This is a genomic window from Amycolatopsis sp. FBCC-B4732 (assembly GCF_023008405.1).
GTDB lineage: Bacteria > Actinomycetota > Actinomycetes > Mycobacteriales > Pseudonocardiaceae > Amycolatopsis > Amycolatopsis pretoriensis_A.
On the sequence record NZ_CP095376.1, the window covers coordinates 3,486,466 to 3,543,681 of the forward strand.

The window sequence follows — 57,216 nt, forward strand, 5'->3', positions numbered from 1 at the left end:
TCCGCGCGTCCGCCGGTACCCCGGCCCGGGCGAGCAGGCCGAGCAGCGACTGGTCGCCGGCGTAAGTCGGCTCGCCGACGCGGCCGGTGTCCCACAGCGCGCCGGTCCAGTACCGCACCGAATCCGCGCCGGCCAGCAGGAAGCCCAGCGCCGTCGCGGCCAGGAAGGTCACGCCGGCGGTGATCGCCGCCCGGGTGTCGCGGCGGAGCAGCAGGTACAGCAGGAACACCGCCGGCGTCAGCTTGATCGCGGCGGCGAGGCCGATCAGCAGGCCCCGCGGCCATTTCGGCGCGGCCACGAGGACGTCGAGGGCGACGAGCGCGAGCAGCAGCAGGTCGATCTGGCCCGCGTACAGCGTCCGCAGCACCGGCTCGAGCGCCTCGGCGCCCAGCAGGACCGCGGCCACCCGCCACCGGTCGCACCGCTTCCCGAGCGCGCGCAGCACCGCCCGCAGCACCAGCGCCAGCACCCCGAGCGTCAGCAGCGTGAGGGCGAGGCAGGCCGCCCAGTACGGCAGGACCGCCAGCGGCGCGAGCAGGATCGCGGCGAACGGCGGGTAGGTGAAGAGCAGGGACTGGCCGTCGCCGGTGGGCGGCAGCGTGCCGTACAGGTCGTGGCCGTGCAGCAGCGCCGCCGAGCCGAGCCGGTAGACGTCCAGGTCGACGCGGTAGGCCGGGAACCGCCACCGGCCGTCGTTGTAGGACACCAGCAGTGCCGCCAGGACCAGGACCTGCGCGCCCGCCAGTAGGTGTTTCCCCCGCATCCCCAGCATTCTGTCGGGTCACCGCGCGGGCGCCATCCGGGTATCCCCCGGACCGGACCCGGGGAAAACCGGTTGCCCGCCGTGCCACCCTGGGCGGATGGGGACCCCGGAAGGCTTCGCGCACCGCGCCGACGAGCACGGCGTCGTGACGATCACGCACCACGGCCGTCCCGCGGGCACCCTCCGCGGCGCCGCGGCGACCCGGTTCCTGGCCGCGATCGCGCGCGGCGACGACCCGCAGCTGCTGATGGCCCGCGTGACCGGCAACTACAAGCACGGCAACGAACGGCGCGCCCGCGAGCACCCGCGCAACCGCGGCCGGTGACTTTCTCGCCCGTTCGGGTCAAGCGGCAGGACTGGATGGGTTAGCATCTGCCCCCGTGCCGAGTTCGCCAAAAATTCACGCCAATCCCAACGTCGGCTTCGCGTGGCTGAGGATGATCGGCGCGATCACCGTCATCGTCGACCACAGCATGCCGCTGCTGCACCCGCAGCGGCTGACGATCTTCCCCGCGTCGTGGCACATGTCGCCGGGGTACATCGCGCTGATGGGGTTCTTCGCGATGAGCGGCTACCAGATCCAGGACAGCTGGACGCGCGACCCGTCGTGGTGGCGCTTCTCGGCGCGGCGGCTGCTGCGGATCATGCCGCCGCTGGTCGTGGTGCTGCTGGTGACGGTGTTCGTGATCGGCCCGCTGGTGACGACGTGGCCCGCGCACGACTACTGGACGCACATCCAGACGTGGCGCTACCTGGTCGGCACGACGGTGCTGTTCTACATGCAGCACGACCTGCCCGGCGTGTTCGCGGGCAACCCGTACCCGTTCTCGGTCAACGGCGCGATCTGGACGCTGCCGATGGAACTGCTCGGCTACGCGCTCGTCCTCGTCGTCGGCGTGGCCGTGCTGATCGGCCTGCCGCGGCTGGTCCTGTTCCTCGTCCTCGGCGGCATGGTCTACACGGACACGGTGCTGCACGCGACGTTCGAGCAGCACGGCCTCGGCGGCTCGCTCCTGGTCGTCCCGATCGGCTCGACGGTGTCGTTCCTGGTCCCGTTCGTGATCGGGATGGTGCTGCACGCCTACCGCGACCGGATCCCGCTCAAACCGTGGGTGGCGCTGGTGCTGTTCGGCGCGTACCTGGCGCTGAGCCAGACCCCGGCGAGCCGCTACCTGCTGGCAGTGAGCGCGGCGTACGGGGCGATCACCCTGGCAATGCACTGGCCGCGGCGGCTGGAGGCGGCCGGGCCGTGGGTCTACGGCAGTTACGGCACGTACATCTGGGGCTTCCCGATCCAGCAGCTGTTCATCCTCGCGGGCGTGCGGCAGGTGTGGCTGCTGATCCTGCTGGCGGTGCCGTCGGCTTACCTGGTGGGGCAGCTGTCGTGGAACTACGTGGAGAAGCCTACGCAGAAGCTGCGCCGGCATTTGAAGACGCCGGCCCCGGTGCGGCGTCCGGTGGCGGCGCCCCCGCAGATCCCCGCCACGGCGGCCGCGCCGCTGCGGAGGTCTTGAGTTTCTTCGGCGAGCCGGGTGTGGTGCGCCGCGAATGACCCATTGGGGACGTCGGAGGTCGCTTGAGTCATTCGCGACGTCCCGCCGGCCCGACCGCCCGACCCTGCGGAGACCTTGAGCCCTCCGGCGGCATCGGGTTCCCCGCCCGGCCCGGCCAGCGATCCCGCGGAGATCGCCGCTCCCCCACCAGCCTCGAGTGCGCCACCCGGCCCCGCAGAGACATTGAGCTCCCCGGCGGTGCCGAATGCGGCGCGTCCCGAATGCCCCATTGGGGACGCCAGAGGCCGCCAATGAGTCATTCGCGACCTCGCCCCGCCCGCCGGAGATCTTGAGTTCCGCGCTCGGCCTTCGGCATGCTGGCGACGTGACCTACGACGTGCAGAGCATCCGCAAGCACTTCCCCGCGCTCGCCGACGGCGCCGCCGCCCACTTCGACGGGCCCGGCGGTTCGCAAGTCCCCGATGTCGTCGGGGAGGCGGTCGCCCGCACGTTGTGCGCCGCGATCGCCAACCGCGGGGTCGTCACCGCCGCCGAGCGACGGGCCGGTGCGGTCGTCACCGAGGCTCGGCAGGCCGCCGCCGATCTGCTTGCCGCCGAGCCGGGCGGGGTCGTCTTCGGGCGCAGCATGACCCAGCTGACCTACGACTTCTCCCGCGCGCTGGCCAAGGACTGGGGCGACGGCGACGAAATCGTCGTCACCCGTCTCGACCACGACGCCAACATCCGGCCGTGGGTCCAGGCCGCGGCGGCCGCCGGTGCGACCGTCCGGTGGGCGGACTTCGACGCCGCCACCGGCGAACTCGCCACCGGGGCGATCACCGCTCTCCTTTCGGAGCGCACCAGGCTGGTCGCGGTCACGGCGGCGTCGAACCTGCTCGGCACGCGGCCGGACGTCCCCGCGATCGCCGCGGCGGTGCACGACGCCGGCGCGCTGCTGTACGTCGACGGCGTCCACCTGACCCCGCACGCGGCCGTCGACGTCACGGCGCTCGGCGCGGACTTCTACGCGTGCTCGCCGTACAAGTTCCTCGGCCCGCACCTCGGACTGGTCGCGGCGGCGCCGTCGCTGCTCGAGACCCTGCACCCGGACAAGCTGCTGCCCTCGACCGACGCCGTCCCGGAGCGCTTCGAGCTGGGGACGCTGCCCTACGAACTCCTCGCGGGCACCACGGCGGCCATCGACTTCCTCGCCGGGCTCGTGCCCGGAACGGGCGACCGCCGGTCGCGGCTGCTCGCGTCGCTGGAAGCCTTGGAGGAGCACGAAAACGCGCTGCTCGCCCGGCTCGACGAGGGCCTGGCCGCGATCCCCGGCGTGACCCGGTACGGGGCACCCGGACGCCACCGCACCCCGACGACCCTGTTCTCGGTCGACGGGGTGCGGTCGCAGGCGGTGTACGAGCACCTCGGCTCGCAGGGGGTCAACGCCCCGGCCAGCAGCTTCTACGCGATCGAGTGCTCGCGGCACCTCGGGCTGGGTGACACCGGCGCCGTCCGGGCCGGGATCGCGCCCTACACCACGGAGGGCGACGTCGACCGGCTGCTCGCCGGGCTGGCGTCGCTCCCCCGCTGACTCGCGGGCTTACCTGGGGTCCTGGTCCAGCTGGGTGGCCTTCACCGCGTTGCCGACCTGGGTGCAGTCGTCCGTCGTGATGCCGGCGGTGCCCGCCTTCGCGAGCGCCTCGCACGAGGAGTTCAGCGCCTCGCCGACGTCCTTGAAGGTCGCGCTCTGGGTGAGCGTGTTCTCGACGCCCCACCAGACCTGGACGGCCTTGTCGAGGCCGAGGCCGCGAACGGTCTGCCCGTTGAACGTGTCGCCGTCGGTGATCAGGTAGTCGGCCTTGTTCACGACGCCGTCGTTGATGTGCTCGTCCGGGTTGTTCGTGTCCCAGCCCGGGCCGTTGACCATGTCCGGCTGCGGGGACAGCGACGAGCGCGGGTCCTTCATGTTCCGGATCGCGCCGAGCGACGAGCCCGCGCCGAGCAGCCAGCGGTTGCCGCCGGTGTCGTTGGGGTCGTTCGACGTGATGCCGATGAACTTGCCGAAGACGTCCGACAGTCCCTCGTTGATCGAGTCGGCCTGGCCGCCGCTGAGCCCGGACGTGTGCTGCGTGACGCCGTGGGTGAGCTCGTGGCCGGTGATGTCGTCGGTGGTGACGCCCTCGCCGAAGGCCATCTGCTCGCCGTCCCAGAAGGCGTTGGCGAACGGGCATTCGCCGTCGACGCAGATCCGGACGGTGCCGCGCAGCGCCTGGCCGGTGCCGTCGGAGTAGTCCGCGCCGATCAGCTTCGTGAGGTCGACGTTGACGTACTTCTGGTAGAAGTCCGACGCCTGCCCGAAGAAGGTGTAGACGCTGTTGACGTCCGCGACGCCCGACTCGGCGCCGCCTTCCTTGCGGGTGACGTCGAAGGCGGTGCCGCAGCGGACCGAGTCGCTGCTGCCGCTGACCACCTTGTGGTTCGCGTCGCAGACGTCGCGGTTGGCCTCGCGGACCTCCGACCACGACGTGACGACGTCCCGCGTGCCGGCCTTGACGACCTCGGTCCACTTGTCGTCGAGCTTCTTGCCGTGCACGGTGACCTGGTAGGTCGGCACCGCGACGCCGTCGCCCTTCGCGCCGCCGAGGGTGGCGTCGTACCAGTACGCGCGGGGCGCGTCGGCCTTCAGCGTGTTCGCGGCCAGCCCGGTGCGCTTGGCGACGTCCGCGATGGCGGCGTCGGTGGCCCCCGCGGCGCTCGCCGGGAAGGACCCGGTGGTCTTCTTCGTGGTGCGGCCGTGCGTGGCGAGCACCGAGCCCGCCTTGTCGCGGACCTGGATCAGCTGGCCGCCGAACACCGGCACCCCGCCGATCTCCTGCTGGGACCGCAGCACGCTGCCGAACGGCATCGCGAGGGGGTTCAGCGCGTGCATCGACGGCTGGGCGATGGTCGCGTAGGCGGGCGAACCCGTCGTGAGCAGCGACACCGCGACGACGGTCGCGCTCACCGCCGCCGTCCCTGCGATGACCCGTTTGCGTGACACCCGGTACACCTCCGTGGAAGCTTGATCACCTGACGTGAAGTCCGAGCAGGTTCACATGCCCCGAAGGGGTCGCACACCGGTCGAAAGTAGGTAACTGACCAAGTCCAGCCGAGTTTCCGGTGGTTAATCACCGACAATTCGGACGATCAGGAAGCAGCGGCGTCAGGGCCTGGCCGGTGGTGACGCGGGCGGGGCCACCACCCGCAGCTGCAGCATCGCCGCGAACCGGGCCTCCGGGTCCGTCATGTCGAACCCGCCCACTTCCGCCAGCCGCCGCAGGCGGTACCGGAACGTGTTGGGGTGCACGTGGACCGCGGCCGACGCGGCGATCACGTCGCCGAACGCGTCGAGCCAGGCCCGCAGCGTCTCGACCAGGTGCGCGTGGTGCTGCTCGTCGTACTCGATCAGCCGCGCGACCGGCCCGGTCGGGCGGTCGCCGCGGACGGCGACCAGGTCCTGCAGCTCCAGCAGCAACGCCTCGACGTGGACGTCGGCCAGCAACGCCACCCGGCGGCCCGCGCGGCTGCCCGACCGCAGCACCCGCAGCGCGCGGTCCGCGCTCGCACGGGCTTCCGGGAGTTCGGCCGCACTGCGCGCCACCGGACCGATGCCGACCACCGCCCGGACGCGTTCGCCCACCCGGTCCAGGAAGTCCTTCGCGATCCGGAGGGCGCGCCGCTCGCCGTCGGCGTCGCGGGTCACCGGGACCAGGCCGTACGCGGTGTCGCCGACCAGGGCCGCCGCGCAGCGCGGGTGCACCGCGCTCAGGTGCATCGCCAGGCCGTCGGCCAGCCGCTGCCGCTCGGTCGCGATTTCGGCGTCCTCGGCGCCGTTCTCCGACACCGCCAGCGCCAGCACGACGACCGGCTGGTCGGCCAGCCCCAGCCGGCTCAGCGCCTCGCGCGCGGCGGCCCCGCCCTCCAGTGCCGTGCTGAGCAGGTCCGCGCGCAGCCGCCGTTCGACGTCGGCGCCCGCCCGCACGCGCAGCAAGTGCAGCGCCACCAGGCGGGCCGCGTCGCAGAGGGCCTGGGTGCGGTCGGGCGTCAGCGGTTCGCGCACGGCGGCCCAGATCGAGCCGAGGATCTCGTCACCCGCCCGCACCGCGACCGCCACCCGCGGGATCATGAAGCCGTCGGGGCTTTCCGCCGGCCGGTCGACGAACACCGGCTGGTCGCTGCGGTAGAGCTCGCGGAACACCCCGCGGTCGGCCAGCATCCGCGAGAACCGCTCCGGCACCTGCCGCCCCAGGATGGTCTCGACCCGCGACGGGTCGGCTTCGTCCTGGTGACCGGAGAACGCGAGCACGCGCGAGCGGCGGTCCTCGATCGTCACCGGCGCGTCGATGAGCGCCCCGATCGCGTTGGCCACCGCGAAGAGGTCACCCGACGGCAGCCCGGCCAGCGTCTCCGGTTCGGCGTCGCCGACGTCGCCCTCGGCCAGCAGCGACCGCAGCATCGCGGCGAGCTGGGCCCAGGACGCACCGCGCGCCAGGCCCAGCAGGGCGACGCCGGTCTCCTCGACGGCGGCGGTGATCGCCGCGGTGACCGTGACCGGGGCGCGCAGCACGAGCCCGGCCGCGTCGTGGCGCGCCAGCGAGCGCAGCTGCCGCACGACTTCGCCGGGCTCGGCCAGCCCGACCCCGAGCACCAGGGCGTGCTGCGGCAGCGCGGGTTCGTCGAGCGGGTCGTGGATGGCGACGCCGCCGATGCCGCCCGGGCGGTCGGGGTCGCCGAGGACCAGGTCCAGGAGGGTGCCGCCCAGGTCGTCGAGGACGCGGCCGAGGCTGGCGTGCGGGCGCAGGTTCACCGAAACGAGCACCTCCCGAAGCTAGGCGGGACGGCGCCAGCCTAGTTCGTCGGAGGGCACGAAATCAGCACCCGTTTTCGTCGGCTGGCACTACCTCGCGGTTTCGCGGCGCCGCGAGGAGTTGCCGGCCGCCGCCGCGGCGTAGAGCCACGCGAACGCGGCACACATCCCGGCGAAGATCAGCCCGACCGCGACGTAGGCGACCGTCCACAGCACGAGCGGGGTGTCGGTCTTGCGTTCCCGCTGCAGGAACGAGATCTCCGAGACGAAGTCGCGCTTGCCGGACCCGGCCGTGATGGCCTGCGCGTTCGCCGCCGGGTCGGCGGGCGCGTAGATCGGCGCGAGCGCCATCAGCCGGTCGGCGACGTGCAGCCGGATCCCCGCCTTCCACTGCCCGAACACCGGCAGCGGCTCGGCCGTGCGGTAGACGCCGGGGGCGAGCTTCTCCAGCGGCGCGGAGTAGAAGTCCCCGCCCTGCCAGGCGAACCCGGTGAGCCAGACGGCGTCGTCGGCGAGGTCGGGCCGGCTGATCGTCACGGTGGCGTCCACCCAGCGGGGCGTCCCGCCGCCGTGCGGGTTGGAGATCTCCTGGCCCGCCGCGGCTTCGGTCAGCCGGACGTCGGCGGCGAGCCCGGGCGGCGGGGCGAGCGGTGCCGCGACCGCCGCCATCAGCGCGACGACGCCGAGGGCGCCCACCAGCCCGGCGGCGTGCCGGGCCCCGAACCCCCGCCGGAGGCGGGAACCCGCGGCGACGTCCTCGATCCGCTGGTACTGCCACGCGCCGATCAGCGCGCCGCCGATGCTCGCGGCCGCACCGAAGGCGAGGAAGAGGCCGAGGTCCGCGGCGGGCCACGGGTCCGGCATCAGCCACTGCGAGAACGCCCACTCGCCGAGCAGGCCGAGGGTGCCGCTCGCCAGCCCGGCCACGACCGGGAACAGCGGCCCGCGCACGAGCAGCGCGACGACCTCGATCACGACGGCTTCGGCGGCGTACGGCAGCAGCGAAGCGACGTGCAGGTCGGCGACCAGCGGGATGATCGAGAACACGGCGCGGGAGACCAGCAGTACGGCGACCACGATGAGCGCGCCGCCCGGTCCCCACGAGAGGCGGCCGCAGACGAGCGTCCAGCTGCCGATCAGCCCGACCAGCACCACCTGCGCGAGCATCGGGAACTGCGGCACGCCGAGGTCGAACTCCATCAGGAACGCCGACGCGCCCATCATCCAGGCGCCGGCCAGCACCGGCCCGAGCAGCCGGACGAGCGGGCCGGTGGCGCCGGCCTGGCGGGCTTCGGCCAGCAGCAGCTGCAGGCCGATCACCACGCCGACGCCGCCGCCGATCATCAGCACGTGGGTGGGTCCCCACTCGGTGACGTCCTGGCCGAAGAGCCGGTGCCAGACGTCGTCGAGCGGGAAGCCGGCGATGCCGACCAGCCCGGTCAGCATCATCTGGACGCTGCCCATCGGCACCCGCCAGTGCGGGCCGAGCTTGAAGGTGCGCCGGGGCAGCTTTCCCTTGGCCAGCGCGGCGCTGAGCACACCGCTGGCGAAGATGCCCATCAGCCCGAAGTAGATCGGGTAGTGCGACGGGTTGGCGAGCGGGCCTTCGTCGCGGCCGAGCTCCATGTGGATCGGGACGTCCCAGTAGACGCCGATCAGCGCGGACATCCCGGAGAGGAAGGCGACGAACATCGGGAGCGCGGCCCAGCGCGGGAGGCCGGACAGCTCGCCCGACCAGTCGGCGAGGCGGCCCACGAGCGTCCGTTTGCCGGCCCGCGTCCGCAGGACGAAGATCGCCAGCGGGATGAAGACCAGCAGGAACATCAGCAGCGCGACGACGATCTGGCCGAATTGCGCGCCCCCGGCCGGGGGGCTGTTCTCCTGCGCCAGCAGCATCGCGTGCGCCTTCCTGATTCCGTGAACTGAAGTAACTGTTACTGTTCGTCACACGATAAGCCGGGCGAACCGCACCGGCAAGCCCGGGGTGGCCGCAACCGGACATCCCGCACGAGGAGAAGGACAACGATGCGGCGGATCCTGGTGCCGGTGACAACACTCGCGCTGCTGGCCGGCTGCGGCACCCCCGCGCCCCCGGCCCCGGCGGGCGAGCAGGTCGCGCAGTTCACCGTGCGGGGCGGCAAGCGGGTCGCCGGGCCCGACCGCGTCGAGGTCGCCCCCGGCCGCGCCGTCCGGCTCGAAGTCACCTCCGACACCGCCGACGAGCTGCACGTCCACGGGTACGACAAGGAGGTCGAGCTGACCGCGGGGCAGCCCGGCTCGGTGTCGTTCACCGCCGACGTCCCCGGCCTGTTCGAGGTCGAGCTGCACCACAGCGGGGCGAAGCTGACCCAGCTGCGGGTCGGCGCGTGAGGATCGTCCTGACCCACGGGCTCGGCGGGCGCTCCGACCTGCCGGTCCCGCTCTGGCTCGCGCTGTACGCGGGCGCGGCGGCCGTGCTCGCGTCGTTCGTCGCACTGACCCTGTTGTGGAAGACGCCGCGACTGCGGGGTGCCGAAGCCGGCCGTCCGCTGCCGTTCGCGCGCTTCCTCGACTCCCGGGCGCTTTCGTTCGTCCTCAGAGGACTCGGGCTGGTGTTCCTCGCCGGGTTCCTCGCGATGGCGTGGTTCGGGCCGGGTACGTCGGCGGCCAACCCGGCCCCTGCGTGGTTCTACGTGTGGTTCTGGGTCGGGCTGGTGCCGCTGTCGCTGCTGTTCGGCCCGGTCTGGCGGCGGATGAACCCGGTGCGCACCTTGGCGTCGCTGTTCCCGGGCCGGCGTCCGCTGCCCGCCCGGCTCGCTTACTGGCCCGCCGTCGTGAGCCTGCTCGCGTTCCTCTGGCTGGAGCTGGCTTCCGGCCACTCGGACTCGCCTCGGCTGATCGCCGGGTTCGTCACCCTGTACGTCGTTATACACGTGACCTGCGGCGCGGTCTTCGGGCCGCGGTGGTTCGATCGCGGCGACGGGTTCGAGGTCTACGCGGTGCTGATCGCCGGGCTGTCCCCGGTCGGCCGCCGCGCCGACGGCCGCCTGGTCGTGCGCTCCCCGCTCGACGGGCTGCTTGCCCTCGGTGGCTCCCCGGGCCTGACGCCGCTGGTCCTGGTCGTCCTCGGCTCGACGGCGTTCGACGGCCTGACCCGGCTCCCGTTCTGGAGCGACCTGACCCCGTCGATCCCGCTCGCCACGGCCGGTTTGCTCGCGGCCATCGCCCTCACCGCGCTGGCGTACGCGGGCGGCATCCGGCTGACGCGGCCGTACCTGCGCAAGGGCACCGAGCCGTACGCGGGGTTCGCGCACACGCTGGTGCCGATCATGGTGGGCTACACGGTGGCCCACTACTTCTCGTTCGCCCTCTTCGAAGGCCAGCGCGGCTTCGACCCCGCGGTCGTCGACTACACGCTGGTGTCGACGGCGGTCATCGCCGTGGTCCAGGTGGGCGCGATCGTGCTGGGGCACGTGCTGGCGGTCGGCTCGGCGCACGACCGCGCGCTCGGCGTGCTGCGCGGCGGCTACCGGACGGTGGGCCAGTACCCGCTGCTGGCCCTGATGGTCGGCTACACCGCGGTCGGCATCTACCTGGTGTCGGGCGCATGACCACAGTGGACACCGCGGCGCGGGTGGTGATGATGCACCAGGGCGGCTGGGACGAGATCGCCCTGTTCACCGGCCCGGTCGCGATCATCGGCCTGCTGGTCTTCCTCGCCCGGCGGCAGGTACCCCCACCGGACGAGGACGACGACGAAGTCAGCTAGTCAGCTTGGCCGCCACGTTGTACGCCTCCACCAGCAGTTTCGCGTTCGGCACCCGGCGCCGCGGCTCGACGCGGATCGTGCGGGTCTCCCCCGGCAGCAGCCAGAAGTAGTTGTCGCCGTAGCGGGTCGGCAGGACGCGGTCGGTGCCGTTCTTCTCGCGCAGCGACAGCCGGATCATCGCCGCCACCGTGCGGCCGTCGTTGCGGACCGTCGCGGTGAACGCGTCGCCGTCCGGGCGCAGGGACGTCGTCAGGCGCGCGCCCGGAAGCTGGTTCAGCGCGCGCATCGCCGTGTCCGTCCGGTAGCGCCAGTACGTGTTCTCCGACAGCACCGCACCGTGGGCGTCGGTCAGGGTCAGCCGCAGCAGGTGCAGGTCGGGCTGCCCGTCGGCGAACGGGACCGTGAACGCCGCCGCGGCCGAAATCGGGGCCACGTCGAGCTTCTGCTGCTGCGCCGGGCCCAGCGCGACGCCGTCGAGGCCGTAGAGCCGCGCGGTGGCGGTCACCCCGCTCAGCGCGCCCGGCGTGTGGTTGACCACGCGGACCTGCCACGTCGTCAGGTCGGCCTGCACGTGGTGGTGCTCGCAGCCCTTGCGCGCGCCGTAGTAGCTGCCGTTGACGTCGAGGTCGTAGTCGTAGGTCTGCCAGACCGTGCTGTGCCACGCCGGGTGCGACATCCACAGCAGCACGCCGGTGGCGTCGTTCCAGAGTTTCGCGTTCCACGCCTCGAAGATCGCGCGCATGCTCTCGTAGTTGACGAACTGCGCCTTGCGGCAGAACTCCGCCAGGCTCGTCGACGGCGCCAACCGCGCGTCGATCGCCGCGAGGTAGCTCTGCGGGGACTGGTTGCCGCCGGTGGACCAGTCGTGCAGGAACCAGGGTGCGCCGATCGGCCAGCCCGGGTCGTCCTTCCCGACCAGGTTGCGCATGCTCTCGACGACCGACACCGTCGGCAGCCCGATCTCGCTCCAGAACCCGGCCTTGCCGCCGGTCGCCTCGCCGGTGAAGTACCGCTTCGGGTCCTGCCAGTAGTACGGGCCGTCGCCGGTGATCACGCCGCCCGCGGAGTTGCCCTGGTAGAGCAGGTCGGTGCTGGAGTGGACGATGTCGCGCAGGGCGTTGTCGATGACCGGCGGCGGGGTGCCTTCGTTGCAGCCGAACCAGACCGTCGCGCACGCGTGGTGGCGGTAGCGCAGCACGGTGTCCTTCGCCTGCGCCAGGAAGATGTCGTGGTTGGCCGGGTCGGTCGACCAGCCGTCCCAGAACTCGTTCCACAGCAGGATCCCGTACTTGTCGCAGGCGTCGAACAGCTCCTGCCGGTACGACGAGCCCACCCAGTTGCGGATCAGCGTGAAGTTCATGTCGCGGTGCATCGCGACGACCGCGTCGGTGCGCTCGGCGGGCATCCGGCGCAGCAGCTCGTCCCAGCCCCAGCTGCCGCCGCGGGCGAAGATCTTGACGCCGTTGACCAGGAACGTCAGCGGCTTCGGGCTGTTGTCGACCGAGGCCGCGTCGGTCCAGGTGCCGCCGTCCTGCGAGACCTGGATCTTGAAGGTCGCGGCGTACGCGGTTTCCCAGGTGAGCACGACCTTGTCGAACGCCGTCGCGGCGCCGAGGTCGACCTGCAGCCACTGGTTGTCGTCGTAGGCCGACGTCCAGCGGGTGTTCGGATCGCCGTCGAACGCGCGCTCGGGCGGGTTGCCGTCGGCCACCGACAGCGAGCTCGACGGCTTGCCCTGCGCGACGTCGGTGCCCGAGCTGTCGAGCACCGACATCGTCCAGAGCGAGAAGCCCCAGCTCGTCGCGCGCTTGACGCCCTGCATCCGGACGAACCGGGCGGTCTGCGGCGCGAGGTCGACGGTCTGCGTGGCGCGGCCGTCGGCGATGACGATCGGCAGGTCGTACTGGTAGCCGATCTCCCGCAGGCCGATCTTGACGGTCCGGCGGTCGCTGGTGGCGGCGCCGATCGCCGCGGTGAGCGTCAGGTCGTACAGGTTCGGGTCGCCGTACCCGTTGGGCCACCACAGCTTCGGGTTCTTCACCACCTGCTTCGGGAAGACGACGTCGGTGGTCTCCCCGGCCGGGACGGTGACCGTGCTCGACACGCTGACCGGGCCGAACGCGGCGCTGACCTTGACGCGCTGGGCGGTCGCGGCGGCGTTGCGGACCGGGACGGTGAGCGTCACCTCGGCGGTGCCGGCGTCGGGCACCTTCGTGTCGGCGCGGACGTCACCGAGCACTGCGGCGCCGGTCGAGCGCAGGCGGACGTGGTCCCAGATGCCCGAGGCGCGGTCGCGGACCGCGGGCATCCAGTCCCAGCCGGACACCGCGAGGTAGGTCGGCGAGTTGTCGAACATGGTGCCGCCGGCGTCGACCCAGGAGCTGCCGTCGGCGCCCTTGTCCCCCGGGCTGCCTGGGCGCGGCATCGGCGAGATCTTGACGGCGAGGGCCTGGTCGCCGGAGCGGCGCAGCGCCGCGGTGACGTCGAAGGCGCCCCGGCCGAACGGGTGGCTCTGCGTGCCGATTTCGGCACCGTTGAGCCAGATCCGCGCTTCGTGGTTGACGCCGTCGAACTCGAGCCAGACGTGCCGGCCGGGCGAGGTGTCGAGGCCGCGCGGGATGCCGAACTGGCGGCGGTACCACCAGGCGTGCCGGGAAAGCGCTTCCGGGACGTGCAGGTTGTTCAGGCCGGACACCGGGTCGGGCAGCTGGCCCTGCTCGACGAGCGAGGCCAGCACGGTGCCGGGAACCGTGGCGGGCAGCCAGCCCCGGGTGTCCACGGTGGACGCGGAAAGCGCCTTGCCGTCGCCGGTCGGCGCCCAGTCGTCCATCGTGAGCACCCAGCCGGATTCGAGCGGCACGGTGCCGTCGGGCGCCACGGCGAGCGCGGGCGGGTCGGCGTGCGGGCGGAGCGGGAAGCTGGTCCAGCCGTGCACCGCCGGGCGGTTCTGCGGGCCGCTGCCGAAGACCTGGAAGCCGTTGAGGCCCAGCGGGTTCGTGGTCGAGCGGCGGCTCGCGGTGAAGCGGACCCAGCGCGCGGTGACCGACAGCGGGATCGTCACGACACCGCCGGTGCCGGCGTCGGTGTGGTGGACGGTGCGCCAGGCCCGGCCGTCACCCGAGACGTCGAGGTCGAAGGCGGTGGCGTAGCTCGACTGGACCTCGGCGCCGCTGGTGCGGCTGCGGGACGCGGCGGCGTCGAAGGCCGGGTCGCCGGGCTGCGCCTCGAAGGTGAGGACGACGGAGTCGATGCGGCAGGCGGCCTGCAGGTCGACGACGATCCACTGGCCGTCCCCTTGGGCGGCGCGCCAGCCGGAGCCGCGGACGCCGACCTGCGCGAGTCCGTCGACGGCGAACTCGGCCGGGGTGGCGGCGTAGGCGGTCGAGGAGACCTGGACGGGCCGGAAGAGCGCGAGGTCGGTCTTCGGCGCCACCGCGGCGGGCGCGGCCGAGGCGGCCCCGGGCAGCACGGCCGCGAGCCCGAACCCGGCGAGCAGCCCCGTCCCGGCCGCGAGAACGTGCCGCCGCGAGACAGCGGCGACTTCCGCGCGCTCGACATCCGGGGCGATGCCGTACTCCTCCGCCATTGCGAACTCCGTTTCCGGTGGGCTGACAACGTTGCCAGGAAGCTTCCGCTGAGCCCATCGGCAGGGTCAAGAAGACAAGGTGGACAAGAATTAGGAAAAATGACATCGATGTCGGCGAACCGGTCAGCATGCCCCGCTGAGCGGTGCTCGGTAGGGTTGCATCGAACCCGCACCGATCTTCCAGGAGGCGTCGTGGTCGAGGTCGAACGAACGCTCACGGTGCCCGTCCCGGTCGAGGCCGTCGCGGGTTACCTGCAGGACTTCGCGCACACGGAGGAGTGGGACCCGGGCACGAAGTCGTGCACCCGAACCGACGCGGGCCCCATCGAGGTCGGCGCGCGGTGGCACAACGTGTCGGAGTTCCGCGGCCGCGAGACGGAGCTGGACTACCGGCTGACGCGCCGCGAGCCCGGCCGGGTGACGTTCGTGGGCTCGAACAAGACGGCGACGTCGACGGACGACTTCACGCTGACGGCGGACGGCGGTGGGACGAAGGTGCGCTACCAGGCGAAGATCGAGTTCCACGGGCTGGCGAAGCTGGCGGGGCCGCTGTTGAAGCGGGAGTTCGAGCGGCTGGGTGACGAGGTGGTGCCGGAGCTGACGCGGGCGCTCGGGAAGCTGGCCTGACGCCTGTGGGGGTGGCGAGGAATCGGCCTGGACCGGACGGCGCCGCCCGGACCGGCTCGACGACCTTGCGGCGGCGGTCGCGCGGCGACGACTCGCCCCGGCTGAGCCGGCCGCGATTTCGTCGGGGATCCGAACCGCGCTCACGGTGGCACCCACCGAGCCCGATCTGATCGGCCGGCTCCCGGCCCCCGCTCGAGAGACGAATTCCGCGGACCCGCTCCCGGCCGCCGGGCCGCGATCCCCTCAGCCCGCTCCCCGGCCCACCCGCGAGCGGATTCCGCCGACCGGCTCCCGGCGGCCGGGCCTCGATCCCATGGGCCGGCTTCCGGCCCCGCCTGCGAGGCGAATTCCGCTGACCCGCTCCCGCCAGCCGCGCCTCGATTCCATCGGGCCACCCGCACCCGCCGCCTCGGCGAACCACGCTTCCGGCACGTCGCCCACACCTGCCGACCGGCAAGCCCCGACCCCACCGGCCCACCTGCAACCCGCCACCTCGGCAAGCGGCGCTACCGGCAAGTCGCCCGCCTCTCCCGACCGGCAAGCCCCGACCCCATTGACCCACCTGCAACCCGCCACCCCGGCAAGCCACACTTCCGGCACGTCGCCCACACCTGCCGACCGGCAAGCCCCGACCCCACCGGCCCACCTGCAACCCGCCACCCCGGCAAGCCACACTTCCGGCACGTCGCCCACACCTGCCGACCGGCAAGCCCCGACCCCACCGGCCCACCTGCAACCCGCCACCCCGGCAAGCGGCGCTACCGGCAAGTCGCCCGCCTCTCCCGACCGGCAAGCCCCGACCCCATTGACCCACCTGCAACCCGCCACCCCGGCAAGCGGCGCTACCGGCAAGTCGCCCGCCTCTCCCGACCGGCAAGCCCCGACCCCATTGACCCACCTGCAACCCGCCACCTCAGCGAGCCACGCTTCCGGCAAGTCGCCCACATCTGCCGACCGGCAAGCCGCGACCCCACTGGCCAGCTGCAAGCCCGCCACCTCTGCGAGCCGCGATTCCACCGCCGGCCGACTGGCCAGGCGAGGTGCCGCGCCCGCCTACGGCAGAGCAGCGAGCCGACCGGGCTACACCTCGGCGTACTCCGCCGCCAGCTCCACCGCCGACTCGAGGTCGTTCACCCTCGGGTAGCCGCGGTCGCCCAAGTTGTCCCAGCCTGGGCCTGCCGTGCCGACCGGGCGGCCCAGCGCGCTCACCCGGGCCGCCAGGAGGTCGTCGGCCGTCGGTGGGCTCATCGACCACAGGACCACCAGCACCGGGTCCAGACGGGCCGCCAGGTCCGCCAGTGCCTCCGCCGGGACCAGCTGGCCCAGGTACGCCACCGGGATGCCCGCCTCCGCCAGTGTCGCCCGCAGTGCCTCCATCGGCAGGGAGTGCCGCTCGGCCGGACAGCACGCCAGCAGCACCGGCCGGCCCGGGACCGCCGCCGGGAAGCGGACGCTGAAGCGCTCGTACGCCAGGGAGATCTGCGTCGTCAACGCCCACTCCGAGCCGAAGCACACGTCGCCGCGCTGCCAGCGGTCTCCCAGTCCGCGCAGGACCGGGGCGAAGACGTCCGTCCAGGCCGCCGCCGGGCCGAGGCTGCCGAGGGTTTCGTCCAGGAGGCCGGCCATCGTCGCCGAGTGGAGTTCCTCCGCCGCGTCCGCGAGCTCGCGGGCCCGGTCGGCCGCCGGGATCTCGGGTGCGCCCGCTTCGCCGCCGAAGGCCGCGGCCGCCGCTTCGCGCACCGGCATTCCGCGCGCGACCAGGCGTTGCATTTGCTGGAGGCGGCGGACGTCGGCGTCGGAATAGCGGCGGTGGCGGCCGGCGCCGGCCGGGGGGCCGATCCCGTACCGCGCGCTCCAGCTCCGCAAAGTCACGGGCGACACGCCCAGCAGCTCGGCGACTTTGCCGGGTGCCCAGGCTCCTGCGTCGACGTTCTTGGCTTCCACCGCTTCCTTTCGCCTCACGGACGGCGAACCGCCGAAGCTTAGCGACGCCCGGCGCGCAGGGGGACGCGGCGGCGGGGCGAAGGCCTGCCGCGTCCCCCTGTCGGCGCCGCGGGGGCGCCGGTGATCCGGCCCGCGTCAGCCGGATCCGGCCGGCCGCGGGGCGTGGCATCCGACGCGACCGGCGAGGTGCCGGGGAAACGGTGGTGCTGCCCGATTACGGTATACCCGCGCGCAACGCTTGTGCATCGTTAACCCTCGAATGTCGTAGCGACTCGCCCCGGACGAGTGATCTCACGCCGACCGGGGTACCAATCGCCGCAAGGGGCGACTGGAGGGAACCGATGACCGAGCACCGCACCGCACCCGAGCTCTCCACCAGGACGGACGCCGGGATCGTCACGGTCCGCTGCACCGGCGAAGTCGACCTGGGCACGGCGTGCCGCCTCCGCGACCGGCTGCTGGCCCCGATCCGCGCGGGCGCCCGAGGGGTCGTCGCGGACCTCACCGAGACGACCTTCTGCGACTCGACGGTCTTCAGCGTCCTGGTCGAGGCCCAGCGCGACGCCGACGAGCGCAACGTCGCTTTCGCGATCGCCCCGGGCGACACGGCGGTCTTCCGCCCCCTGCACATCCTCGGCCTGGACCGGACGCTGCCGCTGCACCGGGGACGCGCGGCCGCCCGGGCGGCGGTGGCGGAGGCACCGGTCGTGAGCCGCCGGGTGTCCTGACTCGCGAGGCCGGTCGGCCGCCGAGGGAAGCCGCGGCGAAGGAGCCAGCAGGCTGCGCGGGATCGGCGGGCACCCGGGCGACTGGCGCATGGCCCGGCAGGGCGCGCGGGATCGGCGGGCCCTTGTGCGACGGGCGCCGTGGCTTGGCAGGCGGTGGCCGCACCGGCGGGCCCGCAGGCGGCTGGCGCATGGCAGGCAGGCGACTCAGGATCGGCGGGCGCCGTCTGGCGCGTGGCTTGGCAGGCGGTGGCCGCACCGGCGGGCCCACAGGCGGCTGGCGCATGGCAGGCAGGCCGCGCAGGATCGGCGGGCGCCGCCTGGCACGAGGCTTGGGAGGCTGGGCCGCACCGGCGGACCCCGGGCGGCGAGCGAAATTCCGGCGGCGTCGCCCCGCAGGCTGTGCAGCAGCGGCAGGCCCAGCGGCGGCGGGCGCGCCACTGGGCGACAGCGGCCCCCGGGCGGCGAGAACAACTCCGGCGTCGCCCGGCAAGCCCGTGCCGCGACAGCCAGCCCGCACCCGCGGACCCGACGACTGCGGGCGCAAGTCGCCCAGCAGGCCACGGCCCACGCGCACCGACCGTGGCGGGCCACCCGCACGAGTCACCGATCGCGACACTCCCCGATCGGGTGGATAGCCGGGCACCCGTCCTGACCTGCCGCTATCGTCCGGCACGGAAAGTCCACTGTGGACAGGGGGAGGTCCCGTGCGCGTGACCCATGCCGCCCTCGCGGCGCTGGCGGCCTGCGGGCTCGTGGTTGTTTCGATCCCGATCGGCCTGTCCGCGGCCGCCGATCCGCTGCCCGGCGGGCTCGGGCCGTGCGTGCCCGGGTCGTGTCCCGGGACTTTCCCGCCGGTCGGCAACGGGGCGTTCGCCGGGCGGGACAACGCCATCAACGTCTTCGCCGGCGGTGACATGCGCGTCACCGGGAGCGCCGCCGAGGCCGAAGGGCGGGTGGTCGTCGGCGGGGACTTCACGCTGCGGAAGACCTCCGGCTCGTCGATCTACAACGTCGGGGTCGCCGGGGTCGGCTCGCGCGTCCCGCCGCCGGACGGGGCCGACTTCCTGACCGTCGGCGGGGACCTCTCCGTGGCCGATGGGCAGCGGCTCGACGCCGTGGGTGACTCCGGTGGCGGGGTCGTCCGGCACGCCGGGGACGTCAGCGGCACCGTGATCGGGACCGTCGTGCACGACACCGCCGCGATGAAGCCCTACGCGGGGCTGCGCGCCGAACTCACCGCCGCCAGCGAGTGCTACGCCCGGGCCGCGGCCACCGGGACCGTCGTGAACCAGAACTACCAGACGCTCTTCACCGGCGACGGGAAGTCCGCGCTGCAGGTCTTCACCGTCACCCAGGACATCGCCGGCCCGGGCGGTGCCACCCAGGGCATCGCGTTCGAGGGCATCCCGGCCCGGGCCACGGTGCTGGTCAACCTCACCGGCTCGGCCCGGGTGATCAACACCTACAGCGGCGGCCTCGACGACAACGACCCGCTCAACCGCCTGCGCCCCCGCCTGCTGTGGAACTTCCCCGACGCCCACGTGGTCCGCCTCACCGGCAGCGGCATGTTCCAGGGCAGCGTGCTCGCGGGCCGCCCGGACGGCACCACGACGGTCACCCTCCCCGGCACCAACGGCCGCTTCTTCACGGCGGGCAACCTGGTCCACGGCTCCGGGGCCGGCCAAGGCAGCGGGCAGGAGTTCCACGCGTACCCGTTCACCGGCGACCTGCCCTCGTGCGCGAAGCCGCCCGAGCCGACCACCACGACCACGGTCACCACGACCTCGACGGCGCCCACGACCACGCCGACCAGCACCACCACACCCACCAGCACCAGCACGACGCCGACCACCGAGCCATCCACCACGGAGCCGTCGACCACACCCACGAGCACCACCGAGCCGTCGGCCACCACCCCGAACACGGCCACCAGCACCACGACCACCGAGCCCACCAGCACCACGACCCCATCGGGCACCACCACGGTCACCTCGACCACGGTCACCACCCCGACCGGCACCGCGACCAGCACGGAGACCTCCAGCACCACCCCGCCAGGCCCGAACCCGGCCCCGACCACCCCGGGCGGGCACGGACGGCTCCCGGCCACCGGCACCGACCTGGGTCCCGTCCTCGGTCTCGGGGCCCTGCTGCTCGCCGCCGGCATCGCGCTCGTCCTCCTCTCCTCCCGCCGCCGGACGCGCTGACGCTCCACAGTGGAGCGCGGCCACACTGCGGGCCGACACGAGCCGTGTCACGATCGGGTGACCTCCGGACGGGCCCGGCCCCCGGAGGGCATTCGATCGGGACGAGGCGGATCCCGCGCCGTCGGCGCGTCCGCGAGGTGGACAGGGTGCTGGCGGAGACTGACGCGGACAGAAGGACCGAAGAGCGGACGAGCACGCGCGGCCGGTGGCTGCCCGTCTACGGGGCGGTTCTGGGTGCCGTCGTCTTCCTCGTGGTGCGCGGGAGCCTCACCGACGACGCCTACATCACCCTCGCCTACGCCAAGAACCTCGCCGTCCACGGCGAGTGGGGCATCATCCCCGGCTCGCCCGCGAACTCCGCGACGTCGCCGCTGAACGTCCTGCTCCTCGGCGCGCTGACCCTCCTCACGCGGGTGGCCGGCGGGCCGCACCCGGTCGTCGCGCTCGGCGTGCTGACCATCGCCTGCGGCGCCGCGCTCGGGTGGGCGTGGCTGCGGCTCGGCCGGCGGCTGGCGCTGCCGCCCGCGGCCGGGGTGCTCGGGGTCGCGCTCGTGCTGCTGAACCCGTTCGTGCTGTCCGCCGTCGGGCTGGAAGTGCTGCTGATCCCGGCCGTGCTGCTGGTGCTCACGGTCCTCGCGCTCGAAGGCCGGCCGCTCTGGTTCGGCGTGGTGGCCGGCCTGGCCGTCCTCACCCGGATCGACCTCGGCGTGTTCGTGGTGGTCATCGCGCTCAGCGCGCCCGAGATCCGGCGGAAGCTGCTGCCCGCGGCCGGCGTCGCGGTGCTCACCTCGGCGCCGTGGTTCCTCGTCAGCTGGATCGCCTTCGGTTCGTTCGTGCCCGACACGCTCGCCATCAAGCAGACGCAGGCGGGGCTGTTCGCGCCGTGGAGCTACAGCACCGGCCCGGTGATGTACTACCTCGGCTGGCCGGTCACGGTGCTCGTGTCGTTCCTGCCCGCCCTGCTCGGCGTGGTCGCGCTCGCCGCGTGGGCGGCAGCGCGGTTCGCGGTCCGGTGGCCGCTCTTCCCCGCGCTCGGCCCGGTCGCGGCGCTGGCCGGCGGCGGGGTCCTCTACTACCTCGCCTACTCGTTCATCGGCGTCGGCCCGTTCCACTGGTACTACGTGGCGCCGGTGACCGCGGGGAGCGCTTTCGCGGTCGCCGCGTTCGGCACCTGGTACGCCCAGGCGCGCGAACGGCCGGAGCTGCGGACCGGGCCGCCGGTGCTCGCGCTCGGGCTCACCGGCGTGCTCGTGCTGAGCGGTGCCGCGGTCGACGGCGCCCAGGGCCTGCCGTGGCCGTCGCCGGTGGTGTTCGGGAACTGGGCCAGCGCCGACGACTACGCGCGCGTTGGCACCGAGCTCGGCGCGCGGCTCGACGGCGCCAGCGTGGCCAGCCCGGGTGAGATCGGCACCCTGGCCTACTTCTGCGAGTGCGCCATCCTCGACGAGTTCTCCGACCGCGGCGAGGCGGTGAAGCTGGTCGAGAAGCGGATCGCGACGGCGAACCCGCTGATGAGCCTGGCGCTGCGGGTGAACTACCACTGGCTGGACACCTCGGTGGCGCCGCGCAAACCGGACTTCCGGATGCAGTACGCGTCGGGCCCGGCGACCGGACCGGACGACTGGCAGGTCCGGTCCGCGGCGAAAGGTGTCGGCCACTTCGTCTTCACCCGGGAGCCGTGACCACGCCGCTCATCTGAGCAGTGACGGAAAACTCTGGTATTTCCCCTGGACGCCAGACTGCGCGAAACCCCCGTGAGGCCATAGGGTTTCGGCATGAAGGTCGGCCTGCTCACCCGGGAGTACCCGCCGGAGGTCTACGGCGGCGCCGGGGTCCACGTGGAGTTCCTAGCCCGGGAGTTGCGGCCGCTGGTCGAGCTCGACGTGCACTGCTGGGGCGCGGACCGCGCCGACGCCACCGGGCACACGGATCCCCACGGCTACCGCCAGCCCGCGTTCACGACCATGGACATCGCGGTGTCCATGGCGAACGCCCTCGAAGGCCACGACCTCGCGCACAGCCACACCTGGTACGCGAACCTGGCCGGGCACCTGGCGAAGCTGACCCACGGCATCCCGCACGTCGTCACCGCGCACTCGCTGGAGCCGCTGCGGCCGTGGAAGGCCGAGCAGCTCGGCGGCGGCTACCGCGTCTCGTCGTGGATCGAGCGCGAGGCCTACGAGGCCGCGGACGCGATCGTCGCGGTCAGCGGCGGCATGCGCCGGGACGTCCTCGCCGCCTACCCCGCGGTGCCGCCCGAGCGCGTGCACGTGATCCACAACGGCATCGACACAGCGCTCTACCGCCCCGACCCCGGCACCGACGCGCTCGCGAAGCACGGCATCGACCCGGACCGGCCGTACGTGCTGTTCGTCGGCCGGATCACCCGCCAGAAGGGCGTCCCGCACCTGGTCCGGGCCGCGGCGAAGCTCGACCCGGGCGTCCAGCTGGTGCTGTGCGCGGGCGGCGCGGACACCCCCGAGCTGGACGCGGAGTTCCGCGGGCTGGTCGCCGAGCTGGAGCGGACGCGCACCGGGGTCCGCTGGATCCCCGAGATGCTGCCGCGCCCCGAGGTCGTGCAGCTGCTCACCCACGCGACGGTGTTCGCCTGCCCGTCGGTCTACGAGCCGCTCGGGATCGTGAACCTCGAGGCGATGGCGTGCGGCACCCCGGTGGTGGCCAGCGACGTCGGCGGCATCCCGGAGGTCGTCGACGACGGCCGGACGGGGCTGCTCGTGCACTACGACGAGCGTGACCCGGAAGGGTTCGAGGCGGGCCTCGCGGCCGCCCTGAACGAGGTGGTGGGCGCCCCGGACCGGGCCGTCGCGATGGGTACGGCCGGCCGCGAGCGCGCGGTCGGCGAGTTCGGCTGGAGGGCGATCGCCGAGCGGACGGTCGCCCTCTACGAAGCGTGCGGGAGGTCGTCGTGAACACTGGAGCCGACGTGCTGGGCATCGTGCTCGCGGGCGGCGAGGGCAAACGGCTGATGCCGCTCACCGCCGACCGCGCCAAACCCGCCGTGCCCTTCGGGGGTGTGCACCGGCTGGTCGACTTCGTGCTGTCGAACCTGGTGCACGGCGGGTTCCGGCGGCTGTGCGTGCTGACGCAGTACAAGTCGCACTCGCTCGACCGGCACATCTCGACGACGTGGCGGCTCTCGGCGCTCACCGGCGAGTACGTGACGCCGGTGCCGGCGCAGCAGCGGCTGGGGCCGCGCTGGTACCAGGGCAGCGCCGACGCCATCCACCAGAGCCTCAACCTGGTCTACGACGAGGACCCCGAGTACATCGCGGTGTTCGGCGCGGACAACATCTACCGGATGGACCCCCGGCAGATGCTGGACGCCCACATCGCCTCCGGTGCCGGCGTGACGGTGGCCGGGATCCGCGTGCCGCGGTCGGAGGCGAGCTCGTTCGGCGTCATCCGGACCACCGACGGGCTGATGATCGACGCGTTCATGGAGAAGCCCGAAGACCCGCCGGGCCTGCCGGACTCCCCCGAGGAGTCGTACGTGTCGATGGGCAACTACATCTTCACGACCAAGGTGATGCTCGAAGCGCTGCACGCGGACGCCGACAACGCGGCCTCGCACCACGACATGGGCCGCGACATCATCCCGGCGCTGGTCAAGTCGGGTGAAGCGGCCGTGTACAACTTCAACGGCAACGTCGTGCCCGGCGAGACCGAGCGCGACCACGGCTACTGGCGCGACGTCGGGACGATCGACAGCTACTACGACGCGCACACCGACCTGATTTCGACGCACCCGATCTTCAACCTCTACAACCGGAAGTGGCCGATCCTCGCCCACCCCGGCCAGCGCGCGGCGGCGAAGTTCGTCGAAGGCGGCTCGGCGAACCAGTCGATCGTCAGCAACGGCTGCATCATCTCCGGGGCCCAGGTCGTGGACTCGGTGCTCTCTCCCGACGTGCTCGTCGAGCAGGGCGCGGTGGTGCAGGGTTCGGTGCTGCTCGACGGCGCCCGCGTCGGCCGCGGAGCGGTGGTGCGGCGGGCGATCCTGGACAAGAACGTCGTGGTGCCGCCGGGGGCGCACATCGGTGTCGACCTGGCCCGCGACCGCGGGCACTACCACGTCAGCGAAGGCGGGATCGTCGTGCTCGGCAAGGGGGAACGCGCGATCTGAGGAGCTCAGGAGCCGGCGGCGGCCGAAATCCGCTCGACCACCTGGCGGGGGTCGATCCCCCAGCGCTCGGCGAGCTCGGAGATGGTGGCGCCCGCGGCGTACTCGGCGGCGATCAAGCTGTTGACGACGCCTGCCACGGCTCACTCCTCGACGACCGGGTGCACGAGCACCCGAGATGCTACATGTTCACTGCGGACGTCGAACAAAGTGCCACACGTCCGGCGGGCCGGCGTCCGCTCACCGCCCGGCTTTGTCCGGTTCCTGCGCCGGATTACCCGTATTCGCCTTCGCGCGTGTGGCACTGAAGACCGCGTCGAAGATCGGTGTCGGTTCTCGTTCGTCGCGCTTCGGCCGTTCGTCGTTCGGCGCGCGCTTTTCCTCTCCCACGCGCCCAGTTTCTGCGACGGCGGCCGGTTTCGCTCGGGCAACACCGAAAATCGCCCGGCCGGGGGATCACCCGCGTGGCGCCGATTTCGCTTTTCCCGGCGGGGAAAAACCGATTTCCCGTCGCGCGATTTCCGGGTGCGCGGGGAATAACCGCGGGTCGGGCGGGATTGCACCGGACATGAAAGCAGTCGTCTACCACCGTCACGGCGGACCCGAGGTGCTGGCACTGACCGAGCGAGCCGCGGCGGACCCGGGTCCCGGTGAAGTCCGCGTCCGGATCGTGGTGTCCGCGGTCAACCCCACCGACTGGAAGGCCCGTGGCGGCGCCCGCGCCGACCCGGGTGCCGAGGTACCCGAGACAGTGCCCAACCAGGACGGCGCCGGCGTGGTCGACGCCGTCGGCCCGGACGTCACCGGCTTCGCGCCGGGCGACCGCGTGTGGGTGGTCATCGCCGGCGCGTACGGGCCCGGGTCGGGCACCGCGCAGGAGTACACGGTGCTGCCGGCGGCCAAACTGGTCCGGCTGCCCGACGGCGCGGGCTTCGACGAGGGTGCCGGGCTCGGCATCCCGGCGCTGACCGCGCACCGGGCGCTCACCGTCGCCGAAGACGGGCCGTCCCGGCTCGCCCCCGGCGCCCTCGCCGGCCGCACGGTGCTGGTCAGCGGCGGCGCGGGCGCGGTCGGCAACGCGGCGATCCAGCTCGGCCGCTGGGCCGGGGCGACGGTGATCGCGACGGTCAGCAGCGACGAGAAGGCCGCCCTGGCCCGCGCGGCCGGCGCCCACCACGTCGTGCGCTACCCCGATCCTTCGCTGGGCGCCCGGATCCGCGAAGCCGCTCCCGACGGCGTCGACCTGGTGGTCGAGGTCGCGGCCGGGGTCAACGCGAAGCTGCACACCGAGGTGCTGCGCCCGCGCGGCACGGTCGCGATGTACGGCGACGACCGCGGCACGGGGACGGTGACCCTCGAGTTCGGCGCGAACGTGTGGCTGAACGCGCGGTACCAGTTCCTGGTGCTGTACACGGTGGGCGAGGACAAGCTGCGCGCCGGCACGGAGGACGTCACGGCGGCGCTGGCCGACGGCGCCCTGCGCGTGGGCGAGGACCGCGGCGTGCCGGTCCATCGCTTTTCCCTTGCCGACACGGCGAAGGCGCACGCGGCCTCGGAGGACGGCGTCACGGGCAAGGTCCTGATCGACGTCACCGCTCCCTGACCCGCCGCTCGTGCGCGACCACGGCCGGTGGCAGGTGGTCGAGGACACGGTCACCGACGTTGTGGCCTGACCTGCGGGTGCGCCGGGCCGGGGGGTCCCGGCGCACCCGGAGCGCGCGTTCCGTCCTTCCCCCGCGGTCCGACGTTCTACCATCGCCCGCGGAGGTGGGTGTGGAGCCGTTGGGACCGGGTGAACCGGCGCGGGCCGGGCGGTACCGGCTGCTCGCCGCGGTCGGCGCGGGCGGGATGGGACGGGTGCTGCTCGGCGTCGGCCCGGACGGCAGGCTCGCCGCCGTCAAGCGGGTCCACCGGCAGTTCGCGCACGACCCGGGCTTCCGCGAGCGGTTCCGCCGCGAGGTCGAGGTCTCCCGGCTGGTCTCGGGTGCCCACACCGCGGCGGTGCTGGACGCCGACCCGTTCGCGCCGGCGCCGTGGCTCGCTTCGGTCTTCGTCACCGGGCCGTCGCTGCAGGAAGCCGTCGACGCGACCGGGCCGCTGCCGCCCGCCGCGGTCCGGCACCTCGCCGCCGGGCTCGCGGCCGCGCTGACCGGCATCCACCGCGCCGGGCTGGTGCACCGGGACCTGAAGCCGGGCAACGTCCTGCTCGCCGAGGACGGGCCCCGCGTCATCGACTTCGGCATCGCCCGCGCCGCGGAAGGCGCCACCGACCTGACGCACACCGGCGTCATCCTGGGTTCGCCGGCGTTCATGTCGCCGGAGCAGGCGGACGGGCGGCCGCTGACCCCGGCGAGCGACGTCTTTTCGCTCGGTGCCCTGCTCGTGCTCGCCGCCACCGGGCGCAGCCCCTTCGCCGGGGCGTCGGCGCCGCAGTCGCTCTACAACGTCGTCCACACGCACCCGGACCTGCGGGCCCTGCCGCCGGACCTGCGCGCGCTCGCCGAGTCGTGCCTCGCCAAGGACCCGGCCCGGCGGCCCACACCCGCGCAGCTGCTCGAACTGCTCGGACCGCTGCCGCCGGTACAGCGCCCCTGGCCGCCCGCCGTGCACGCGCTGATCGCCCGCCGCCAGGCCGAGGTCGCGGCCGTCGTGGCCAAGCCGCCCAAGCCGCGCCGACGCCTGCGGGTCGCGCTCGCCGCCATCGCGGCCGCCGTCGTCCTCGGCGGCACGATCACCGCCGTCGCCCTGCTGAACGGCGACGACGGCGCGACCGCCGCCCCGGCGAGCGGCACCCCGCCGGCACCGGCCACGACGACGTCCGCGCCGAACCCCGACCCGCTCGGCCCGGACAAGCTGCGCGGGGCCGACCCCTGCGCGGTGCTGCCGTCGGTGCCCGGAACCGGGACGCTCACGCCGAAGATCGGCGTCCACTTCTTCGCCTGCACCTACGAGACGGCGCAGGGCCAGTGGCTGGAGCTGACCATCGGTGGCCCGGTCGCGGCCAAGGGGACGCCCGCCGGAGAGCTCGACGGCCGGCCGCTGAGCGTCGAGGACGAGACGACCCGCTGCACCGCGGCCGTGCCCGTCGTGGACCGCCCGGCCGCCACCATCGGCGTCGAGGCGAGTGACGCGGCCGGGAAGTTCGCCAAGCCGTGCGACACGGCGAAGGCCGCCCTCGGCGAAGCGGTGAAGCGGCTCCGGAGCTTCGATTCTCCTGTGCCGCAGGGAAGTCTCGCGCCGGTCGACCCGTGCGGGCTCGTCCCGGCGGCGACCGCCCAGCGGATCCTCGGCCCGGTCACCAAGGTCCAACCGAACGGGCTGCACGAATGCCACTGGCAGGTCGGCGGCGAAGTGACGCTGACGCTCGAACGCGGCAGCCGGCCGTTCGTGTCGAAGGATTCCTACTACGACTCGGCGGGCACCGTCGACCTCGACGGCGTCACCGCCTTCTTCACCACCAAGCGGTTCAACCCGGCGAAGGTGCTCTGCAGCCTGACCTGGCTGCACCGGCCGATCGACGAACGGATGTCGGAGAACGTGACCGTCGCCTACAGCACGTCCGCCGGCTCGCTGGGTCCCGACGAGACCTGCCGCCGCACGCAGTACTTCGCCAAGGCGGCCCGGCCGGGGCTGCCGAAGCCGTGAAGCCACTCGAAGCGGGCGAGGCCCGCACCGCCGGGAAGTACCGCCTGATCGCCGAACTCGGCGAGGGCGGCATGGGCCGCGTCCTGCTCGGCGTGGCCCCCGACGGGCGGCTCGTCGCGCTCAAGCAGGTGCACGCCGAGTTCGCGCGCGACCCGCACTTCCGCGGCCGGTTCCGGCAGGAAGTCGTGGCCTCGCAACGGGTCTCGGGAGCGTTCACGGCGGCCGTCATGGACGCCGATCCCGACGCCGAAACGCCGTGGCTGGCGTCGGTGTTCGTCACCGGGCCGTCGCTGAAGGAAGCCGTCGAAGCGACCGGGCCGCTGCCGGTCGAGGCCGTGCGCAGGCTCGCCGTCGGGCTGGCGACCGCGTTGACCGAGATCCACCGCGTCGGCCTGATCCACCGCGACCTCAAGCCCGGCAACGTGTTGCTCACCGGCGACGGGCCACGCGTCATCGACTTCGGCATCGCGCGCGCCGCCGAGGGCGGGGCGGACCTCACCGGGACCGGCGGCATCGTGGGCTCCCCCGCGTTCATGTCGCCGGAGCAGGCCGAAAGCCGGCCGCTGACCCCGGCGAGCGACATCTTCTCCCTCGGCGGCCTGCTCGTCATGGCGGCCACCGGACGCGGGCCCTTCACCGGTTCGACGACGGCGCAGCTGCTCTACAACGTCGTGCACGCCGTACCGGACCTGACCGCGGTGCCGCCCGGGCTGCGGGCGCTGGTCGAGCCGTGCCTGGCCAAGGACCCGGCGCGGCGGCCGTCGCCGGCGCAGCTCCTCGACTTCCTCGGCTCGGTGCCGCCGGGGCCGTGGCCACCGCCGGTGCACCGGCTGATCGAGGCGCAGGACACCGCGGTCCGCACCGCGCTCGCGTGGCCGGCGCCCGAGCCGCTGCCCGCCCCGCCACGGCGGCGCCGCTGGGTGCCGCTCGTCGCGGTGGCGGCCGCCCTCGCCGCGCTCGCCACCGGCAGCCTGGTGGCGGTCGAGGTGTTCGGTGCCGATCCGCCGCCGCCGAGTCAGCACCTGGACCCGGTGAGCCTGGAAACGCTGCGGCGCACCGATCCCTGCCGGGTGCTCGACGGCGTCTCGGTCGCGGACGTCGGCAAGCTGCAGGCCGAGCCGGACCCGCTGTACTTCGACCGTTGCGACTTCAAGAACCGGTCCGGCGCCAGGATCGGCGTCAAACTGGGCGACCGCATCTACGTCGAGGGCGGCCGGCCCACCGAGGACCTCGACGGCCGGCCGGTGCTGTTCAGCGAGATCAGCGGCAGCACGTGCGACGCGAGCGTCCAGCTCCCCGCTCAGCCCGAACTCGGCGTGACGGCGCTGGCGAAGACGTGCGCGCTGGCGAAAACCGCGCTCGGGACGGTGCTCCAGCGCCTCCGCGACGGCGGGATCGGGTACGCCCTGCCGCCGGGCACGCTGCTCGCGCTGGACCCGTGCCAGGTGCCCGAGAAGCCCGAGGCGGTGCTGGGCCCGGTCCGCCAGGTCACGCTCAACCGCCTCCGCGAGTGCGAGTGGACGGCCACGACGTCGCTGCGGCTGACGTTCGAGAAGCTGACCGTGGTCCCGGAGGAGGGCACACCGGTCGACCTCGGCGGGGTGCCGGCCACCCGCCGCGAAACCGGCGACAGCTGCACGGTGACGTGGAACCACCGCCGGTTCGACGCGACGCAGGCGGAGCACGTCCGGCTCTTCGCGACGAAGCCGGGCGGCGGCGCCTGCGACACGGCGGTGGCGTTCGGCAAAGCGCTGGTGGGCAAGCTGCCCCGGCCGTGAGTCAGCCGCGCAGCCCGCGGCGCAGGGCCTCGACCTCGTCGGCGAACATCCGGCGCGAGATCCCGGCCGCCTCGACCATGCCGGAGCCGTGGAACGTACCCGGGTAGTGGCGGAGCTCGACCGCGACACCGGCGTGGGCCAGGCGCTGGGCGTACTCGATGCCTTCGTCGCGCAGCGGGTCGAACTGGCACGTCGTCACGAACGCGGGCGGCAGGCCGGCCAGGTCGGTGGCGCGGGCCGGGGCCGCGTACGGGGAAACGCCGTCGCCGCCCGGTTCCGCACCGAGGTAGCTCGTCCAGCTGAAGATCGCGTTCGGGCGGTTCCAGACCGGGGTGTCGACGTACGCCCGCATCGACGGGGTGGTGAGCCGGTCGTCCAGTTCCGGGATGCCGAGGTACTGGAAGGCGAGCGCGGGGCCGCCGCGGTCGCGGGCCAGCAGCGCGACCGCCGCGGAGAGGCCGCCGCCCGCGCTCTCGCCGGCGACGCCGAGGCGGGCCGGGTCGACGCCCAGCTCGTCGGCCTTGGCTTCGAGCCAGGTCAGGGCCGCGTAGCAGTCTTCGACCGGCGCCGGGAACGGGTGATCGGGCGCGAGCCGGTAGTCGACCGAGACGATCACGATGCCGAGCTCGTCGACCAAGCGGAGCAGGGACGTGTGGAACATGTCGAGGTCGCCGAGGACGAACCCGCCACCGTGGATGTAGAGCAGTCCGGGCACGGCTTCGGTGCGCCCGGCCGGGGTGTAGACGCGCACCGGTACGTCCGGGGCGTCGGACGGGCCGGGCACCGCGGTGTCCCGGACGTCGATCGGGTCGGCCGGCTCGTAGCTCGGGAGGACTTCTCCCAGCTGCGACATCGAAGACCGCGCGGCCAGCAGGGATTCGTGGTCGGTCAGGGCCACCGCCGGCAGCATGTCCAGCCAGGGCAGCAGCTCGGGGTCGATCGCGTAGGTCATGCCCCCGATCATCGGCCGCCCGCCCGGCCCGGGCCACCGCCACGCGGCGGGCGTTGGTGCCGCGGAACTCGCCATCCGGCGGCGAGCGCGCCTATCGTGACGGCATGAAGGGGCTGCTGCTGCGGCTGTCCGGCCTCGACGCCGACGCCGAGAACGCCGTGCGGGTGATCGGGTTCTTCGACCGCTTGATCACCGCGCGAGCGGACCTCGACACCCTGGTCCGCACGACGGCCGACCTCGCGGGCTGCCCGGTCGGCGTGCACGCGCCGGGCCGCGGCCTGTCCCTGCGCGCGGCCCCGGGCGGCGAGGTTTCGGCGCCGGGGACGGCACCGACCGGGTCGGCGGTCCGCTCGCTGGAGGGCGGGGTGGCCGTGTGGGTGGCTCGCGCGGGCGCGCCGCTGCCGCTGGACGACATGCTGCTGGAGCGGTTCGCGATCGCGACGGCGATCTTGCTGGAGCACTCCGGCGTGCCGACGCCGGAACTCGGGGATCCGGCGCTGGTGGAGCTGGCCCTCACGGAGGACGCCGGGACGGCGGAGCGCTCCCGGGCACTGCACCTGCTGGGGTTCGGCCCGTCGGCCCGGCTGCGGGTGCTGGCCACGGTGGGCGGGGAGGTACCCGCGGGCCGGTCGGCGCTGCTCGGGAACGTGCGGGCGGTGCTGGTCGCGGATGCCCCGCGGTCGCCCGCCGGCTCCGGTGCGCAGGCGACCGCGACCCCGGCGGGTCACCGCGTGGGCGTCGGCCCCGTCGTACCCGCCATCGAGGTCGCTCGCTCCTGGGCCGCCGCGCGGACCGCGCTCAAGTTCACCTCCGACGGCGACCCCGTCGTCTCGTGGGAGCGGCTCGGCAGCCTCGCCGCCTTCGAGGGCGCGCTCTCCCCCGCCGGCCTCGCCGAACTCGCCGACGTCCGCGCGCTCGACCGGCTCGCCGCCGAGACCCACGGGGAAGACACCCTCGCCGCGCTCGAGGCCCTGTGCGCCACCGGGTCGGCTCGCAAGGCGGCCGCGGTGCTGCACCGGCACCACAGCACCATGCCGGCGCGGCTCGCGCGGGCCGAGGCCGTGCTCGGGTTCGACGTCGACTCCCCCGCCGGCCGCTTCCGGTTGCACCTCGCCTTGATGCTGCGGCGGTTGCGGGACAACGCCGAACTCAGCCGACCGTCCTGAGTGGACCCCGCACCAGGTCCGCCGCCGCGACGGGCCAGGACGGGAAGGCGAACTCGAAACCGGCCTCCAGCAGCCGTCCCGGGACCACGAAACGGCTCTTCAGCAGCAGCTCCGGGTCGCTGCGCAGCACGAACGCGCCGAGCGCGGCCATCCACCTCGTCGCCGGCAGTCCGAACGGTACACCCGCGGCCGTGCGTAGTGCCCGCAGGAACTCCTTGTACGGCAACGGTTCCGGGGCCGCCAGGTTCACCGGGCCGCTCAGCTCCTCGTGCTCGACGAGGAAGTCGATCGCCCGGAGCAGGTCGGCCTCGTGGATCCACGACATGTACTGCCCGCCGCCGGCGACCGGGCCACCGAGGCCGAGCCGCGTCAGGCGGAGCAGCATCTCGAACGCCCCGCCCGGTTCCGGGCTCATCACCATCGACGTCCGCAGCGCGACCTTGCGCGTGTGCGGCGTATCGGCGAGTTCCTGCTCGCGCTCCCACGCCCGCGCGATGTCGACGCTGGAGGACCAGTACGCCGGCACGTCCGGCTCGGCGCCGCCCAGGACGCCGGTGGCCTCGTCGTTCGGGGCGTCGTGGCGGTGCGCGTAGATCGTCGCCGTGCTCATCTGCAGCCAGAGCCGCGGCGGCCGCGCGGCGCGCTCGATCGCACCCCCGACGACCCGCGCGGAGTCGACGCGGGAGTTCCACATCTCCCGCAGGTTCGCCCGGGTGTAGCGGCAGTTCACCGACCGGCCCGCCAGGTTGACGACGACGTCGCTGCCGTCGATCTCCGCCGTCCACGGCCCCGCGCTCCGCCCGTCCCAACCGGCGGTGCGCACGCCCGGCTCCGCGGCGGCCGTCCCGCGCGTCAGGACGACGACCTCGTGGCCGCAGCCCGCCAGCGCCCGGCTCAGCACACGCCCCAGGTGTCCGGTCCCGCCCGGCATCACGACCTTCATGATCCCACCGTACCGAAAGAGTTGAACGCGTTCAAATACTCTTCTCGACGAGGTCGAGCAGCGTCCGCAGCGCCCGGCTCGGCGGCTTGGCCGCGGCGGTGACCAGGTTGAGCGGCCAGTCCAGCCCGGCGCCGGCCAGCGGCCGGACCACGACGTCCGCGTCGGCCGGCGCGGGCGTGTCCGGGACGACCGCGACGCCGAGCCCGGCGCGCACGTACCCCGGGACCGGGCGCAGGTCGGCGACCTCGACGGTGACCCGCCGCGGCGAGCCGAGCGCGTCGAAGGCCCGGTCCAGCAGGACCCGGTTGCCGAACCCGCGCGGGGTGTCGATGAAGGCCTCGCCGGCGAGGTCGGCCAGCCGGACGGCCTTCCGGGCGGCGAGCCGGTGCGTGGCCGGCAGCACCACGACGAACGGGCGCGTGTCGACCCGCAGCACGTCCAGCCCGGCGAGGTCGGTCTCGGGCAGGCCCACCAGAGCGACGTCGAGCCGGCCCTGGCGGACCTCGTCGGCCAGCCCGGTGGAGCCGGTGACCGACACCGTCACGTGGATGTCCACCAGCGGGTAGCGCCGGTGGAACGCGCCGAGCAGCGCGGGCAGGTCGACGCCGCCGATCGACGTCAGCGTGCCGATGCGCAGGCTGCCGCGCAGGCCCTCCGAGGCCTCCTGGACGGTCGCGCGCGCCCGTTCGAGGGCCTCGATCGCCGCCTTGGCCTCGGGCAGGAACGCGGCACCCGCGGCCGACAGCGCGACCCGGCGGGTGGACCGGTCGAACAGCCGCGTGCCGAGCTCGGCTTCGAGGGACCGCACGGCGGCGGACACGGTGGACTGCACCGCGAACACCCGCTGGGCGGCCCGGGTGAAGCTGAGTTCCTCGGCGACGGCGACGAAGTACTCGAGCTGACGCGTCTCCATCCACCCAATCTATCGTCTTGACCGATAACTGGGACCAGCACTTTTCGTTGGACTTGCTGAGTCGGCGGGGTGATCGTGGACAGCGGAAGATCCACTGCGTTCTGGAAGGTCCCGATGTCCGTCACCCTGTCCCCCGCCCGGCTCCGCGTGAGCCACGGGCTGGGTTTCCGCGTCGTCGCGGTCGCGTTCGCGACGGCGCTCGCGTTCTCCACCCTGCCGACCCCGCTCTACGCGCTTTACCAGCAGCGGGACGGCTTCCCCGCTTTCCTCGTCACGGTGATCTTCGCCGCCTACGCGGTCGGCGTGATGCTCAGCCTGTACCTCGCCGGGCACGTCAGCGACTGGCTCGGGCGCCGCCGCGTCCTGCTCGCCGGGCTGCTCGCGGAAGCCCTCGCCGCCGCGCTCTTCCTGCTGTGGCCGGACGTTCCCGGCCTGATCGTCGCGCGGCTCCTCAGCGGCGCGGGGATCGGCGTCATCACCGCGACGGCCACCGCGCACCTGTCCGAGCTGCGGGCCCCCGCGCTCACCGCGACCGTCGTGAACGCCGGTGGTCTGGCCCTCGGCCCGCTCGTGGGCGGGGTGTTCGCGCGGTTCGCCGTCCACCCGCTGAGCACGCCGTTCGCGGTGTTCCTGGTCGTGCTCCTGCTCGAAGCGATCGCGGTGAGCCTGGTGCCGGAGACGGTCGAACGCCGGGAAGAGCGCCCGGCCTACCGCCCGCAGCGGCTCTCGCTGCCGCCGTCGGCCCGGCGCGAGTTCACCGGCGCCGCGATCGGCGCGTTCGCGGCGTTCGCGCTGAGCGGTCTGTTCATGGCGCTCGCCCCGGCTTTGCTGGCGCACGAACTGCACGAGCCGTCCCGCCTGCTCGCCGGGCTCGCGCCGTTCACCATGCTGGGCAGCGCGGCGCTCGCCCAGATCGCGTTCTCACGCCTCGGCACGCGCGCGCAGCTGCGGTCCGGCTACGTGCTGATGGGCACCGGCCTGGTGCTGCTGACGGCGTCGGCGTTCGCGGCCTCGCTCCCGCTGTTCTTCGCCGCCGGCGTGCTCGCGGGCGCCGGGTTCGGGCTGGGCTTCCGCGCGTCGGTCGGCACGGTGGCGGCGCTCGCGGACGACCTCACCCGCGGCGAAGTGCTGGCGGCGCTGTTCCTCGTGGCGTACGCGGGTCTCGTGCTGCCGGTGCTGCTCGTCGGGCTGGCGCTGCTCCTGGCGCCGGGTTCGGTGGCGCTGGCCGGGTTCGCGGTGCTGGAACTCGCGCTGCTCGCCTGGTCCGTTCACCGCTCGGTGTAGACGAACCCGATCTTGTCGACCTCGCCGCCGGCGCGCCCGTGGAAGCCGGCGAGCTGCCAGCCCGCCGGCGCCACGCGGGTCACGCAGTCCGCCGTCGCCGAGCCGCCGGCCAGGGTGCGGCCGGTGCTGGTCGTGAACGCCGCGGAGAAGATCCGCGTGTGGCCCTGGTAGCTGCCCTGGCACAAGGTCGCTCGCGTGACGTATTCGCCGGCGCCGAGGGTCAGCGCGGCCGCCGTCCCGCCGGTCCCGCCGTGGGTCAGCACCGTGCCGTTCTCGAGCGTGACGCCGAGCTGGTCCACCCGCGAGCCCGCGCGCAGGGAGAGCGTCCGGACGCGGGCGCCCGCTCCGACGGCACCGACGTCGGTGAAGTAGTCGCCGTGGGGGCCGCCGAACTGCTCGGACAGGCGCAGCGCCGGGTTGCGCTTCCAGCCGAACCCGACGGTGACCGGGTCGTGGTCGGACAGCGTCCGGCCTTGGTCGTCGAGGAACTTCGCGTGCTCGTTGTGGTAGGCCGTCGCGTCGAGGGAGACGAGCGGGCTGCCGCGGTAGAGGACCTTGTCGACGACTTCGCAGTCGTCGGTGACGTGCTGCGGGTCGCACACCAGCGCGGGACTGCCCGGGGCGGGCGCGGACCCGCCGCGGACGAGCTGCACCCAGGCGTCGGTGAGGCCGTTGTCGGCGGCGAACGCCGCGATCGTGTCCGCCGCGCGGGTGTAGCGCGTGTTGGTGTCGCCCATGACGAGCACCGGGTTGCCCGCCGAGTGGGTGCGGATGAACGCGGTCAGCTGCGCCAGGTTCGACGCGCGCGACTCCTCGTCGCCGTCGTTCGTGCCCGCGTTGGTGTGCACGTTGTACGCGTCGACGTAGACGCCCTCGGCGAGCCTCAGCCGCATGAAGGTGAATCCCTTGGGCGTCAGGCAGTCCCCGGAGTCGAACTGGCACGAGTTCCAGCGCACGCGCTCGAAGTCGCCGGTGTCGTAGGGCAGCGACGACAGCGTGTTCAGGCCGCTGCCGATCCCCGCGCCGCCGCTCGTCGGGGTGCGGTACGGGTGGTGGTCGGCCGCGTAGAGCGTGGCGTGGTAGTTGAAGTCCTCCTCGACGTGCACCACGTCGTAGGGGCCCAGCCGCTGCCCGATGGCCGTCGTGGCCGGCTCGCGGGGAGTCGGCGCGCTCGAAATGCCTTCGGGCAGCCCGGCGACGTTGTAGCTCAGCACGGAGAAGGTGCCGCCGTCGGCGGAATCGGCGTGCGCGGCGGCCGGCACCAGCGCGGCGGCCGCGCACAGCAGGACCACGACGGCGAGGCGGATCTTCACGGAGTACCTCGTTCTCCCGGGGACGAGCGACCGGAATGATCGGGCGGCGCCGGGACGCGCGTCAAGGGCCCGCGGGGGAATTCGGCCGAAAGCCGGACCGTTCTTTCCGCCGCCGCCGTGAATTCGTCGAATTCGACCGCCGCTCGCTGATTCCGGGACATCGCCGCACGGGTCCTCGCGGCGGCCTACAGTCTTGAGGATGACCGGACCGCCGATCGTCGCCGGGGTGGATGGGTCGGCCGAGTCGCTCGATGCCGTCCGCTGGGCCGCACGGGCCGCGCGCCTGCGGGGCGCGCCGCTCGAAGTCGTGCATGCCCTCGATGTGCCCGCGCTGCTCGCCGGTGGAGTCGTGCCGCCGCCGGACGAGCTGGTGGACGGCCTGCGGGCGCGGGGCCGGCGGGCGTTGCGGATCGCGCGGGAGCTCGCCGCCGCGCACGGTGTCGATGATGCGGCCACGCGGCTCGATCCCGATCGGGCGGCGCAGGCGCTGATCGAGGCGTCGAGGTCCGCCGCGCTGCTCGTCGTCGGCTCGGCCGGGCACGGGCGGCTCACCAGCCTGCTCGCCGGCTCGGTCGCCGCGGCCGTCGGGACGCACGCGCGCTGCGACACCGTCGTCGTCCGCGGGGACGGCTGGGACGAGCCGGACGCGGCGCAGCGCCCGGTCGTCACCGGGATCGACGGCAGCGAAGCCGGCATCCGGGTCCTGGAAGCCGCGCTGGCCGAAGCGCGCACCCGCGGCGCCCCGCTCGTCGTGCTGCACGCCTGGGCGGACACGCCACCGCCGCGCGCGGATCCCCGGTGCGTCACCGAAGCCGGGCACCGGCTGCTCGGCGCGGGGGTGCTGGCCCACGACACCGGCGACGTCGAAGTCGAGCGCGTCCTGGTGCACGCCCACCCGCGGCGGGAGCTGATCGAGCGCAGCGGCGACGCCCAGCTCGTCGTCCTCGGCGACCGCGGCCGCGGCGGCTTCCCCGGTCTCCTGCTCGGTTCGACCGGCCAGGCCCTGCTGCACCACGCCGCCTGCCCGGTCCTGCTGGTCCGCACCGCCGGGTGAGGAGAAGTGAAACGGAAGTGCCGCCGTCCAGGATGAGGGCATGAAGACTACGATCCGAGCCGGACTGGTGGCCGCGCTGGCGGGCGCCACGGTGCTGGCGGCCCCGGCCCAGGCGGCCACGATCACCCAGAAGACCGCCGTCTGCCATTCCGGCGACTTCGGCGGCTCGTTCACCCTGCGCTACGAGACCTCCGGCGGCTACCACCACATGATCGGGGCGACGACGTCGTCCGGGCCGTACATCGGCGACGCGGGCAACCTGCTGCTGCGGATCTCCTACCGCGACGGCTTCACCACGCACACGGTCTACACCCGGTCCGTGCCGACGTCCGGGACCACGAGCCTGACGCTGCCCCCGGGCGTCGACGTGCCGGCGACCGCGCCGGGGACGGCGTCGACGACCTTCACCAACGGCACCGACTCCTGCGTCGCGACGGTGCCGATCACGTAACCGGGTCGAGCGCCGCCCGCAGGATGGCCCGCGCGGAACCCGCCAGCACCTCGGCGGCCCGCGCGCGGTCGAGGCCGCCGATGTCGGTCAGCCAGACCAGGGACTCGATGCCGGACGCCGAGCGGATCGCCGTCGCCAGGCCGTGGACGTCCAGGTGCGGGTGCGTGTCCGCGAGCGGGACGAGGGCCTCCTCGATCCAGCGGATCGCCCGGCCCCGGCGCAGTACCGGCTGCCGGGCGCCGGGCTCCAGGGACAGCCGGAGCTGCGCGCGCAGCTGCGGCTCCCAGCGCAGGGTGAAGGCGATGAACTCCCGCATCACGAGCTCGAGCCGCGCGACGGGATCGGCGGGCGCGTCCGCGGGCAGCAGGCCGGCGTCGTCCTGGATCTCCGGATAGGCGGCGAGCAGCAGCGCGCGCTGGTTGGGGAAGTACCGGTAGGCGGTGGTACGCGAAATCCCGGCCGCCGCGGCAGCGTCCTCGACGGTCGGCGACCCACCATCGGCGAGCAGCGCGTGCGCGGCCTCGACCAGCGCGGCCCGGGTCCGGCCCTTCTGCCGCTGCCTGCCGGTGGACTCGTATGGGACTGCCATGCCATCATGGTACTCACGTCCCACGAAGGAGGCGGCCATGACCGGTGACCCGGCCGAAACGAACCCCGAGCTGTACCAGGTGGTTTTCGAGAACGAGCGGGTGCGGGTGCTGGAGTACCGCGACCGGCCGGGCGATCGGACCGAGCCCCACCGGCACCCCGACACGGTGATGGTCACGTTGAGCGCCTTCAGCCGCCGAATCTCGTCGGGCGGCCGCGAGGTGGCGGTGGACTTGCCTGCGGGGGCGGTGCGCTGGGTGGGGGCGCAGGAGCATTCGGGCGAGAACGTCGGCACCACGCCTACGCACTCGCTGTTCGTGGAGTTGAAGGAACCCGGTGGGGCGGTGGCGGGTTCCGCGCTGGGGCCGGCCCCGGCTGGCGGGTAGGGAGTTTCGCGTGCGGGCAGCACGGTCGGGCTTGTGAGGGGTTTGTTGCGGTTCGTGGCTGGTTCGATGCTGCCGCGGGTGAGGGGCGCCGGGGGAAGGTTGGCAGTTGCGGTGAACGGCCAGCGCAGTGATGCCGCGACTGTGGGGCCACCGCGGGAAGCTCAGCAGTTGCGGTGAATGGCCAGTCCAGTGCCGCCGCGGCTGAGGGACCGCCGCGGAAAGCTCGGCAGTCGCGGGGAAGGCCAGCGCAGTGATCCCGCTAGCGACGGGACGCCACAGGAAGCTCAGCAGTTGCGGCGAACAGCCAGTCCAGTGACCCCGCGAGAGAGGGACCACCGCGGAAAGCTTGGCGGTTGCGGTGAACGGCCAGCGCAGTGATGCCGCGACTGTGGGGCCACCGCGGGAAGCTCAGCAGTTGCGGCGAATGGCCAGTCCAGTGATGCCGCGGCTGAGGAACCACCGCGGAAAGCTCGACAGCTGCAGTGAACGGCCAGCGCAGTGATCCCGCGAGCGACGGGACGCCACAGGAAGCTCAGCAGTTGCGGCGAACAGCCAGTCCAGTGACCCCGCGAGAGAGGGACCACCGCGGAAAGCTTGGCAGTCGCGGTGAACAGCCAGCGCAGTGATCCCGCGAGCGACGGGACGCCACAGGAAGCTCAGCAGTTGCGGTGAAAGGCCAGTGCAGTGAGGCCGTGACTGAGGGGCAACCGCGGGGAGGCTGGGGTGCCGCCGGTGCCAGGATTGGTGCGGGCCCGGGGATTGCTTGCGGCGGGATCGCCAGCCGACCGGGCGTCGGAGGATGGCGGGCTTCGTCGATCGTGCGGGTGGTGTTGTGGGTGTAGGCCCGTAGCCGGTGGCTGCGGGCCTTTCCCATGTTCGGTTGTGTCAGGCTGCGAATGGGAGTGGTTGGTGGATGTTGTTGCGCCTGGGTTTTCGGTGCTTGTCCAGGAACACCGGGGGTAGGAATTCGGGGTGACCGTCGGTCGCGAGGCGGACCTGCCAACCCGAGCGGTGCATCAAGCGGTGGTGATGCGCGCAGAGCAGGACCAGGTTCGCGAGATCTGTGGGGCCGCCATCGGCCCAGTGGCGGATGTGGTGGCCTTGACAGTGCCGGGGTGGGCGGTGACAGCCCGGGAAGGCGCAGCCTCGGTCACGTAAGAACAGGGCTCGGCGGAGGCCTGGTGAGATCAGGCGGCGGGCTCGACCCAGGTCCAGGGGTTCGCTGGTGGCGCCCAAAACGGACGGGATCAGCTTGCAGTCGCAGGCGTGGATGCGGGCCTCGACCGCGGAGATCAGGCCGGTGTCGCCCAGGGTCGCCTGGCCGAGGCCGGATTGCAGGTCCGACAGGGAAACGGCGACTAGGACGTGGGCGCGTTCACCGGCCTGAGTCGGCAGCTCTGGGGAGTTGAGGGCGAGGTCGACGGCGTCGGAGAAGGCGTCGCCGTAGCGTTCCTGCGGGGAACGGAAGTCTCCACCGTCGTCGGCGGTGCGGCGTTCGGCCAGGGCGTCGAGCAGGGCGCTGGCTCGGGTGCCGGTTTCGTCGTCGAACCGGCCTGTGAGTTCCCAGGTTCCGGTGCGCCTGCGGCGTAACGAGAGTTCGCGGGCAGGGGTGGCGGGCTCGACATCGACCGGTTCGGTGCCGTCGGGGTCGAGGTGGGCCAGGATCCGGGTGCCGAGGGCGGCGACTTGTTTGTGGCCTGCGTCGGCGGCGAAGGCCAGCAGGTCTTGTTCGGCGGTGTCGCGGTGTTCGAGGGGGATGGGGGTGAGGGCGGTGATGATGGTGTCGATCATCGGGGTGCTCAGGGCGCCCGTCAGCGCGGCAGCGCCGGTGGCGGGGGCGAGAGCGGGCGGCGAGTCGAGGGTGTGCGCAGAGGTGAGGGAGAGGGCTCGGGCGACGGTGCGCTGGGCGGCCGTGTGGGGAATGTCGGCGAGGTGTTCGAGTAAGCGGGCAACAGAGCGGTAGCCGAACAGTTCCATGACCCCGCGGGATTCGATTTCCACCAGCAGAGTCCCGATTTCCGCCTCGGCAGACCGCACCACGGTGAGCAGCCCACGGAGACGGTCGGCCAAGGCCTCCGCGTCTGTCTGCCACACCGCTTCTCTGTCCACACAACAAGATTACCCGACACCCGAACACCTGTTCATCACTCGATCAGGCGAACAAAACCGGAGCGAGAATCGGAGCCAGCCGTTCGGCGATCTTCGTGTGTCCTCCATCGTTCGGGTGGCCGTCGCCGTCCGCGTAGTCCGTTCCCGTTGTCAGCCAGCCTTCCGTGGTGATGAACCGGACCTTCGGGTCGGCCGCCGCCGCGACCGCGTTTTTCGTCTCCGTCACGTACCGCTTCTTCAACGTCTCGAACGCGAACAGTGTCGCGTTCGGGTACTTCGCCCTGATGTCCCGCAGCAACTTCGTGTACGCCGTCTGGAACGCCGGTCCGCTGACACCGTGCCCGGCGTCGTTGGTGCCGAGGTTGATCACCACCGCCGTCGCCTGGTAGCGCGTGAAGTCCCAGGCCGCGTCGCCCGTGCTGTCCGTGCGGAAGAACTGCGCCGCCTGCCCGACACAGCCCGGCGCCGCCACCAGGCAGTAGCCGGAACGCGCGATCTGCGTGTGGCGCACCCCGAGCCGCTCCCCCACCTGCCAGCCGTACGCGGAAAGCGCCAGTTTGCCCGTCAGCGCGCCGTACGTGATCGAGTCGCCGACGAACTCCAGCAGCTTCGGCGGCGGTGTCACCGGCGCCGTCGACGCTCCCGCGTCCAGGACCAGGCCCTGGAAGATCGTGTCGCCGGACCGGTAGGACAGCCGCAGTGAATGCGTGCCGGCGGGCAGCGCCGACGGCGTCAGCGGGACCGTCCCCTTCACCCCGGCGAAGAACACGTCGGGGCCGTTGTCGATGCTCGCGTAGAAGTTCACCGCCGCCCGGGCCTTCACCTTCACCGTCGTGCCGGTGAACTTCGCGGTGACGTACGCACCGGCCCAGTGCGGGACCGCGCCGGCGGACTCGGTGGTCCACCGGCCGGTGTAGGCGAGGTTCGCGTCGGTGACCGGGACGTCCGCGGCCGCCGCCGGGGCGAGCGACACCGACGCCACCGCGGCGATCGTCAGGAACAGGCGCATGACGGGCACTCCCGAATTCAGTAGACGTAGGGCCAGCCGGCGCTGTCGTAGCCGATGAGGTTGATGCCGAGCTTGCCCGTCTGCGGCGTCGCGTCGGAGTAGTAATAGTGGTAGACCAGCACGTCCGCGTCGGTGTCGTGCAGCACAGCCACGTGGCCCGGGCCGTGGACGTCGCCGTGGCTCGCCAGGATCTGCGTGCCGCCGCCCGCGGTCAGCCGGACGCCGTTGCGGTCGGTGTACGGGCCGGTGATCGACGTCGACCGGCCGGCCATCACGCGGTACGTGCTCTTCGTGCCCTGGCAGCACGAGTCCCACGAAACGAACAGGTAGAAGTAGCTCCCGTGCTGCACGATGTACGGCGCTTCCTCGGCCGTCGTGCTGCCCGTGCGCTGCGCGATGCTGCGCAACGCGGTGTCCGTCGTGCTGCGCTTCCCGGTCGCCGGGTCCAGCCGGTACATCTTGATGCCCGTCCACCACGAGCCGAAGCTCAGCCACCAGCGGCCGCCCGAGTCGACGAACAGGTTCGGGTCGATCGCGTTGTAGTCGTCGCTCGTGCTCGTCTGCGTGACGATGCCCTGGTTGGTCCAGCTGCCCGGCAACCCCGTCGGGCTGGTGGCCAGGAAGATCGCCGAATTGCGCGAACCGAACGTCGAAGCCGCGTAGTACAGGTAGTACCGGCCGTTGTGGAACGAGATGTCCGGCGCCCACAGGTAACCCGGGTGGGCCGGGTCGGTGAAGGGTGCCGTCCACGGCGCGCCGCCCGGCCACACCGAACCGATCTTCGTGAAGTGGACGCGGTCGGTCGAACGGCGGATCTGCAGGTACTGATCGGTCGAGTAGAGCAGGTAGCTGCCGTCCGCCGCGCGGATCATCGACGGGTCGTGGACCGCCGTGACGTCCCCGGTGACGTACCCCGGGTCCGGGTAGGTGGCGGCCTGGGCGGCGGGTGCGCTCAGCAGGGCGGCGGCCAGGACGGCGAGCAGGCGGGGCAGGCGCATGGGGTGTCCTCGCACTCGATGGGGTTTCCGGGTCAGTGCACGGGGTTCCACCCGTCGCCGCCCGCGAGGTAGCGCTGCGCGGTGAAGTTCGCGGCCTGCGCGGCGGGGAGCTGCGGCCGGTCGGTGCCGGTGCCCGCGCCGGGTCCCGTGTTGCGGTATTCGAAGAACCGGGCGTCCTTCCACGAGAAGCCCGACATGTCCGTCCACGGCGTCGCCTTGATCGCCGCCGGGAGGGCGGTCTCGCGGATCACGACCTGCGCGATCGCGTCGACGTCGCCGCTCGGGTGCCACGGCCGCCCCAGGTAGAAGCTGGCGTTCGCGGCCGGGCTGAGCACCCGGCTGCCCACGATCAGGAAGCCGTACGGGTTGGTGCGCCGGGTGCTGGCCGCGGTCAGGTAGCCGTTCGGGTTCGAACCGCGGTCGAGCGCGGTGATCGTCGCCCGGTCGAACACCGCGGTCGCGCGCCCGAAAAGGAAGTCGACGTCGCCGCTGATCGAGCAGTTCCGGTAGTACTGGCGGCCGGTCGTGCCCACGGCCGCGGTGTCGGCGTAGAGCGTGTCCTGGTGCCCGAGGAAGGTGACGTTGTCGAAGACCATCCGGTCGCCGGCGGTCTTGACCGCGACGGCCTGGGTGGCGGTGATCTCCGGGTGGGCCTTGCGGTCGAAGGAGTTGCGGAAGGTCAGCGCCGTCGCGGTGAAGCCGTTCGCGGCGAGCGTCGCGGTCGCGCTGCCCGTCGTGCCGTAGGTCGAGCCGTCCGGCTTCTTCGTCCCGCTGGCGTTGTCGTAGTCGACGACGACGTCCGACGCCTTGCCGGTGGTGCCCCGCAGGGTCACGCCGGTCTTGGCCGCGGGCACGGTGATCACCTCGCGGTAGGTGCCGGGTTTCACCGACACGGTGCCGCCGGCCGATACGGCGTCGATCCCGGCCTGGACGGTGCTGTGCGTGCCGGTGCCGTCCTTGGCCACGACGACGTTGACGACCGCGGCCCCGGCCGGCGGGGCGGCCAGCGCCGCCCCCGCGAGCGCCGAAGCGACGAGCAGGGTCTTGAGCATGACGCCTCCCTGGGAGCGCCGCGGGTGCCGGACGGCGGCCGGCACCCGCGGCGCGGCTCGGACTACCGGTAGGTGATGTTGGCGCTGGTGTAGAGGCAGTTCGTCGCATCGGGGCCGCTGCCGGTCTTCGTCGGCTCGCCGCTGGTGACGCCCTTGTACTTCTGGCAGGGCTCGATCTTGCGGCTCGAGTCGCCGACGATGGTGATCCGCGTCAGCTTCGCGGTGTCGCCGTAGTTCGTGTTGATGCCGACCAGCGCCTTGCCCGGCACGGTGGCCGTGACGTTGTCGACGACGACGTTGCGCTTGTACTGCGTCTTGCAGTTGCCGCAGGAGCGGTACAGCTTGCCGAAGTCGCTGACCTCGAAGTTCCGGATGTACATGGTGCCGGGACCGTTGTGCTGGAAGACCTTGTCCGACGCCTTGCGGGCACCGCCGCCGTCGATCGTCATGGTCTGCGAGGCGGAGGTGCCCTTGAAGGTCGCCGCGTCCTCGCCGACGTCCTCCCACCAGACGTTGAGCAGCGTGCAGGTGCCGAGGCAGTGCACGCCGTCGGCGGCCGGGCTGCCCAGGACGACGTTCTTCAGCGTGGTGCCGTTGGCGAGCTGGAACAATGGGTCCTGGCCCTCGTCCTGGCCGCCGGACCCGAGGTCGCCGGTGCCGTAGAACCGCTTGAGCCCGCCGTCGTAGGTGCCACTGGTGACCTTGATCGTCGCGCCGACCGGCACGTTCGTGCTCGGGCTCGGCCAGGTGGCGGCCGACGCGGTCGCGCCGGTGCCGGCCGCCGCCGAAACCACGAGCGCGGCCACGGCGGCCACCCGGATCATCCGGGAAATCACTGGGGAAACCATTCATCACTCCCTGGTCTGATTCTTCAATCGGCGCTGACGAAACGTCCGACCGGGTTGTGAAAGCGCTTTCTCGCCACTGAGTTTCGGGTTGCGGACAGTCCGTGTCAATGTCGTTCGCCGCTGCGCCGGGCAAGTCGCCCGGATGGTCGCCGCCCGCGCGGGTTTTCAGAAAACACCGAAAGTGTCGAACGGTCAGCGCGCGGGCCCGGCGCCGGCGAGCACCCGCGCCGGGACCTGCCACGCCGGGTCGAGCCGGTCCACCAGGGCCGGCGTCCACCCGACGTCGGAGCCGAGGTCCGGGTCGTTGGCCGCGTTGTACTCGGCCAGCAGGTCCACCGGCCGCGGCCACGCGGTACCCGTCGCGACCAGGGTGCCGGTCGCGTGCAGCACCGTCCCCTTCCAGTACTCGACGAGCGCGCCCAGCGGTACCGACGCGGGAATCCGGAAGAAGTTGTCCTCCGCGTAGATCCGGGACTCCACGCCGACCCCGAGCGAATACGTGTAGGCCGCCGCGTCCCGCACCGCGTACAGGTTGTCGTAGACGTGCACCTGCCCGTACCGGACCCGCGGCGCGCGCTGCCCGATCTCGGAAAAGAGGTTGTGGTGCACCGTGACGCGCAGCTTGCCCACGTCGTGGGTGGGCTTGTCGGTGTTGCCGATCAGCATCGTCTTGTCGTGGTCGTGCAGCCGGTTGTACGACACGGTCACCAGGTCCGACCCGTTCACGATGTCGAGCAGGCCGTCGTGGACCTCGTACTTGCGCCCGAAGTAGGTCGGCTGCCGGTCGTTGCCGCCGTCGCCGAAGTCGTTGTGGTCCACCCAGACGTGCGTCGCGCCGACCAGGTCGACGTCGTCGTACTCGGAGTTCCAGTTGCCGTCGGCGCCGTCGAGCGGGTCCCACTGCGGGAAGCAGTCGTGCGCGTCGGCGAAGCCCAGGTTCCGCAGGATCACGTTGTCGCCGGTCACGCGCAGCGTCAGCCCGTGCAGCGTGGCGTGGTCGCCGATGATCGTCGTGTTCGGCCCGACGTCGAGGACCACCTGCGCCGCCTGGTTGGCCTGGGACCGGGCGCGTGCCTCCTCCAGGGGCCCGGACGGCTCGACCTTGCCCCAGGTGGCCGGGTCGTACGCCGCCAGGTACGCGGGCAGGGTGTAGCCGGGGTCGGCGAAATCGGTGCAGCTCATCGGCCGGTCCCGGTCGTCCACGTTGCCCTCGATCGTGCCGCGGACGCGGATGATCTTCGGCGCGCCCGGGTCGGCCGCCAGCGCGGCGACGAGTTCGGAACGCTTGGTCACCGTGCGGATGCCGGGGGCGGCCGCTCCCCCGGTCGTCCCGGTGGTCGCCGCGGCCCAGCCGTCGCGCGCGCCGAGCACGACGCGGCCGGGGTCGTGCCCGTGCGCGGACGCGGGCACGGCCGCGCAGGTGAGTCCGATCAGGGCGAGGCACCCCGCGAAAGCCTTCCAGCGCATGGCAGTCCTTTCACTCGGCCGCCCGGGCCGCGAGCTCGGACAGCCGGGCGGGGTCCGGATCGCCGTCGACGACGACGAGGTGGTGGGTCAGCGTCAGTTCGCCGCCGGGTTCGAACAGCCACGGCCGGTGGTAGGTGGCGGCGAAGCTGACCACCGGGAACGGCTCGGCCCGGACGTACCAGGCCGTCGGGTACGCGGGGTTCGCCGGGCTGTCGGCGAACAGCAGCGTCGAGGTCCGCAGGCTGACGTCGTGCCGTCCGGTGAAGGCGAGCCACGGCGCCCGGTGCCCCATCGCGCCGGCCGCGCTCCGGCCGTCCGGGGTCCGGACTTCGCCGCCGACGAACGAGCGCGGCCCGCGCCAGAACAGGCCGCCGTAGCCCGCGGTGTCCCGCCCCTCGGTGACCGGACTGCCCCAGCGCAGTTCGCGGCCGCTGGTGTTGCGCAGCCGGCTGGTCCAGGTGAGCGTCCAGTGCCCGCCGTCGACGTCGACGTCCCCGAAGCGCAGCGTGCGGTGCTCGGTGAGCCAGCGCCGCCCGGCCGCGGTCCGCCAGGCCAGCTCGTGCCGCAGTTCGCAGTGCCCGGGCGCGGACACCCGGCTCTCCCAGCGGACGTGACCGACGGTGCCGTTGTTGTCGAGCGGGGTGTACCCGCGGCCGCGCACGTAGGTGCGCCCGCCCCAGAAGTTCTCGCCCGAGAGGTGGGCCATCGTGAACTGGAGGCCGTTGTGCCAGGTGTGGTCGTGCGGCCGGACCGCGGTCACGACCTCGCCCGCGGTGGTGCGCAGCGGGTGCAGGTACGGCTTCGGCGAGTCCCCCGCCGGCGTCGGCGGCGCGACCACGTACTCGGCCAGGTCGAGCTCGCCGAGGCGGACCCGCACCCGGCCGTCGCCGGCTTCGGCCGGCGCGAGCGTCCCGTCCCCGACCGCCGCCCGGCTCACGCCGGGTCCCCGATTTCGGCTAACAGCTCCGCGACGGCGACCGGCCGGCCGGTCGCCAGTGACCGGTTCGCGGCCAGCCCGGTGAGCAGCGCCGCCAGCCCGGCGTCGTGGCCGGCCGCGCAGCCGAGCCCGTCTGGCTCGGCGTCCCCGAGCAGCTCGGCGAGCATCCGCTCGTCCCCGCCACCGTGCCCGTCGCCGAGGACCTGGTCGAGCACGACTTCGGGCGGCGCCCAGAGCCGTTGCAGCGTCAGCCGGGCGCGGCCGGGTTCGGGCACCACGCCGGGCGGGAGGTCCGCGACGGACTTGGCCGCGCCCACGGCGTGCTCGTTCTCGCGGACGTCGAGCTCCAACCGTCCTCCGCTGCCGGAGAAGGCGACCCGGTAGCCCTCGCGGGGTGAATACGCGTGGAGGTGGTAGTTCAGCACCGCGCCGCCCTGGTGGCGGACGAGCACCGACAGGTCGTCCTCGATCGAGATGCCGGGCGCGAAGACCGTGCGGTCGCGGAGGTAGCCGTCCTCGGCCTCGGCGTCGCGGTAGAGGGCACGCAGCCGGGGCGAGCGGTCGAGGTCGAGCGCGAACGGGTCGCCGGTGGTCCCGGTGCCCCGCGCGTAGTCCGTCCGCTGTCCGTGCCGCTGCCCGTTTTCCTCGCCGTAGAAGAACAGCCGGCCCAGTGCGAAGACCGTCTCGGGCCCGCGGCCGAGCCACCAGTTGACGAGGTCGAAGTGGTGCCCGGACTTGTGCACGAGCAGGCCGCCGGAGTTCGCCTTGTCGCGGTGCCAGCGGCGGAAGTAGTCGGCGCCGTGCGCGGTGTCGAGCAGCCAGCTGAACTCGACCGAGCCGATCTCCCCGATCGCGCCCGCCGCCAGGAGTTCCCGGACCCGGCGGTGCACCGGGTTGTAGCGGTAGTTGAAGGTGACGCGCACCGAACGCCCCGTTTCGCGCCGGGCATCGAGGATCCGGCGGGCGCCGTCGACGTCGGTGGTCATCGGCTTTTCGGTGACGACGTCGCAGCCTGCCTCGAGCGCGGCGACGACGTAGTCCGCGTGCGTGTGGTCCGGCGTGCACACCACGACGACGTCGATGCGCTCCTTCGCGAGCATCGCGGTGAAGTCGCCGGGCCGGTAGCCGGGCACCGCCGTGCCCAGCCAGCCGTTGTGGACGCGCATGCGGGTCTCGTTGGTGTCGCAGAAGGCGGCGAGTTCCGCCCGCGGCGACCCGGCCAGCGCGCCGGCGAACAGCCCGGCCCGCGAGCCCAGTCCGACGATCGCGTACCTACGCACCACCATCACCTCTCTTCCCGGCGCGGGTCCCGGCGCCGGTCCAGGGCAGAGCGAGTTCGGAGAAGAGGGCGAGCCGCCCGGCGGCGGCGTCGACCGCGGCGTCGACGCCCGGGACGACGTAGTGCCGGTCGGGGCCGGTGCCGGCGCTCCGGACCCACTCGGCCGGCAGCGGCCGCGGTTCGGGTGCGTCGCGGACCGCCTCGACCAGCGCGGTGAAGGCGCGGGTCGCGGCCAAGGGCGCCCGCAGGGCAACGCCGTCGCGCAGGTGCTCGACGAGGTTGACCAGGAGGTCTTCGGGCGGCTCCACCGGCACCGGGGTGCCGCGGATCTCGACGACGTCGGTCTTGTAGTCCCAGCGGATCCGCCCTTCGGTGCCGTGCACGAGGACGTAGGGCTGGTGATCGGCCTCGGCGGCGAGCGTGGCCGCGACGACGACGTCCGGCGCGCCGGCGAAGGCGAGCCGCGCGCAGGCGGTGTCGTCGGATTCGATGGCGCGGGCCCGGTACAGCTCGACGCCGAGGTGGTCCGGGAGCAGTCCGGCGGTGCCGTTGAGCAGCAGAGCGGTCGCCACGGCGTGCGCGAAGGGGTTGGTCAGGGAGCCGTCCACGACCGGCTGCCCGCCGACGCGCCGCCTTCCCGCCCACTCGGCCCGCCCGAAGTACCGGTCCCGCCGGATCCACGCCCCGGCGGCGGCGATCCCGGTGACCGTCCCGATCTCACCGCGCCCGATCGCCGCGCGGATCAGCGGGACGGCGGCCGAGCCGAAGCTCTGGAACCCGGTCTGGCAGGCGAGGCCGCGGTCACGCGTGAGCCGCTCGAGCTCGCCGAAGCCCGCGAGGTCGAGCACCGGCGGCTTCTCGACCAGCAGGTGACAGCCGGCCGCGAGCGCACGCCGGGCGAGGGCGAGGTGGGTGTGCGGCGGCGTGGCCACGACGGCGATGTCCGCCCCCGCGACGAGGTCCCCGGGATCGGTGGTCAGCTTCGCGTGGTCCGGGAGCAGCGCGCGGGCTTCGTCGGGCGGTTCCCGGACGTCGCAGGCCCCGGCGAGGACGATCTCGCCGCGGTCGTGGAGCGCGCGGGCCCGGCGCAGGTGGGTGAGGGCGTGCCCGGCGGTCCCGAAGACGACGACGGCGGGCATCACGATCGCCTGCCGGTCGCGACGGCGGCGAGGCACAGCGGCCCGGGGACGACGAACGCGAGGATGGGGAGCATCCAGACGAGGACCGCGCAGAGGAGGATCGCCCCGGCGAGGAGCGCGGCGCTGCCGGGAGCGGCCAGGGTTTCCCGCGCGGCGGCGAGGCCGGCGCGGAGCCAGGACGCGGACTCGCGCCGAGCCGCGGCCGGGCCATTCGCGTCCGCCTCTCCCGGCGCCGGGGCACCGGCCATCGCCGGCGAGACCGCTACCGAGTCGCCGGTGGCCACCACCTCACAGGTCCGCACCGCGATCACCAGCGCCGCGCCGGCCAGCACCCCCAGTACCGGCCGGAGCACGCGCCCTCCCGGCAGCGAGCCCGCCACCTCCAGGTCCACCGCGAACAGCACGGCCGCCAGCACCGCGAGCCCGCCGAACACCACCCCGCCGCGGGCGGCCGCGCGGAAGTCGGCCCAGAACGTCGTCCACAGTGGACCACCCACGCCGCGCCCGGACCGCTCGATCGCGCGGCAGCCCGCCACCAGGGCCGGGGCCGCCGTCACCACCGGCACGGACGCCAGTGCCACCAGCACCCCCGCCAGGAGGCAGTCCGAGAACTCCCCCAGTCCCGCCCGCCAAGTCGCTTCGCGCATCCTCACCCCTTCAGGCCACTCGTGCTCACGCCCTCCACCAGCAGGCGCTGGAAGGCGAGGAAGAAGAGCACGATGGGGACCAGCGCGAGCGCGGACATCGCGAACATCGCGCCGAAGTCGGACTGGCTGCTGGTGTCCACGAACAGCCGCAGCCCCAGCGGAACCGTGAACTTCTCCGTGTCGTTCAGGTACACCATCTGCGTGAAGAAGTCGTTCCACGTCCAGATGAACGTGAAGATCGACGTCGTCACCAGCGCCGGTTTCGACAGCGGCAGCACCACGTGCCAGAACGTCCGGTACACCGAACAGCCGTCGATGATCGCGGCTTCGTCGAGCTCCCGCGGGATGCCGCGCATGAACTGCACGATCAGGAACACGAAGAACGCCTCGGTCGCCAGCAGCTTCGGCAGGATCAGCGGGACGAACGTGTTGACCAGGCCGGCCTGCTGGAAGATCACGTACTGCGGGATCAGCGTCACGTGGTAGGGCAGCATCAACGTCGTGATCATGAACGCGAACAGCGCGCCGCGGAACCGGAAGTTCAACCGGGCGAAGGCGTACGCCGCCAGGGAGCACGAAAGCACGTTGGCCACCACCGACAACCCGGCCACCAGGAAGGAGTTCAGGAAGAAGCGGCCGAACCCGACGTCCGCCGCACCCTCCCAGCCCTTCGTGTAGCCGTCGAAGACGAAGCGGGTCGGCAGCAGCGCCAGCCTCGAGAGGATCTCGTCCGGCGGCTTGACCGACGCGAACGCCAGCCACACCAGCGGGTACAGCACCACGGCCACGATCACCAGGCACAGCACGTGCCGGCCGAACGAGCGGGCCGGGCGGGGCAGCGTGGTCATCGGCGCTCCCCCATGCCTTCCGCGTCGTCGTAGAACACCCACAGCTTCGCGGTGCGGAACACGATCGCCGTGACGATCGCGATCACCACCAGCAGCACCCACGCCATCGCCGACGCGTAACCCATCCGGAAGTCCTGGAAGCCGACCTCGAACAGGTAAAGGGTGTAGAACAGGTCCGCGTCGGCCGGGCCGCCGCGGCCGCCGCCGATGACGAACGCCGGGGTGAACGCCTGGAACGCGTGGATGGCCTCCATCACCAGGTTGAAGAAGATCACCGGCGACAGCATCGGCAGCGTGATGTGCCGGAAGCGGCGGAGCGCGCCCGCGCCGTCGATCGCCGCCGCCTCGTGCAGCTCCGCCGGGATCTGCTTGAGCCCGGCCAGGAAGATCACCATCGGCGCGCCGAACTGCCACACCCCGAGCAGCACGATCGACGCCAGGCTGAACTGGGGGTCGTCGACCCAGCTCGGCGTGTGCCAGCCGAAGAACGCCAGCGCCTCGTTCACCGGGCCGCCGCCCATGAACAGCGCCCGCCACACGAGCGCCGCCGCGACGCTCGCGCCGAGCAGCGACGGTGCGTAGAACGCGGCCCGGTAGAAGCCGTTGGCCCCGCGGCGGGTGTTGAGCAGCATCGCCACCAGCAGCGACACCGTCAGCTTCAGCGGCACCGAGACCAGGACGTAGATCAGCGTGACCTTCACCGACTGCAGGTAGCGGTCATCGTCGGTGAACATGTGCGTGAAGTTGCCGAAGCCGACCCAGTCCGGTGCGGTGAACATGTCGTAGTCGGTGAACGACAGGTACAGCGAGACGACCATCGGGCCGACGGTGAGCGCCACCGCGCCCAGCAGCCACGGCGTCAGGAACGCGAAGGCCTCCGGCTGGCTCTTGCGACGGCGGCCCGGCCGGTCCCGGCGCCGGGGGCGCACGGTCGCCGGGGCGAGCGGCGGGTCCGGGGTGCGCACGGTCGTCATCGGTTAGGACAATCCCTTCTCGGCTTCGGTCATGAACCGGTTCACGGCGTCGTCGATGCTCATCCGCCCGAACGCGACCTCTTCGTACGTGCGCTGGAGGAGCTTCTGGATCGCGCCGGCACCCTTCGGCGGCACGGGCGGCGCGGCCCCGAGCTTCGGTTCGAGCGCGGCTTCGAAGTCGTAGAGGGTCTTGTCGTTGCCGGTCGCCGACCCCGCCAGCTGCGCGCGGACCTTGAGGTTCGGGGCCAGCCCACGGTCGGTGCCGACGATCTTGCCCACCTCGGCGTCGTTCACCAGGAAGTCGACGAGCTTCGCGGCCGCCTCCTGCTGCGCGCTGCGGGCCGAGACGGCCAGGAACATCGACGGCCGCCGGTACTGCCCGGTGTCGCCGGCCTTGTCGCTCGGGTACGGCGCGACTTTCAGCGGCTTGCCGTTCGCCTTCTGGTACGCGGGCAGCAGGTTGTCGTAGGCGAACTCCGAGCTGGTCAGCTTCTTGCCGAGCGGCGCCTGCTCGGGGGAGGTGTTGTACGACGCCGTGACGTCCGCGGGCGAGGCGCCCTTGGCGTCGCGGAACCCGCTCGCGAGCTGCCAGTAGCGGCGCAGGTCGTCGGCGGCGAAGCCGAGCTTGCCCGCCGGGGTGTAGAACTGCTTGCCCTGCTGGCGCAGCCAGATCTCCAGCGTCGTGTCGAGGATGCCGAAGTCGGTGGTCCCCCGTGCGGAGAACCCGCTCGCGGCGCTCACCTTCCGCGTCGCGTCGGCGTACTGCTGCCAGGTCAGGCCCTCGGCCGGGTCCGCGCCCGCCGCGGTGAACGCGGCCGGGTCGTAGATCATCGCCGGGGTGTTCTGCGCCCACGGCACGGCGTACCGCTTGCCCTGGTACACCCCGGTCGCGGCCAGCTCCGGGTTGACATCGGCGAGCGAAACCGCCTTGCCCGCGCCCTGGTTCAGGTCGGCCAGCACGCCCCGGCCGCCGTACTCGGCCAGGTAGCGGGTGTCGACGTTGAGCACGTCCGGCGGCTTGCCACCGGCCGTCTGCGTCGCCAGCTTCTCCCAGTAGGCCGCGTACGCCGAGAACGACGTCTGCACCTTGATCTTCGGGTTCTTCTGCTGGAACAGCTCCACGGCCTTCTTCGTCAGGTTCGCGCGCCCGTCGCTGCCCCACCAGACGAAGGTGATGGTCACGTCCCCGTCGCCGGTCCCGGAGCCCGAGCCGCACGCGGCCACCCCGGTCAGCAGCAGGGGAACCACCACGGCCAGCGCGGCGACCCCGCGCCCGGTCCTACGCACCGTTGTCCGCACCATCGAATTCTCCGTCCTCAGCCGGTCAGCACTTTTCTGAAAACGCTGTCAGCGCGCTCACGGTAGGCAGTGCGCGACACCGGTGTCAACGGTCGATTCGCAACCACAACCCTTGTGCAGCAACGGTTCTAACGATTGGCGGGCACACTGAGAAAGCGCTTACAGCAACCGGGTGAAGGTCCGGGCCGCCAGCGCGATGGGCACCGGCGCGGGTTATCCGGTGCGTTGGGCGGTCCCCGCGGCGCTCGCCCACGGGACACCGATTTCCGAGAACAGCGCCAGCCGGTCCGCGGCCACGGCGACCTCTTCGCCGATCCCCCGCACCACCGGGTGCCGGCTCGCGCCTTCGCCCGCGGTGCGGATCCAGCCCGCCGGGATCCGCGCCGGTGACGGCGCGTCCCGGACCGCTTCGACCACCGAGGCGAACGCCCGGGTCCGCGCCAGCGGCGCGAGCAGCGGCACCCCGGCCGGGTCCCGGTGGTGGGCGACCAGGTTGCGCAGCAGGTCGGCCGGCTCCCCGAGGTGGACGCGCTCGTCGTCGACCTCCAGCCGGTGGCTCTTGTACCAGAACTTCGCGCGCCCCTTCGTGCCGTGCACGACGACGTAGGGCTCGTGGTCCTGCTCCGCGCACAGCGACGCGGCGACGACGATCTCGGGCCCGCCGTCGAACCGGATGCGCAGGCACGCGGTGTCGTCGGCTTCGATGTCGCGCGTGCCGTACAGCTCGAGCGCGATCTCCGCCGGGTCGAGGGCGGCGACCCCGCCGACGAGCAGTGCGGTGGCCACCGCGTGGGAAAAGGGGTTGGTCAGCGCGCCGTCGACGACGGCCTCGCCGTCGAGCCACCGGCGGCCCGCCCACGGGTTGCGGCGGTAGTAGGCGTCGGTGCGGATCCACGCCCCGGCCGCGCCGACGCCCGCGATCGCCCCGAGCCGGCCGGCGGCGATCGCCGCGCGGAGGACGGGCAGGGCCGGGGAGCCGAAGCTCTGGAACCCGGTCTGACAGGCCGCGCCGGACTCAGCGGCCAGCCGGGTCAGCGTGGTGAACCCGGCGAGGTCGAGCACCGGCGGGGTTTCCAGGAGCAGGTCGCCGCCCGCCCGCAGCACCGCGCCGCCGGCCTGCACGTGCGCGTGCGGCGGGGTCGCGACCACGGTGATGTCGGGGCGGCAGCGGCGGAGCAGGTCGTCGACGCCGAGGTGCGCGGTGGCGCCCTCGGGCAGCAGCGCGACCGCGGCGGCCGAGGGCACCCGGATGTCGGCCATGCCCGCGAACCGCACCAGGCCCTCGTCGTGCAGGATGCGCGCGCGGTGCAGGTAGCTGAACGCGTAGCCGGACGTGCCGACGACGGCCAGCCTCGGCGGGTCCGCGGCGGTGCGGCTCCGGCTCCCCGACATGGGTCTCCGATCGGCGGGGCCCGGCCGGGCCGCGCGGAAGGTGACGAAATGGGTCAGGCGTTCGGGAGAAACTTCAGGTCGCCACGGTAAGGCGTTCCCGACAAGGGTGTCAATGTCCGTCGAATTCATCGAAACAAAGGTACTCCGAACGGCGGCGAGCGATTCGAGATAGCGCTTACTGGAAACGGTAGATGGGTTTGCAGCATTTGTTGACAACACTGCCGGGCGTTTTCATCATGGTGCAGGAGCCCGAGGAGTTGCCGTGACCGTCACGATTCACGACGTCGCCCGCCGCGCCAACGTGTCGATCTCGACGGTGTCGCGGGCGTTCACGTCTCCGGATCTGGTCCGCCGGCAGACCCGGACCCGGGTGCTGGCCGCGGCGACCGAACTGGGCTACCACGCCGCGGGCGCGCCCCAGCCGGTGCCCGCCGCCCGCACCGGGCACATCGGCATCGTGGTCTCGGACCTGGGCAACCCGTTCTTCACCGGCGTGCTCAACGGCGTCCAGGCCCGCGCGCGCCAGGACGACATCGCCGTGCTCTTCGCCAACAGCGACGAGGACCCGGCGACCGAGCAGAACCTCGTCCGCCGGATGGCGAAGCAGGTCGACGGCGTCGTGCTGTGCAGCCCGAGCATGACCGACGACCAGCTGCGCGCGCTCGCCGAGCAGACCACGCTGGTGCTGCTCAACCGGGAGGTGGAAGGGATCCCGTCGATCGTGATGGACGCCGCCGACGGGATGCGGCAGGCGATCCAGCACCTGGCCGCGCTGGGGCACCGCCGGTGCGCCTACCTGGGCGGGCCGCGGGCGTCGTGGGCGAACCGCGCCCGGCGCCAGGGCCTGACGGAGGCGGCCGAGCGGCACGGCACCGACGTGGTCGAGTTCGGCCCGTTCCCGCCGGTGTTCGAGGGCGGGCTGCAGGGCGCGGACCTGGCGCTGGCCGCGGACGTGACGGCGATCGTCGCCTACAACGACCTCGTCGCGTTCGGCGCGCTCGCGCGGCTCAACGCCCGCGGCGTGCCGGTGCCGGACGAGATCAGCCTGGTCGGCTTCGACGACCTGGTCTTCGCGGCCATCTCCGCGCCGCCGCTGACGACGATCGCGATGCCGACCGAAGCGGCGGGCCGCGCGGCGGTGACGATCCTGCTGGGCCTGCTCGAGGGCGAGGCCGACGAGCGCACGGCGCAGGTGCTCGACACCTACCTCATCGTGCGCGCGACGACGGCTCCCCCGGCCTCGGCCGGTCGTGAGTGAGAAACAGTCTTCTGCCCCTGTTCCCCTCACGACCGCTTGTCGGCCGGGCCGAAGACGTGGCGGTCGAGGTACGGGTTCCGGAATTTGCCGCCGGGGTCGAGGCTCGCCGCGAGGTCCCGGAAGCCGGCCAGCCTCGGGTAGTCGCCCCGGACGGCGTGGAAGAGCTTGCCCCAGTGCGGCCGCGCGCCGAAGGGCGCCAGGCGCTCCTCGATGACCGGCAGGAGTGCCTCGACCTCGGGCTGGCGCGGCTGCCAGGTGAAGTGCAGCGCGACGCGATCGCCGCCGTGGCACGGGCTGAGCCACAGCTCGTCGCCCGCGATCGCGCGGATCTCGGACACCAGCAGCAGCGGCGCGATCCGGCCGGCGAGCTCGCGGACCGCCGCGATCGCCGCCGTCGCGTGCTCGTACGGCACGAAGTACTCCGACTGCAGCTCGTCCCCGACGCTCGGGGTGAACGCGAGCGCGAAGTGCGGCAGCCGCTCGTGCCAGGGGCCCGGAACCCCTTGCTGCGGCGTGCAGTTGCCCGCCGTGATCCCGGCGGCGTGCGCCGGGTGCCGCGGCCCGTCGGCGGGGACCGCGCCGAACAGCTCGCGCCGCTCGGTGAAGGCGTCCGCGCGGCTCTTGACCCACGCCAGGTCGATCGTGTCGTTCGCCCAGTTCGTGAACAGGCTGACGCTGTAGCCGGCGTCTTCGACCTCGTCGAAGTGCCGGTCCGCCGCTTCCCACGGCAGGTGGTCGAAGACGTCCTGGCGGACGTCGAACGCGGGCACGACGTCGAGCGTCAGCCGGGTGACGATCCCGGTCGCGCCGAGCCCGACGACCAGGCCGGGGAACTCGGCGTCGGCACGGGTGAACGTCCGCAGGCCGCCGTCGGCGGTGACCAGCTCGATCGCCGAGACGGCCGAGGCGAGCCCCGGCTGGCGGCGCCCGGAGCCGTGGGTGCCGGTCGCGACGCTGCCGGCCACCGTGATGTGCGGGAGCGACGCGAGGTTCGGCAGCGCGAACCCGGCGGCGTGCAGCTGTTCGGCGAAGTCGCCGTAGCGCGCGGACCCGCCGACGGTCACCGTGCCCTCGCCGATCTCGACGCCGGCGTCGAGCGCGCTCAGGTCCAGCAGGGTGCCGCCCGGGGAGTCCGCGATGTCGTTGAAGCAGTGGCGGCTGCCGAGGGCCTTCACGCGGCTCGCGCCGGCCACGGCTTCGCGAACCTCGTCGACCGTGCGCGGCGTGTGGACGGCGGACGCGGCGTAGGTGTGGTTGCCCGCCCAGTTCGATTCGCCCACCCGTACGTCCTTCCACCGCGCCGGAAATCCCGTCTCCGACCCTACGCTCAGCGGGCGGGGATGATCGCCTGGTGGGTGCCGCCGAGGCCGTGCGGGCTCAGCAGGCGGCCCATCCGCTTCGGCA

At 72.9% G+C, this 57,216-nt stretch carries 50 protein-coding genes (2 of these 50 cut by a window edge); 21 read left to right on the forward strand and 29 right to left on the reverse strand.

Annotation, left to right across the window (positions count from 1 at the left end):
- Window positions 1–763, reverse strand: the 5' portion of a protein-coding gene (locus tag MUY14_RS14995) for a glycosyltransferase 87 family protein (protein ID WP_247023616.1). The gene continues 455 nt to the left of window position 1, outside the view; 763 of the gene's 1,218 nt are visible here — the first part of the coding sequence; its start codon is at window positions 761–763; its stop codon lies beyond the left edge, outside the window.
- A gap of 97 nt (window positions 764–860) precedes the next feature.
- Between MUY14_RS14995 and MUY14_RS15000 the strand changes: the two genes are divergently transcribed.
- The 3 genes from MUY14_RS15000 to MUY14_RS15010 all read left to right on the forward strand — a co-directional run bounded on the left by MUY14_RS15000 (window position 861) and on the right by MUY14_RS15010 (window position 3,847).
- Window positions 861–1,088, forward strand: coding sequence for a hypothetical protein (locus tag MUY14_RS15000; RefSeq protein WP_247023617.1), 228 nt, complete (start codon window positions 861–863; stop codon window positions 1,086–1,088).
- Between the two features lie 55 nt (window positions 1,089–1,143).
- Entirely contained in the window at window positions 1,144–2,277 is a 1,134-nt protein-coding gene (locus MUY14_RS15005) for an acyltransferase (protein ID WP_247023618.1), read from the forward strand.
- A gap of 364 nt (window positions 2,278–2,641) precedes the next feature.
- On the forward strand, window positions 2,642–3,847 hold the full coding sequence (locus MUY14_RS15010; RefSeq protein ID WP_247023619.1) for a cysteine desulfurase-like protein: 1,206 nt from the start codon (window positions 2,642–2,644) through the stop codon (window positions 3,845–3,847).
- A 9-nt stretch (window positions 3,848–3,856) separates the two neighbouring features.
- On the opposite strand, the gene MUY14_RS15015 is transcribed toward MUY14_RS15010, so the two are convergent.
- The 3 genes from MUY14_RS15015 to MUY14_RS15025 form a co-directional block, all read right to left on the reverse strand.
- Window positions 3,857–5,296: a M4 family metallopeptidase gene (locus MUY14_RS15015; protein ID WP_247023620.1), complete on the reverse strand. Its 1,440-nt coding sequence runs from the start codon at window positions 5,294–5,296 to the stop codon at window positions 3,857–3,859.
- A 162-nt stretch (window positions 5,297–5,458) separates the two neighbouring features.
- Window positions 5,459–7,114, reverse strand: coding sequence for a CdaR family transcriptional regulator (locus tag MUY14_RS15020; RefSeq protein ID WP_247023621.1), 1,656 nt, complete (start codon window positions 7,112–7,114; stop codon window positions 5,459–5,461).
- Window positions 7,115–7,192: 78 nt separating this feature from the next.
- Window positions 7,193–8,998 carry a hypothetical protein gene (locus MUY14_RS15025; RefSeq protein WP_247023622.1) on the reverse strand — a complete coding sequence of 602 codons (1,806 nt, stop codon included), beginning with the start codon at window positions 8,996–8,998 and terminating at the stop codon, window positions 7,193–7,195.
- 129 nt (window positions 8,999–9,127) lie between these two features.
- Between MUY14_RS15025 and MUY14_RS15030 the strand changes: the two genes are divergently transcribed.
- Genes MUY14_RS15030 through MUY14_RS15040 form a run of 3 tightly spaced genes read left to right on the forward strand, consistent with a single transcriptional unit; the run spans window position 9,128 to window position 10,850 of the window.
- The gene (locus tag MUY14_RS15030) at window positions 9,128–9,472 is read left to right on the forward strand and encodes a cupredoxin domain-containing protein (protein ID WP_247023623.1); all 345 of its coding nucleotides are present in this window, start codon (window positions 9,128–9,130) and stop codon (window positions 9,470–9,472) included.
- The gene (locus MUY14_RS15035; RefSeq protein ID WP_247023624.1) at window positions 9,469–10,692 is read left to right on the forward strand and encodes a hypothetical protein; all 1,224 of its coding nucleotides are present in this window, start codon (window positions 9,469–9,471) and stop codon (window positions 10,690–10,692) included. Before MUY14_RS15030 ends, MUY14_RS15035 begins: the two co-directional genes overlap by 4 nt.
- Window positions 10,689–10,850, forward strand: a complete 162-nt coding sequence (locus MUY14_RS15040; protein ID WP_247023625.1) for a hypothetical protein — start codon at window positions 10,689–10,691, stop codon at window positions 10,848–10,850. The genes MUY14_RS15035 and MUY14_RS15040 overlap by 4 nt, the downstream gene beginning before the upstream one ends.
- Here the strand turns inward: MUY14_RS15040 and MUY14_RS15045 are convergent.
- Window positions 10,843–14,436 (reverse strand): discoidin domain-containing protein, encoded by a 3,594-nt coding sequence (locus tag MUY14_RS15045; RefSeq protein WP_247023626.1) that lies wholly within the window; start codon window positions 14,434–14,436, stop codon window positions 10,843–10,845. The genes MUY14_RS15040 and MUY14_RS15045 overlap by 8 nt on opposite strands.
- 192 nt (window positions 14,437–14,628) lie before the next feature.
- Here MUY14_RS15045 and MUY14_RS15050 point away from each other — a divergent pair, with 192 nt between their 5' ends.
- On the forward strand, window positions 14,629–15,063 hold the full coding sequence (locus MUY14_RS15050; RefSeq protein ID WP_247023627.1) for an SRPBCC family protein: 435 nt from the start codon (window positions 14,629–14,631) through the stop codon (window positions 15,061–15,063).
- A 1,080-nt stretch (window positions 15,064–16,143) separates the two neighbouring features.
- Here MUY14_RS15050 and MUY14_RS15055 read toward each other — a convergent pair.
- Window positions 16,144–17,025, reverse strand: a complete 882-nt coding sequence (locus tag MUY14_RS15055) for a MerR family transcriptional regulator (protein ID WP_247023628.1) — start codon at window positions 17,023–17,025, stop codon at window positions 16,144–16,146.
- 323 nt (window positions 17,026–17,348) lie between these two features.
- Between MUY14_RS15055 and MUY14_RS15060 the strand changes: the two genes are divergently transcribed.
- From MUY14_RS15060 to glgC, 5 genes are all read left to right on the forward strand, one after another.
- The gene (locus MUY14_RS15060) at window positions 17,349–17,735 is read left to right on the forward strand and encodes an STAS domain-containing protein (RefSeq protein ID WP_247023629.1); all 387 of its coding nucleotides are present in this window, start codon (window positions 17,349–17,351) and stop codon (window positions 17,733–17,735) included.
- Between the two features lie 704 nt (window positions 17,736–18,439).
- Complete coding sequence (locus tag MUY14_RS46875) at window positions 18,440–19,942, forward strand: choice-of-anchor A family protein (protein ID WP_281506298.1); 1,503 nt, start codon at window positions 18,440–18,442, stop codon at window positions 19,940–19,942.
- 146 nt (window positions 19,943–20,088) lie between these two features.
- Window positions 20,089–21,624 (forward strand): hypothetical protein, encoded by a 1,536-nt coding sequence (locus MUY14_RS15070; RefSeq protein ID WP_315863273.1) that lies wholly within the window; start codon window positions 20,089–20,091, stop codon window positions 21,622–21,624.
- 93 nt (window positions 21,625–21,717) lie between these two features.
- The gene (glgA, locus tag MUY14_RS15075) at window positions 21,718–22,872 is read left to right on the forward strand and encodes a glycogen synthase (RefSeq protein ID WP_247023630.1); all 1,155 of its coding nucleotides are present in this window, start codon (window positions 21,718–21,720) and stop codon (window positions 22,870–22,872) included.
- Window positions 22,869–24,086 carry a glucose-1-phosphate adenylyltransferase gene (gene glgC, locus MUY14_RS15080; RefSeq protein WP_247023631.1) on the forward strand — a complete coding sequence of 406 codons (1,218 nt, stop codon included), beginning with the start codon at window positions 22,869–22,871 and terminating at the stop codon, window positions 24,084–24,086. Before glgA ends, glgC begins: the two co-directional genes overlap by 4 nt.
- Window positions 24,087–24,091: 5 nt before the next feature.
- On the opposite strand, the gene MUY14_RS46880 is transcribed toward glgC, so the two are convergent.
- Together MUY14_RS46880 and MUY14_RS15085 are read right to left on the reverse strand one after the other, a co-directional pair.
- Window positions 24,092–24,223 (reverse strand): hypothetical protein, encoded by a 132-nt coding sequence (locus MUY14_RS46880; protein WP_281506299.1) that lies wholly within the window; start codon window positions 24,221–24,223, stop codon window positions 24,092–24,094.
- A 100-nt stretch (window positions 24,224–24,323) separates the two neighbouring features.
- The gene (locus MUY14_RS15085) at window positions 24,324–24,473 is read right to left on the reverse strand and encodes a hypothetical protein (RefSeq protein ID WP_247023632.1); all 150 of its coding nucleotides are present in this window, start codon (window positions 24,471–24,473) and stop codon (window positions 24,324–24,326) included.
- A gap of 178 nt (window positions 24,474–24,651) precedes the next feature.
- On the opposite strand from MUY14_RS15085, the gene MUY14_RS15090 reads away from it, so the two are divergent.
- From MUY14_RS15090 to MUY14_RS15100, 3 genes are all read left to right on the forward strand, one after another.
- On the forward strand, window positions 24,652–25,686 hold the full coding sequence (locus tag MUY14_RS15090; protein ID WP_247023633.1) for an NADPH:quinone reductase: 1,035 nt from the start codon (window positions 24,652–24,654) through the stop codon (window positions 25,684–25,686).
- A 170-nt stretch (window positions 25,687–25,856) separates the two neighbouring features.
- Complete coding sequence (locus MUY14_RS15095; protein ID WP_247023634.1) at window positions 25,857–27,728, forward strand: serine/threonine-protein kinase; 1,872 nt, start codon at window positions 25,857–25,859, stop codon at window positions 27,726–27,728.
- Window positions 27,725–29,506 (forward strand): serine/threonine-protein kinase, encoded by a 1,782-nt coding sequence (locus tag MUY14_RS15100; protein ID WP_247023635.1) that lies wholly within the window; start codon window positions 27,725–27,727, stop codon window positions 29,504–29,506. The genes MUY14_RS15095 and MUY14_RS15100 overlap by 4 nt, the downstream gene beginning before the upstream one ends.
- Window position 29,507: 1 nt before the next feature.
- On the opposite strand, the gene MUY14_RS15105 is transcribed toward MUY14_RS15100, so the two are convergent.
- Window positions 29,508–30,458, reverse strand: a complete 951-nt coding sequence (locus MUY14_RS15105; protein WP_247023636.1) for an alpha/beta hydrolase — start codon at window positions 30,456–30,458, stop codon at window positions 29,508–29,510.
- A gap of 104 nt (window positions 30,459–30,562) precedes the next feature.
- On the opposite strand from MUY14_RS15105, the gene MUY14_RS15110 reads away from it, so the two are divergent.
- Window positions 30,563–31,624: a CdaR family transcriptional regulator gene (locus MUY14_RS15110; protein ID WP_247023637.1), complete on the forward strand. Its 1,062-nt coding sequence runs from the start codon at window positions 30,563–30,565 to the stop codon at window positions 31,622–31,624.
- Here the strand turns inward: MUY14_RS15110 and MUY14_RS15115 are convergent.
- On the reverse strand, window positions 31,608–32,567 hold the full coding sequence (locus MUY14_RS15115) for a TIGR01777 family oxidoreductase (protein WP_247023638.1): 960 nt from the start codon (window positions 32,565–32,567) through the stop codon (window positions 31,608–31,610). The genes MUY14_RS15110 and MUY14_RS15115 overlap by 17 nt on opposite strands.
- Window positions 32,568–32,598: 31 nt before the next feature.
- Window positions 32,599–33,480: a LysR family transcriptional regulator gene (locus MUY14_RS15120; RefSeq protein ID WP_247023639.1), complete on the reverse strand. Its 882-nt coding sequence runs from the start codon at window positions 33,478–33,480 to the stop codon at window positions 32,599–32,601.
- A gap of 114 nt (window positions 33,481–33,594) precedes the next feature.
- Here MUY14_RS15120 and MUY14_RS15125 point away from each other — a divergent pair, with 114 nt between their 5' ends.
- Entirely contained in the window at window positions 33,595–34,764 is a 1,170-nt protein-coding gene (locus tag MUY14_RS15125) for an MFS transporter (RefSeq protein ID WP_247023640.1), read from the forward strand.
- Here the strand turns inward: MUY14_RS15125 and MUY14_RS15130 are convergent.
- Window positions 34,749–36,077: a jacalin-like lectin gene (locus tag MUY14_RS15130; protein ID WP_247023641.1), complete on the reverse strand. Its 1,329-nt coding sequence runs from the start codon at window positions 36,075–36,077 to the stop codon at window positions 34,749–34,751. The genes MUY14_RS15125 and MUY14_RS15130 overlap by 16 nt on opposite strands.
- A 199-nt stretch (window positions 36,078–36,276) precedes the next feature.
- On the opposite strand from MUY14_RS15130, the gene MUY14_RS15135 reads away from it, so the two are divergent.
- Window positions 36,277–37,131: a universal stress protein gene (locus MUY14_RS15135; protein ID WP_247023642.1), complete on the forward strand. Its 855-nt coding sequence runs from the start codon at window positions 36,277–36,279 to the stop codon at window positions 37,129–37,131.
- Window positions 37,132–37,171: 40 nt separating this feature from the next.
- Window positions 37,172–37,582 (forward strand): hypothetical protein, encoded by a 411-nt coding sequence (locus MUY14_RS15140; RefSeq protein ID WP_247023643.1) that lies wholly within the window; start codon window positions 37,172–37,174, stop codon window positions 37,580–37,582.
- Here MUY14_RS15140 and MUY14_RS15145 read toward each other — a convergent pair.
- Window positions 37,575–38,171 carry a TetR/AcrR family transcriptional regulator gene (locus MUY14_RS15145; protein ID WP_247023644.1) on the reverse strand — a complete coding sequence of 199 codons (597 nt, stop codon included), beginning with the start codon at window positions 38,169–38,171 and terminating at the stop codon, window positions 37,575–37,577. The genes MUY14_RS15140 and MUY14_RS15145 overlap by 8 nt on opposite strands.
- Window positions 38,172–38,208: 37 nt before the next feature.
- Here MUY14_RS15145 and MUY14_RS15150 point away from each other — a divergent pair, with 37 nt between their 5' ends.
- The gene (locus tag MUY14_RS15150) at window positions 38,209–38,556 is read left to right on the forward strand and encodes a cytoplasmic protein (protein ID WP_247023645.1); all 348 of its coding nucleotides are present in this window, start codon (window positions 38,209–38,211) and stop codon (window positions 38,554–38,556) included.
- 885 nt (window positions 38,557–39,441) lie between these two features.
- On the opposite strand, the gene MUY14_RS15155 is transcribed toward MUY14_RS15150, so the two are convergent.
- The 14 genes from MUY14_RS15155 to MUY14_RS15220 all read right to left on the reverse strand — a co-directional run bounded on the left by MUY14_RS15155 (window position 39,442) and on the right by MUY14_RS15220 (window position 54,554).
- Entirely contained in the window at window positions 39,442–40,665 is a 1,224-nt protein-coding gene (locus tag MUY14_RS15155; protein ID WP_247023646.1) for an HNH endonuclease signature motif containing protein, read from the reverse strand.
- A gap of 43 nt (window positions 40,666–40,708) precedes the next feature.
- The gene (locus MUY14_RS15160; protein ID WP_247023647.1) at window positions 40,709–41,674 is read right to left on the reverse strand and encodes an SGNH/GDSL hydrolase family protein; all 966 of its coding nucleotides are present in this window, start codon (window positions 41,672–41,674) and stop codon (window positions 40,709–40,711) included.
- Window positions 41,675–41,691: 17 nt separating this feature from the next.
- Window positions 41,692–42,672, reverse strand: a complete 981-nt coding sequence (locus MUY14_RS15165) for an arabinan endo-1,5-alpha-L-arabinosidase (protein WP_247023648.1) — start codon at window positions 42,670–42,672, stop codon at window positions 41,692–41,694.
- A gap of 32 nt (window positions 42,673–42,704) precedes the next feature.
- Window positions 42,705–43,724, reverse strand: a complete 1,020-nt coding sequence (locus MUY14_RS15170; protein WP_247023649.1) for a pectinesterase family protein — start codon at window positions 43,722–43,724, stop codon at window positions 42,705–42,707.
- Window positions 43,725–43,786: 62 nt separating this feature from the next.
- The gene (locus MUY14_RS15175) at window positions 43,787–44,557 is read right to left on the reverse strand and encodes a pectate lyase (protein WP_315863287.1); all 771 of its coding nucleotides are present in this window, start codon (window positions 44,555–44,557) and stop codon (window positions 43,787–43,789) included.
- Window positions 44,558–44,764: 207 nt separating this feature from the next.
- Entirely contained in the window at window positions 44,765–46,039 is a 1,275-nt protein-coding gene (locus tag MUY14_RS15180) for a polysaccharide lyase family 1 protein (protein ID WP_247023651.1), read from the reverse strand.
- 10 nt (window positions 46,040–46,049) lie between these two features.
- Window positions 46,050–46,976: a PmoA family protein gene (locus MUY14_RS15185; protein WP_247023652.1), complete on the reverse strand. Its 927-nt coding sequence runs from the start codon at window positions 46,974–46,976 to the stop codon at window positions 46,050–46,052.
- Window positions 46,973–48,262 (reverse strand): Gfo/Idh/MocA family protein, encoded by a 1,290-nt coding sequence (locus MUY14_RS15190; RefSeq protein ID WP_247023653.1) that lies wholly within the window; start codon window positions 48,260–48,262, stop codon window positions 46,973–46,975. Before MUY14_RS15190 ends, MUY14_RS15185 begins: the two co-directional genes overlap by 4 nt.
- A complete protein-coding gene (locus MUY14_RS15195; RefSeq protein ID WP_396126805.1) occupies window positions 48,249–49,394 on the reverse strand; it encodes a Gfo/Idh/MocA family protein in 1,146 nt (381 codons plus the stop codon). The genes MUY14_RS15190 and MUY14_RS15195 overlap by 14 nt, the downstream gene beginning before the upstream one ends.
- Complete coding sequence (locus tag MUY14_RS15200) at window positions 49,394–50,041, reverse strand: YesL family protein (protein ID WP_247023655.1); 648 nt, start codon at window positions 50,039–50,041, stop codon at window positions 49,394–49,396. Before MUY14_RS15200 ends, MUY14_RS15195 begins: the two co-directional genes overlap by 1 nt.
- A gap of 2 nt (window positions 50,042–50,043) precedes the next feature.
- Window positions 50,044–50,889 (reverse strand): carbohydrate ABC transporter permease, encoded by an 846-nt coding sequence (locus tag MUY14_RS15205; RefSeq protein ID WP_247023656.1) that lies wholly within the window; start codon window positions 50,887–50,889, stop codon window positions 50,044–50,046.
- On the reverse strand, window positions 50,886–51,863 hold the full coding sequence (locus tag MUY14_RS15210) for a carbohydrate ABC transporter permease (protein ID WP_247023657.1): 978 nt from the start codon (window positions 51,861–51,863) through the stop codon (window positions 50,886–50,888). The genes MUY14_RS15205 and MUY14_RS15210 overlap by 4 nt, the downstream gene beginning before the upstream one ends.
- Window positions 51,864–51,866: 3 nt before the next feature.
- Entirely contained in the window at window positions 51,867–53,150 is a 1,284-nt protein-coding gene (locus MUY14_RS15215; protein WP_247023658.1) for an ABC transporter substrate-binding protein, read from the reverse strand.
- Between the two features lie 225 nt (window positions 53,151–53,375).
- Window positions 53,376–54,554, reverse strand: coding sequence for a Gfo/Idh/MocA family protein (locus tag MUY14_RS15220; protein ID WP_247023659.1), 1,179 nt, complete (start codon window positions 54,552–54,554; stop codon window positions 53,376–53,378).
- A gap of 262 nt (window positions 54,555–54,816) precedes the next feature.
- On the opposite strand from MUY14_RS15220, the gene MUY14_RS15225 reads away from it, so the two are divergent.
- Complete coding sequence (locus MUY14_RS15225; protein ID WP_247023660.1) at window positions 54,817–55,812, forward strand: LacI family DNA-binding transcriptional regulator; 996 nt, start codon at window positions 54,817–54,819, stop codon at window positions 55,810–55,812.
- Window positions 55,813–55,838: 26 nt separating this feature from the next.
- Here the strand turns inward: MUY14_RS15225 and MUY14_RS15230 are convergent, their stop codons facing one another.
- Complete coding sequence (locus MUY14_RS15230) at window positions 55,839–57,092, reverse strand: FAD-binding protein (RefSeq protein WP_247023661.1); 1,254 nt, start codon at window positions 57,090–57,092, stop codon at window positions 55,839–55,841.
- A 47-nt stretch (window positions 57,093–57,139) separates the two neighbouring features.
- Window positions 57,140–57,216: the end of an Lrp/AsnC family transcriptional regulator gene (locus MUY14_RS15235; protein WP_247023662.1), read on the reverse strand. 952 nt of this gene lie beyond the right edge of the window; the window shows 77 of its 1,029 coding nt (coding positions 953–1,029); its start codon lies off the right edge, out of view — the gene reads right to left on this strand; its stop codon occupies window positions 57,140–57,142.

Bases quoted from the DNA above. Each gene is read 5' to 3' on its own strand.
- MUY14_RS15000 (WP_247023617.1), top strand. From the start codon at position 861: ATGGGGACCCCGGAAGGCTTCGCGCACCGCGCCGACGAGCACGGCGTC.
- MUY14_RS15025 (WP_247023622.1), bottom strand. From the start codon at position 8,998: ATGCTGCTGGCGCAGGAGAACAGCCCCCCGGCCGGGGGCGCGCAATTC.
- MUY14_RS15030 (WP_247023623.1), top strand. From the start codon at position 9,128: ATGCGGCGGATCCTGGTGCCGGTGACAACACTCGCGCTGCTGGCCGGC.
- MUY14_RS15040 (WP_247023625.1), top strand. From the start codon at position 10,689: ATGACCACAGTGGACACCGCGGCGCGGGTGGTGATGATGCACCAGGGC.
- MUY14_RS15045 (WP_247023626.1), bottom strand. From the start codon at position 14,436: ATGGCGGAGGAGTACGGCATCGCCCCGGATGTCGAGCGCGCGGAAGTC.
- MUY14_RS15060 (WP_247023629.1), top strand. From the start codon at position 17,349: ATGACCGAGCACCGCACCGCACCCGAGCTCTCCACCAGGACGGACGCC.
- glgA (WP_247023630.1), top strand. From the start codon at position 21,718: ATGAAGGTCGGCCTGCTCACCCGGGAGTACCCGCCGGAGGTCTACGGC.
- MUY14_RS15090 (WP_247023633.1), top strand. From the start codon at position 24,652: ATGAAAGCAGTCGTCTACCACCGTCACGGCGGACCCGAGGTGCTGGCA.
- MUY14_RS15105 (WP_247023636.1), bottom strand. From the start codon at position 30,458: ATGACCTACGCGATCGACCCCGAGCTGCTGCCCTGGCTGGACATGCTG.
- MUY14_RS15110 (WP_247023637.1), top strand. From the start codon at position 30,563: ATGAAGGGGCTGCTGCTGCGGCTGTCCGGCCTCGACGCCGACGCCGAG.
- MUY14_RS15115 (WP_247023638.1), bottom strand. From the start codon at position 32,567: ATGAAGGTCGTGATGCCGGGCGGGACCGGACACCTGGGGCGTGTGCTG.
- MUY14_RS15120 (WP_247023639.1), bottom strand. From the start codon at position 33,480: ATGGAGACGCGTCAGCTCGAGTACTTCGTCGCCGTCGCCGAGGAACTC.
- MUY14_RS15125 (WP_247023640.1), top strand. From the start codon at position 33,595: ATGTCCGTCACCCTGTCCCCCGCCCGGCTCCGCGTGAGCCACGGGCTG.
- MUY14_RS15135 (WP_247023642.1), top strand. From the start codon at position 36,277: ATGACCGGACCGCCGATCGTCGCCGGGGTGGATGGGTCGGCCGAGTCG.
- MUY14_RS15140 (WP_247023643.1), top strand. From the start codon at position 37,172: ATGAAGACTACGATCCGAGCCGGACTGGTGGCCGCGCTGGCGGGCGCC.
- MUY14_RS15145 (WP_247023644.1), bottom strand. From the start codon at position 38,171: ATGGCAGTCCCATACGAGTCCACCGGCAGGCAGCGGCAGAAGGGCCGG.
- MUY14_RS15150 (WP_247023645.1), top strand. From the start codon at position 38,209: ATGACCGGTGACCCGGCCGAAACGAACCCCGAGCTGTACCAGGTGGTT.
- MUY14_RS15160 (WP_247023647.1), bottom strand. From the start codon at position 41,674: ATGCGCCTGTTCCTGACGATCGCCGCGGTGGCGTCGGTGTCGCTCGCC.
- MUY14_RS15165 (WP_247023648.1), bottom strand. From the start codon at position 42,672: ATGCGCCTGCCCCGCCTGCTCGCCGTCCTGGCCGCCGCCCTGCTGAGC.
- MUY14_RS15170 (WP_247023649.1), bottom strand. From the start codon at position 43,724: ATGCTCAAGACCCTGCTCGTCGCTTCGGCGCTCGCGGGGGCGGCGCTG.
- MUY14_RS15180 (WP_247023651.1), bottom strand. From the start codon at position 46,039: ATGCGCTGGAAGGCTTTCGCGGGGTGCCTCGCCCTGATCGGACTCACC.
- MUY14_RS15190 (WP_247023653.1), bottom strand. From the start codon at position 48,262: ATGGTGGTGCGTAGGTACGCGATCGTCGGACTGGGCTCGCGGGCCGGG.
- MUY14_RS15195 (WP_396126805.1), bottom strand. From the start codon at position 49,394: ATGCCCGCCGTCGTCGTCTTCGGGACCGCCGGGCACGCCCTCACCCAC.
- MUY14_RS15200 (WP_247023655.1), bottom strand. From the start codon at position 50,041: ATGCGCGAAGCGACTTGGCGGGCGGGACTGGGGGAGTTCTCGGACTGC.
- MUY14_RS15205 (WP_247023656.1), bottom strand. From the start codon at position 50,889: ATGACCACGCTGCCCCGCCCGGCCCGCTCGTTCGGCCGGCACGTGCTG.
- MUY14_RS15210 (WP_247023657.1), bottom strand. From the start codon at position 51,863: ATGACGACCGTGCGCACCCCGGACCCGCCGCTCGCCCCGGCGACCGTG.
- MUY14_RS15220 (WP_247023659.1), bottom strand. From the start codon at position 54,554: ATGTCGGGGAGCCGGAGCCGCACCGCCGCGGACCCGCCGAGGCTGGCC.